This window comes from Epilithonimonas lactis (genome assembly GCF_900110605.1).
GTDB lineage: Bacteria > Bacteroidota > Bacteroidia > Flavobacteriales > Weeksellaceae > Epilithonimonas > Epilithonimonas lactis.
This window is the reverse complement of the sequence record NZ_FOFI01000001.1, coordinates 230,686-288,356: the sequence shown is the minus strand read 5'-3', so window position 1 is coordinate 288,356 and position 57,671 is coordinate 230,686. Positions and strand designations below refer to the sequence as shown.

The following is a 57,671-nucleotide window of genomic DNA, read 5'->3' as shown; positions in this document are numbered from 1 at the left end:
CAACCGCATCGAAGTAAAAGAAGATGATTCTGTTTTTCTGAACTATCTGCAAAACTTCACAGACTTCAAACGCAGTACTGCATCCTACACAGAATCTACATTAAAAAAATACAACAACCTGAAAGACCGTTTTCTATCTTATCAAAAGAAGAAAAAGAAAATATTTCTATTGCAGGATGTAAGTTCCAAAATCTTAATTGATTTCAAAAACTACCTTATCACAGATTGCAACCTGATGGAAACCACAGCCGTAAGATTTATTAAGAATCTGAAAACAGTTTTGTTTGATGCAGAGCAAAATGGCAAGTCTATCCATTATTCCATTAGAGGATTCAGTACGGGAACGACTAACACAGAGTACAAAGTTTTCCTTTCCTTTGATGAGATTGAGAAAATAAAAGACGTTACAACACTCAATACAGATTGGAACATTGCCCGAGATTGGTTGGTACTTGGATGCTATCTTGGGCAGAGAGTATCTGACCTTTTGAGGATGAACAAACGAATGATTTACACCAAAACTGACATTGATGGGAACACATTCCGATTCATTGAGATTAAACAACAGAAAACAGGGGAAAAAGTAGTAATACCAATCCACGATGAGGTGGAAAACCTTTTGCAGAAATACAACGGAGATTTTCCGCCAATACTTGCCGTTAATTTTGATTCCAATGCGGTACTGTTTAACCGCCACATCAAAAAGGTTTGCGAACTCGCAGGGATTGATGAAATGATAAAGGGCAAAGTTTACAATGAGGACAAAAAGAAAAACGAAATTGTAGAAACGGAAAAATATAATTTGGTAAGTTCCCACGTTTGCAGACGTTCGTTTGCGACTAATTTTTACGGAAACAAAGAATTTACAACACCTCAACTGATGAGTATCACAGGACACAAAACAGAAAATATGTTTCTGAACTACATAGGCAGAACCGCAGACGATTGGGCAATGCAGACCGCAAAGACTTTCAAAAAACTATCAAACCAGAAAATATCTTAAAAATAGAATGTAATTAATTTGTTACATTTGCATAGTAATTGATATGAGAATATTATTTAGAACACCCGAATTTGATGAGTTTGTAGAAAATTCAAATGAAAGACTTAGAAACAAAATCCTTTATGTTTTTGATATTTTGGAAACGCAAACAGTTATCAATACTAAAATAATCAAGAAACTCACGAATACAAATTTGTATGAGTTGAGAATCCAAACAGAAAACGAATATCGGATATTAACTTTTTCTATCGACCACGAAAATATCAATCAGGCAACAACCATTTTATTGATTTCGGGATTTATGAAAAAGGCAACAAAGGACTACGACAAAGAAATAAAAAAGGCAATTAAAATTTTAGAAAAATGGACAGACCAAAATTAGACATAGAAAAAATAAAAAGAGAACTACCAACCGCAAACGACTACTTAGCTGAAAAATACGGCAAACACGGCACGCCCGAACGTGAAGAGTTTTCTGCAAAGGCACTAGCCTATTACTACGGAGAACTGATAAAAGAAACCCGAAAAGAACAAAAACTAACCCAGCAGGAACTTGCCGACAAGATAGGAAAAGAACGTGCCTACATTGCCAAAATAGAACAGGGCAAAACAGATTTGCAGATTTCTAATTTTACCCAAATCATCAATGCATTGGGATTGAGTTTGAAAGTGGGATAAAGGTAAAATTATGGAAAAAGTTATCCCTGACGTTTATCGAAAATATACTCCCTATGAATACCAAAGGGAATTTGAGAGAATAGAAAAAGAAATAAAACAAATGGATGATGTAGATTTTGAAATAATTGTTAATACTGACATTCCGTTTAAAATAGGATATTTGGAAAGTTGGAAACGTCCATTTTCGGATTTATTACAACAGCTAATAAGTACACAAAAACAAGTTTATATCGGATGGTTAGAAAACATTTTTATGTTTCATAATTCAATGTTTCAAAGAAATTAAACTAAAGGCAACCAATTACAAATGTTCAAAATATGAAAATACCATTCTACTATACTTTCAAAGAATTTGAAGAGAATTATAATAACGATTTAAAAAAATGGTTTGATTCATTTCCTGATGCTGGAGAAAGTGACTATTTGAATGAGTTAAGAAATGAATATCAATTATTTTTTTATAAAAACAATTCCGATTTTATCATAAATTCAAATTGGATTCCTGACGAATACCCTGAACATTACGAATTATCAATTATTGCATATCAAGAGTTTATGCAAGAAAAATTAATACAATATTTGTATAACAACGGATTCTCAAATTTTGACGGAGACTATTTAGATATTCCAGCTGATACTGATGTAATGGATTTTTGGAACGATTGTAATGTGAGAACCAGAAAAAACAGCGCAATCATTGATGACGAAAAACATAAATATTTAAAGGAATTTTTCACTTTTGACAATTATACAGAGAAACTGAATATTGATATTAAGAAATTTACAAATTTTAAATTTGCAACTAAAAAAATATTAGATTTTGTTGATGAAAAAATAAACGATAAAAAACCCGCCAACATACCACACAGCACACACGAATATATAGATGAAATAACTCAAAATAAATATTCAGTTCCACAAAAAATAAAAATTTTGGATATGCTAAATATAAAAGGTTGGTTAATGGATAAACATAATTTTACAACATTTCAAATAGAGGAATTATTATCTGATTTATTTGACAGAACAGATAAAACTATTAGAAACAGTTTTTCAGATTCCAAACACGAAAATACAGCACAACAGTATTTGGAGGGGCTAAAAAAAGTTAAGGCAAAACGGTAATTAAAACCACTTCATACAACGCAAAATAAAAATGGGAATATCAATGGGAATATTCCCATAACTATTTAAAAACGCATTCTGAACATATTTGCAATATCAATAACAACAAAAAAGATATTGCAAATGAGTTCAATCCAATTTATCGGAACAAATCCGACCGACCTCATCACAGAATTAAAAAATTCTTTGATACCTGAATTAAAGGCGCAACTTTCCGCCCAATTCCAACCCATCCAACCAACGGAATACCTCACACGTTCCGAAGTCTGCAAACTTCTAAAAATCGACCTATCCACACTTCACAGATGGAGAAAAGATAAAATGATTCCGAGTTATGGATTTGGCAACCGTGTGTACTTCAAACGGAACGAAGTGGAACAGATTATTAACCAAAACAAATTGAGTTAATAATGAAAACGGCAACCACTTACACACCAGACCATTATCCGATGTTCTACACCCTCGATGAGGTTAAAAAGACATTCAGGCAATACAGACTATCCAATTACGAAAAGATAGCATTTTCCGAACTGATACGCACCGAGAAAAACAACGGTTACAATTCTACCACAGGAGCAGACAACCTTTTGAAAATCCGAGATACATCCAACTGGAGCAAATGCACCATTACAGGATTACGCCCAGCAGGAACACCAGGATTTTATTATGCAGATTTAAAAGTAAAGGATAAAAAATCTTTGTTTGTCGCATTCATCCCAGAAGATTGGGAAACGGTTTATATCCGCATTTGTCCGCAGTTCTACCCATTCATCACAGCAGACCGCACGAGAATAGTAAAGGAAATTATCAAAGTAATGTTAAATGATATGAACGAAAAAGGGAACGATTAAAACCGCTCCCTAATTGTTCAAAATATGGTAATAGTGGCAACCATTACAACAGAGCAAATATAGGCAAATGTTAGACAATACAAAGTTTTCCGTTACAGATATTGAGATAATAAACAGGATGTTATTGCATCCTGATTTTGTAGTATGCAGACCAAAAACAAACTATTATCATTCTTTGAAACATAGAACGCACGGAGCGAAATTGAGTTTGGATTTTCGCAAGGCAGTAGAAAACGGAAATGTAATTGGTTATGGACATTTGGAGATTAATGTAAGTCCACATTATCATTTTAATCAATACCAGCACAACGGCAACGATTTCACGCCCGAACATAGCATTAAAACAATTATTGACATTCTGAACTATTTGGGAATAGAACAACGAGAATACAACGAGCTGAAAGTAGTGAATATTGAATTTGGTTTAAATATCATTCCCGAAACTGATATTAAAAGTTTGATTGATGGATTATATTTCTACAAAAAAACACCTTTCAAAACTGGAGCGTTTCCGTACTTCAAAAAAACAGATGCAACCAGCTACAAACAAATAAAGGCATACGCCAAAGGATTGCAGTTTTTAGAGTTCCCACAGTACGGAATCCATCCAAATACTTTCCGTTTTGAAGTGAAGAGCAAACAGGCAAAGAATATTGAAAAGTATGGAATCTGGAACGCAGACGACTTGACAAAACTTGACATTTACAAAACACTCACTCAAATATTAGTGGATGAATGGGAAAACGTTCTATTAATCAATCAAACGCCTGATTTCAGCAATCTAAAACCCGATGAGGTACAATTTATCCAAAATGGAAATAAAATTGATTTTTGGGATGATTTAAAAGATGATTCAAACCGAAATAAATTCAATCGGTACAAAGAAAAATATTACAGATTTCTGAAAGGGAAAAACAATCTGCACCACCTCATCAAACTACAAATTATTGACAAACTCAATTCTTACCAAAGTGGTGCAAATTCCACGCAGGGAAACCCTATCAACACGAGAAAAGAAGTTTTAGCACATACACCCATTCAACTGATAAACTTGGAATATGCACCACCTAACGAAAATAACAGAGTTTGTTTAGTGACTGGATTAGATATTTCTATGCAGAGAAGAGGGAGTAAATTTTTATGTTTTGCAGGTCTGAAATATTACAAAGAATTTGAATCTGATATTTATAAAGACCTCGAAAAAAGATTTTTGTCCGAGAAGATGAAAGTCCGAGATACAGACAGCCAAATTTATTACATCGCTCACAATATCCGAAACCTAAAAACGAATCAAAACCATAACCGCCAAAGGTTTGAAAATCGAAACTACAACAAACAACAATTACAATTTAATTTTATAGGCTAACAAAAGTTAACATTATGAATTTAATTATGTTACAATATGTTTCGGTTTATTTACCAGTCATTTTTGACATTTGTTTCAGCTCCATTTAAAATATAATCCTTTAAATTTTCATTCAGTCTATTATACTCTCTCGGTAGTTCACTGACCTTTTGCGGTTTAACATTTCCCTTTTTATCAAATTTATACTCTAAAGGCATCCACGGATTTGAAGAAAATTTTGGATACATATAATTATGTTGTTCGGTTTCAAGAACATCAAATTTATATTTTCCATCTTTCACAGATATTTCGATTTGATAACGTATTTCTATACAAGTAAATATTAGGTTATTGTTGGGGTTCTTACAAAGAGAACTTTTGTCAACACCTTGAAATCTCACATATTCATTTTCGATTTGCCCTTGAATAACGTCATCCGCCCGTTGGTAGGTTCTATTTATCCAGTCTAAAGTTTTTTTGTAAATTTCTTCTTTGGTTTTGTTTGGAGTTTCGGTAACAACATAATCTGTTAATCCGTTTTCTTTTGTTAGACTAAATTCATTTGCAGTTTGAGAAGAAAACAATCCTGAGATAAGAATTGCAAAGAGTAATATTTTTTTCATAGTTTATTTTTCAGCAAATGTAATTAAACTTTTAAACTGGAAATTATGGTTTTCCTTAATAATTTAGGTTTCGTATCTTAGAGTAAACTTACTATATGGGAAGATACGCCACCTATCCAACAGAGATTGAAAGATTAAAAATGATTTCAATTGCAGATTTGAAACGAATGAAATTATTAACACCCGATAATTTCGTAACTACAACGATAAACTGGACGAACCGCAACACCAAAGAAAACAACGGTTCAATATCCGTATCTATTCATACGGGGGAAAATAACGGCTCAATTACATTTGATTATACATATCGAGATACAGAGAAGATAAGATACACCGCCCAACTCATCACAAGACCATCAAATTTGGGAAATGGAAAATTATGGTTTTTCGTTTGTCCAAAGACCGCAAGAGTTTGCAGAAAATTACATTTGATTAACGGTTATTTTAAACACCGTTCCGCCAATCCAAATTTGATGTATCAAAAACAATTGGAATCTAAAAAAATGAGAGATTGGAGCAAAAGATTTGGAATTTTATTAAACGATGAGGTTTATGAAAAATTGTACAGCAAACATTTCAAAACCCACTACAACGGAAGTCCAACAAAAAGATACTTGAAGTTAATGAAAATGATAGAGCAAAAAGAAAATACAAGTATTGAAGATTTTAAGCGGTCTTTTTTGATGTAATTATCTATATTCCACTATCTGTACACCCGTGAGTAAAATATAAAAAATTAGACAAGTCTAACAATTAACTGATGTAATAATGTTTCAATATGTTTCGGAATTTTCGGAGTCCATAAAAAAGAAATAAAACACACTTTTTTCAAATGGTTGGAATTTGGTTGGAATTATTGAGAAACAAAAAACCCTAAAACATTATAAACTAATGAATTAGGGTTTACCAGTGAGGTGCCTAGCGGATTCGAACCGCTGTAGATGGTGTTGCAGACCACTGCCTAGCCGCTCGGCCAAAGCACCGTTTTCTTGGATTGCAAATTTAGTGTTTTTTTTCAAATTTCAAATTTTATCGGCTTTTAATTTCAAAAAAAAGTTTTCAGCCACGGTAAAATGTTGATTAATAGACCAAACGTCTCCTAGCCCTGATGGTAGTGGAAATCCCACAGCAAGCCTTGGACAAAGCCTGGCGCGAGGAATTGCAGCGGACAGCAGGTTCCCGGCTCCAAAAAATAGACACGTTCTACATATCTTTAATCGGTTTTTACAATCTTTATTTACGTTCTAAATAAGTATCTTTGCAAAAAAATTTTAGCACAATGGATAAGATCCAACTAAATACGATAGCGGAAGCATTGGAAGACCTTAAAAACGGGAAAATGATCATCGTGGTAGATGACGAGGACCGTGAGAACGAAGGTGACCTTCTTGCTGCTGCAGAACTCACTACGACGGAGATGATCAACTTTATGACCATCCACGCGAGAGGTCTGATCTGTATGCCGCTGACCGAGAAAAGATGTGACGAACTGGAACTGAACTCGATGGTGGCCAATTCTACCGATCCGAAGGAAACTGCGTTTACCGTTTCTGTGGATCTGCTTGGAAAAGGTGCTACGACAGGGATCTCTGCCGGTGACCGTGCGAAGACGATTTTGGCCATTATGGACCCAAACACCAAACCTGGCGACCTGATGAGACCTGGACACATCTTCCCGCTTCGCGCAAAGGAAGGTGGCGTACTGAAAAGAGCCGGACATACAGAAGCTGCGATCGACCTGACAAGATTGGCCGGACTGAAAGAAGGCGGCGTGATTTGCGAGATCATGAAGGATGACGGCGATATGGCGAGAATGCCAGACTTGCTGGAATTTGGACAGAAACACGGACTGAAAGTGGTTTCCATAGAAGACCTGATCCATTACAGACTGAGACAAGGTGACCTGGTGGAAAGAATCGAGGAGCGTGATATCAAAACGCATTTCGGGGATTTCAAATTCTATGTTTTCGAGGAAAAACCGACGGAGCAGATCCACTTTGCATTGACGACGGGAACTTGGACGCCAGACGAATCTGTCTTGGTCAGGGTTCAATCTTCGAGTTCATATTTTGATGTGTTGAGCAGACTTTCCAATGGCGAACATCCGTTGATGCAGCGTGTGGTGGACCTCATCAATTCTGAAGGGAAAGGCGCCGTGGTCTTCATCAATAATGTTTCCAACAAAGAGAACACGTTGAGCAAACTTCAGCATTTCCTTAATTATCAAGATGGAACCAGCGAGCTCCCGACAATCGCACCAAACTTCCGCGATTATGGCATTGGAACTCAAATTTTGAAAGATCTTGGAATCAACAAATTCAAAGTGATCACGCAGAATCCGAATATCAAACCAGTAATTTCTGGATATGATGTGGAGGTGACGGAAATGGTAGCTCTGTAAAATTATTTGGGCAGCTTTATCCGTCTTCCGTTCCCAATCTTTTTGCCTTGCTTTTCCAGCCGCAAAAAAGGATTTCCACTCAAGCCGGGCTGCTAAGATTCAGCGTTCAAAAAACTATAAAAGCAAAAAGCTCCGAATAATTTCGGAGCTTTTTTTATTTCAAGTATAATCAACTTATTCTTTATTGAATTTGAATGCTTTTCCGCCTTGTGAAAAATCAATACTTTTCTTGTCTTTGCTAAATGTGATGGTAACATCTGCCTGCTCAAAAGAGAATTTGCTCTCTCCCAAATATTCCAAAGGAAACTCTGGCTGACCTGTTGCTTGTCCGTACAATTGGCCTCCTTTCTCTGTGAAAGTCAGTTTCAACGGTACTTCTTTGGTGCTGAAAGTTCCTGCGAATTCTTTCATATTCACTTTTTCTACCGGAGCTGCTTGCGCTGAGGTCCAAACATTGTTTTTAGGATTGATATCCGGAACCCCAGACGCTGGATCCAATTTCACCTCACTTACTTCTTTGGTAGAATTCACTTTGAAGGTCCATTCTGTGTTGCGTTTCCAAACCTCAACAGGCAATTTCACCACCTGCTTTGTTCCATCTTTGAAGGTCAATTCAACCGTTGTCGGCATAGGCAATTGACCAAGATTTTCCACTGTAATTTGCGCACCGTTTTTGTAATCGCCATTGAAAGGTTTTACCGATTTCACAGCCTGATCCACTTTCCACTTGTTGATGAACCAACCTCTCCAGAACCAGTTCAGCTCTTCTCCGGAAACATTCTCCATTGTGTGGAAGAAATCCCAAGGTGTCGGGTGTTTGAACGCCCATCTTGCCACATAAGTTTTGAACGCTTTATCAAACTTCTCAGGACCTAAAATCGTTTCTCTCAAAATCCCCAATCCCAATCCTGGTTTGAAGTAAGCCAAAACACCGATGCTTCTTTCCTTCATATTATCTGGACCAACCATGATCTGTTCGTAGTTGTCATTCAATACAAATGAGCCCATTTTGCCGATATCTTGCTTGTGGTAATATTCCCCATTGTTGAAAGCTGCGGTAGAACCTTCATTGATGAAAGTATTGAAACCTTCGTCCATCCAAGCGAACAATCTCTCATTGGAACCTACGATCATCGGAAACCAAGTGTGACCAAACTCGTGATCGGTAACGCCCCACAGACTTTCGCCTTTGGAACTCATATGACAGAAGACAATTCCTGGATATTCCATTCCGCCTTCGTTTCCGGCAACGTTGGTCGCTGCTGGATAAGGATATTCAAACCATTTTCCTGAGTAATGCTCGATGGAAGCTTTGGTATATTCCGTAGATCTTCCCCACGCTTTTTCGCCAGCACTTTCTACTGGATAAGCGGAGATCGCCAAAGATTTTTTGCCACTTGGCAAGTTGATCCTCGCTGCATCCAAAATGAAAGCTGCTGATGATGCCCAAGCAAAATCCCTTGCATTTTCTATTTTGAATTTCCAGGTTTTGGTTCCGCTCGCACTATTTTTTCCCAATTCAGATTCTGGGCGGATCGCAACTGTTTTGTCGCTGCTTCTCGCCTGATTCCAGCGGCTGATCTCTTCTTTGCTGTAAACTTCTTTTTCATTTAATAGCTCACCGGAAGCCACCACATATTGATTGGCAGGAACCGTGATGTTCGCGGATAAAATGCCGTATTCTAAATAAAATTCTGAAGCTCCTAAATATGGTGAAGTGTTCCAACCCAAAACGTCATCATAGACAGACATTCTTGGATACCACTGCGCCATCGTGAAGATCTTTCCGTTCTTCGTATCTTCAACACCCATTCTGTCGGAACCATATTTTGGTGATAGGAAAGAATATTCGATCTTCAATTTTGCAACACCGCCGTTTGCTTTCAGGTCTTTCGGAAGATCGATCTGCATTCTAGTATCGGTGATGGTGTATTTCACATCTTTACCATCGTATGTTACAGATTTGATCTTGTAACCGCCATCAAACTCTTCGCCGTGTGCACCATTTCTACTTCCGGAAAGTGGCACTACCGCATTACCTCTGGAATCCTTTGCAAAAAGATTCTGGTCCAATTGCAACCAAAGAAATCCCAATTGATCAGGACTGTTATTCGTGTAAGTGATCTCTGCTGAACCTGTGATCTCATTTTTAGCAGCATCAAGGCTTACATTGAGTTGATAATCCGCTGAGTTTTGCCAATATTTGTGGCCAGGTTGTCCGCTTGCAGAGCGCGTTTCTGTTCCGGTCTGAGGATAGAACAAGGGTTTGAAAGCTTCGGTGTAGCTGTAGGCAGGCATTTCCTGCGCGTAGCTATTTGCTGAGAAAGCAAATATCGCAACCGCAGAAAGAAGTGTTGGAATTTTGAATTTCATTGAGGAATAGATTTATTATTAAAATAAAATTAGTCAATAAAATCCGGAACTTGTTACATCATTGGAATGAAGTCTCATTAACAACATAAAAAAACCACGCGTGCTGTTGGCAAACTTCACGTGTGGTTTTGGTTCTTGGCACGCGTGCTATCAAGTGACAGCATGCGTAGTATATTAATTTTGATATAAATCGAATTTAATTAATTTGATTTCTTCGCTTTGATCATAGCTTCCAAAGTATCCCACATCTCCTGCGGAATATCCTCCAACATATTGAACTCGCCGGCACCTTGAAGCCACTCGCCACCATCGATGGTCACAACTTCGCCATTCACGAAAGATGAAAAATCTGAAACCAGATAAGCTGCAAGATTCGCTAATTCCTGATGTTCCCCTACTCTTTTGAGTGGATTTTTTTTAGCCAAATCAAATTTATCTTTCATATCGCCGGGTAGCAATCTGTCCCAAGCACCTTTGGTAGGAAACGGTCCTGGAGCAATTGCGTTGAAGCGGATGTTATATTTTCCCCACTCCACGGCTAAACTTCTTGTCATTGCCAAAACGCCAGCTTTTGCACAAGCGGATGGAACGACGTAAGCCGAACCTGTCCACGCGTAAGTGGTTACAATATTGAGAACTGTTCCCGAAACTTTATTATCTATCCAATATTTACCAATGGAAAGTGTGCAGTTTTTGGTTCCTTTCAAAACAATATCAAGAATAGAATCGAATGCGGAATGTGTCAATCTTTCAGTTGGTGAAATGAAATTTCCAGCCGCGTTGTTCAAAAGAATATCAATCCTTCCAAATTCCTTCAAAGTGGCTTCTTTCATCGCTTCTACTTCATCCCAATTTCGGACGTCGCAGGCTACGCAAAGGACTTTTCCTCCAGTTTCTTCCTCTAATTCTTTTGCAGTTCCTTGAAGTTTTTCTAGGTTTCTGGAAGTAATAACGACTTTTGCACCGAGCTGAAGAAAATATTTGGTCATTGCTTTTCCCAGTCCGCTTCCGCCACCTGTAACGATGGCAACTTTATCTTTGAGTGCGTCTTCGCGCAACATTGGTTGTGAATATGGATTCATTAATTGAATGATTTTGAGATTAAAAGTGAAATCATTTGTGGCTTTGGTAAAATTAGATTTTTATTTTGTATTGGAAATTAACAAAAGTTATGCGCGAAATATGAACGTCATACGATTGCAGCCCGACTTGAGCGGAAATCCTTTTTTGCTTTGAATCAATTTCTATTTAAACTGAAATCGTCTGCAAAAAAGATTGGGAGCGGAAGGCGGATAAGCTGCCCAAATAATTTCACTTTTACAAATCTGTGTTTCAGCTACAACAAGCATTGATTTAGCTACATCTAGCTTTTGAATTCTGACCAACTTTGTAATGTAAAAATTAATCAATTAAAAATAAAAAAAATGGACACACAAAAAGTATGGTTCGTGACAGGAGCTTCAAAAGGTTTAGGATTAACTTTAGTCAAAAGATTATTGGCAGAAGGTCATTCTGTGGCAGCAACTTCCAGAAATATCGCTGAACTTCAGAAGGCAGTCAGTGAAGAAAATATATCATTTCTTCCGCTGGAAGTTGATTTGATTAACGAAAACTCTGTTGAGGCAGCGGTTTCAAAATCAATAGAGAAATTCGGGAAACTGGATGTTGTGGTGAATAACGCTGGTTACGGACAGTTGGGAACTTTAGAAGAAATTTCAGACTTGGAAAGCCGTCAGAATTTCGATACCAACGTTTTCGGTTCTCTGAATATCATCAGAAAGACAATGCCTTATTTAAGAGAACAGAAAAGTGGATTCATTATCAACATCGCTTCAATTGGCGGATTGACAGGAGAATTTGCAGGTTGGGGAATTTATTGTGCTACCAAGTTTGCAGTGGTAGGATTCACAGAAGCTTTGGTTGCAGAAGTAAAAGAATTTGGAGTGAACGCGACCGTCGTTTATCCTGGCTATTTCAGAACTGATTTCTTAACGGGCGGTTCACTCAGAACACCAAAAACTGAAATGGAAGAATACACTGTAGCAAGACAACTTCAGACCGCACACGAAAAAGATATCAATGGAAATCAACCCGGCGACCCTGAAAAAGCAGCTGTAGCATTGATGGAATTGGTAGCACTGGAAAATCCGCCTGTACATTTGGTTTTAGGTTCTGATGCATTCGGAATTGCGGGAAACAAATTAAATGCACTTCAAAACGAAATTTCTGAGTTTAAAACGCTAAGTACATCTACAGATTATTAAATTTGTAAAGGCAACAGTTTCTTGCTGTTGCCTTTAACTTTTGAAATTATGAATAACAGAAAATTATACACCATTGATACCATTTCTGAATTTCACAGGATTTCCGGATTGCCCAAACCTCAGCATCCGCTCATCAGTCTGGTGGATTACAGTTTGGTAGAGTATCAAATCGAGGAATCCGAAATAAGCTGGGTTCAGGATTTGTATTTTATGGGCTTCAAAAGAGATATTCAGGGGAAACTTCATTACGGGCAAGGTCAGTATGATTTTGATGAAGGTCTGATGTGTCTTATAGCGCCGAGGCAGGTTGTAAAAATGGTAATCAGCAAATATGAAACGAAACCTTCAGGGTATCTTTTGGCATTTCATCCAGATTTTATTTGGAATACACCTTTGGCAAAAACCATTAATAACTACAAATTTTTCGGTTATGATGTGAACGAAGCATTATTCCTATCTGAAAAGGAAGAAGAGACGTTAATTGGACTTTTTAAAGGCATTGAAAAAGAATACCAATCGGGAATTGACCAGTTTACACAAAGTATTATTATCTCTCAGATTGAGGTGATTTTAAATTACTGCGAAAGATTTTACCAAAGACAGTTTATTACCCGAAAAAAGACCAATCATCAGGTTTTAGATAAATTAGAAATCATTCTGGAAGATTATTTTAATGAAAATGTAATGGATAAAGGCTTACCAACCGCTAATTACATTGCAGAACAACTGAATATCTCCACCAATTATTTAGGAAGTTTATTGAAGCAATTAACCGGACAAACCACACAGCAACACATCCACGAAAAACTGATTGAGAAAGCCAAAGAAAAACTCTCCACCACCGAACTTTCAGTAAGTGAAATCGCGTACGAACTGGGGTTTGAGCATTCTCAGTCTTTCAGCAAATTGTTTAAAGCTAAAACGGATATTTCGCCTTTGGAGTTTCGGAAGTTTTTTAATTAAAAAAAACATCAATCCGTAATTTGCATACGACAATCTTCATTTTGCATACATCGGATTCTTCACTTCTGCTCAACTTTGCTTTATCAATATTAATACTGAAAAAATGAATAAAGTAAAATTAGGAAATCAAGGTTTAATCATTCCGAATATCGGTTTGGGATGTATGGGAATGACAGGTTTTGGCGATGCCGATATGTACGGCAAAACTGATGAGAAAGAAGCGATTGCAACCATTCACCGTTCTTTGGAATTGGGCGGAAATTTTCTCGACACAGCAGATTTGTACGGCCCTTTTGAGAACGAACGATTGATTGCAAAAGCCATTAAAGGCAATCGTGACAAATACATTATCGCGACTAAATTCGGTTGGGAAATTGACGACAATGAGCAAGTGACTTGGAAAATCAACGGACAGAAAGATTATATGAAAAAATCGGTTGAACGTTCGCTGAAAAATTTAAAAACTGATTACATTGACCTATATTATATGCATCGTCTGGATAAAAATGTTCCGGTTGAGGAAACGGTTGGCGCGATGAGCGATTTGGTGAAGGAAGGCAAAATCGGTTACATTGGATTGTCTGAAGTTTCTTCTGAGACGGTCAAAAAAGCACACGCCGTTCATCCCATCACGGCAGTTCAAAGTGAATATTCTTTGTTTGAAAGAACGGTTGAAGAGAAAGGCGTTATCAAAACTTTGAATGAACTGGGAATTGGTTTTGTGGCGTATTCTCCATTGGGAAGAGGATTTTTGTCGGGACAAATCCGTTCAATTGATGATTTGCCGGAGAATGATTTCAGAAGAGGAATTCCACGCTTCCAAGAACAACATTTTCATAAGAATATTGAACTGGTGGAAGCGATTGAAAGTCTGGCTAAAGAAAAAGGAATTACTTCGTCACAATTGGCTCTGGCGTGGATTATCAGCAAAGGCATTATTCCGATTCCAGGAACGAAACGCAGAAAATATCTTGAACAAAATATCGAAGCCGGAAATATTGTTTTAAGTGAAAATGAGCTTACAAAACTGGAAAGTATTGTACCTTTAGGAACCGACACTGGCGCGCCTTACGACGAATTCAGTATGGGACTTTTGGATTATTGATTCTTGCCACGAATACACGAATTTTAATTTCAGAAATATTTAAACCTTCAAGGTTTTTGAAACCTTGAAGGTTTGTTTAAAACGCATTACGATTGCGCCCCGGCTTGAACGGAGCTCTTTTTGTGTAACGAAGTGGAGCAAAAAAGCGGGAGTGGAAGACGGAAACAGGCGCCCAAAAAATTATTACTATTTTTATTAATCAGAATTTGAAATTATGAACACAATACATTCCATTTCGGCTTTTCACAGGTTATTGTCGCTCCCGGAACCGAAACATCCGATGGTCAGCGTCATCAATCTTTCTGAAAGTATTTTCATTGAAGATGAGGTCTGGAAAGGTTTTGTGAGCCGATATTATTGTGTTGCGCTGAAACGAAATGCGAAGGGAAAAATAAAATACGGCCAGCAACATTACGATTACGACAAAGGTGTTTTGAGTTTTACAGCGCCCAATCAGGTTCAGTACCTCGATTTGAAAACGATGGATTGTGAAAATACGGGTTATCTGCTGATTTTCCACGAAGATTTTCTATTAAAACAGCCCTTGGCAACTACGATTTCATCTTATGGATTTTTCTCTTACGCCGTGAATGAAGCCTTGCATCTTTCCGAAGATGAGGAAAATGACTTGCTGGAAATCTTAAATAAAATCGATAAGGAATGTCAGCACATCGACCAACATACGCAGGAAATTATTTTGTCACAGATTGAATTGTTGCTGAATTATTCCAAACGTTTTTACGAGCGACAATTCATTACGCGAAAAAGTGGAAGCCATCAACTTTTGACGAAATTTGAAACGTTTTTGAACGAATATTTCGATAAAGAATCTTCCGAAAAAGGACTTTTAACAGTTCATCAAATTGCCGAAGCGATGAATCTTTCTCCGAATTATTTGAGTGATTTGTTAAGAATCCAGACCGGACAGAATACACAACAACATATTCACGAAAAGCTCATCAGTAAAGCAAAAGAGAAACTTTCAACCACGGAATTGTCGGTGAGTGAAATTGCGTATGAATTAGGATTTGAACATTCGCAGTCGTTCAGCACATTATTTAAAAAGAAAACTAAGATGTCGCCGTTGGAATTTCGGCAGTCGTTTAATTAAAAATATTTCTCTCGCAGATTTACTTGATATGCAGGTTGAAATTAATCTGCATTATCTGCCAAATCTGCGAGCGTCTTATTTATTTTCGAAAATATCTTCTCGGAGATTATTTTTATGCGTTCTTCCCCACTCGGAAAGTGCCATTATAACTGGCTTCAACGTTTTGCTATAATCTGTGGAAATATATTCCACAACCACAGGCGTTTGCTCGCTGTGAACGATTCTTTTCACAAAACCATTGAGTTCCAAATCTTTCAACTCGTTCGAAAGTACTCTTGCAGATATTCCCACAACAATTCTTTGAAGTTCATTGAACCGAATGCTTCCCTGTTCCTGCAATGCAATAATAATTTTCAATTTCCATTTTCCGCCAATGACATAAATCGCATCTTCCACAGACGACAAACTTTCGGAACATCTTCGGGCAGTAATTGGCTCTTCTAGTTCAATAATTTTTTCCATAAAATAAGATTAACTAACTCAAAGGTTACTACTAACCTTTTGTTCACTACTAACTTTTGATAAGCAAATGTACATAATTTTGTTGAAGAATTTTAATCATCAAAAAAATGAAAAATATACTTCACATTATTTCGAGTCCGAGAAAGGATTTGTCCGCAAGCAGAAAATTAGGAAATGCTGTTATCGAAAAAATTCAAAGGAAATATCCTGACAGTGTTGTCAAAGAACGCGACCTTACAAAAAACCTTGTTCCGCTTTTGGAAGAAGCACACATCAACACTTTTTTCTCTCCCGCAGAAAGTCATTCTCCCGAGCAACAGTCTATCAATGCCTATTCTGAAAATTTGATTTCGGAACTTCAGGAAGCCGACATCATTGTCATCGATTCTCCGATGTATAATTTCTCCGTTCCCGCCACACTCAGAGCGTATTTCGATTTCACTTCAAGAGCAGGCTACACTTTCAAATACAGCGAAAAAGGTCCTGAAGGTTTGTTGAATGACAAGAAATTATATATTGCTTTCGCATCGGGAAATATTTATTCGGAAGGTCCTTATCAAATTTATGACTCGAATGTTCCTTATGTAAAAAATGTCTTTGGTTTCTACGGCGTCAAAGATGTCAGTGTGTTCCGTGCAGAAGGGTTGTCGATTCCGGGAATTATGGAAAATGCTTTAGCAAAAGGAATTGACAGCATTGTCATTGATTAATTTTAATTAATTATTAGATAATCTCTCGCAGATTGAGCAAATTTTGCAGATGATAAAAATCTGCGTTATCAGCTCAATCTGCGAGAGATATAAAAAGACTGCATAATCGCAGTCTTTTCTAATTTATTCCTGAACTTCAAATAGCAATCGCTCCCCGAATTTTTCTTCATTAATTTTTCCATTCTCATAAACCAAATTTCCATTGACAAGAGTGTGCGTCACTTTAGAATGAAACTCAGTTCCTTCCAACGGACTCCAGCCACATTTGTATAGAATATTTTCTTTGGCGACTGTCCAGTTTTCATCCAAATCTACCAAAACCAAATCCGCTTTGTAACCTTCCCTCACAAAACCTCTTTTCTCAATTCTGAAAAGAATCGCAGGATTATGACACATTTTCTCAACGATTTTCTCAAAAGTAATTTTTCCGTTTCTAAAATTCTCCAGCATCACAACCAAAGAATGCTGAACCAAAGGCGCTCCTGATGGACATTTCGTGTAAACATTCTGTTTTTCTTCCCAAGTGTGAGGCGCGTGGTCGGTGGCAATGACATCAATTCTGTCATCGAGCAACGCTTCCCAAAGTCCGTCTTTATCCTTCAAAGTTTTGACCGCCGGATTCCATTTGATGAGGTTTCCTTTTGTTTCGTAATCTTCGTTGGTGAAAGTCAAGTGATGAACACAAACTTCAGCCGTTATTTTTTTCTCTTTTAAAGGAATATCATTTCGGAAAAGGTCCGTTTCAATCGCTGTTGACAAATGGAACACGTGAAGTCGCGCACCTGTTTTTTGCGCCAGTTCAATCGCTTTTGACGAAGATTTATAACAGGCTTCTTCACTTCTGATTAAATCATGAAATTTCACGGGAATATCCTCACCGTATTTATCCAGATATTTTTGAGTATTTTCTCTGATGGTTGCTTCGTCCTCGCAATGAACGGCAATCAGCATTTTGGTATTGCTGAAAATATTTTCTAAAGTTTCAGGATTATCAACCAGCATATTTCCAGTTGATGAACCTAAAAATAATTTGATTCCGGGAACATTTCTTGGATTTGTTTTGAGAATTTCTTCAAGATTATCATTGGTCCCGCCCATCATAAAACCGTAATTGGCGTAGGCTTTTTGAGAACCAATCTCGTATTTATCCGCCAACAATTCCTGAGTCACCGCATTCGGAACCGTGTTAGGCTGGTCAATGAAACTTGTGATTCCGCCCGCGATTGCAGATTTTGATTCGGTTTCTATGTCACCTTTTTGCGTCAAACCTGGCTCACGGAAATGAACTTGGTCATCGATGATTCCGGGCAAAAGATATTTTCCGGAAGCATCGATAACTTGGTCAACATTTTCTTCTGAAATATTCTTTGAAATCTTGGAAATCAAATCATTTTCAATCAGAACATCACTTTCGAAGACCAGATTTTCATTGACGATTTGGGCATTTTTTATTAGAATTTTCATTTTACTTTTTTAGATTGAAACAAAATTAAGTTTTTGAAAATTATTACTCAAGTTTTTGAATCTATAAAATTAAACCACATAGACACATAGTTTTAAAAAATATAATTAAGTTCAAATAGATTCAATTCTACTATGTAAACTTTTCAATACGAATTTTTCCAATTAATTCTATGTGTCTATGTGGTTGAAATTAATCCAATCATAAATTAATATTCTTAAATTGCTTCAAAATTCCAAAGAATGTCTCCGAGAAAATACATTTTAATTCTACCCGTTTTATTCGCTTCATTATTTAATTCTCAGAAATTAGAAAACCTCTCAAAATTCGTGAATCCAATCATCGGAACCGAAAAAATGGGACACACTTTTCCGGGAGCAACTGTTCCTTTTGGCGCCGTTCAACTGAGTCCGGAAACCGACTCGCTTTCTTATGAGGTCAATGGAAAATACAATCCTGATGTCTATAAATATTGCGCCGGTTATCGTTACGAAGATAAAACGATTGTCGGATTTTCGCACACGCATTTCAGTGGAACCGGACATTCGGATTTGGGTGATTTTTTGATAATGCCGACGGTTGGAAAATTAAAATTAAATCCCGGAACTGCCCAAAAACCCGAAAGTGGATTTCGTTCGCGATTCTCTCATCAAAACGAAAAAGCGGAAGCCGGTTATTACAAAGTGAAACTTGACGATTATAATATTCTGGCTGAAATGACGGCTACAACGAGGGTTGGCGTTCATCAATACACCTTTCCTAAATCCGACGATGCACACATTATTTTGGATTTGATGGCGGGAATTTACAATTATGATGATAAAAATGTCTGGACCTATGTAAGGATTGAAAACGACCACCGAATCACGGGTTACCGACAAACAAACGGTTGGGCAAGAACGAGAACGGTTTATTTTGCAATGGAATTTTCGAAGCCGTTCAAATCTTATGGTCAGAAGAATTTTGACACGAAACAAGCTTACCGAGGTTTCTGGAGAAAATGGAATCAGGACGAAAATTTCCCAGAGATTGCAGGCAAGAAAATCAGAATGCATTTTGATTTTGACACGCAGGAAAATGAAAAAGTTCAAATCAAATTCGCAATTTCGCCAGTCAGTCAAGCCAATGCTTTGGAAAACTTAACCAAAGAAACGCCGGATTGGAACTTTGAAAAGGTAAAATCTCAGGCTCAAAACGATTGGAATAAGGAATTGAATAAAATCGTTGTCAACACGCTTTCCGAAGATGACAAAGTGAATTTTTACACGGCGATGTATCACACGTTCATCAATCCTACCACTTATATGGATTCCAATGGCGAGTATAAAGGTCTTGACCAAAATGTGCATCAGGCAAAAGGTTTTACGAATTACACGACGTTTTCACTTTGGGACACTTATCGGGCTCTGCATCCTTTTTTCAATATCATTCAGCCAAAAAGGAATAATGATATGATAAAATCGATGATGGTGCATTATGACCAATTCAGTTTGAAAATGTTGCCGGTTTGGTCACATTATGCCAACGAGAACTGGTGTATGAGCGGTTATCACTCGGTTTCTTTGATTGCAGATGCGATTATAAAAGGAACTTACACCGGAAATCCGGAAGAAGCTTTGAAGGCCTGTATTGCGACTTCCAACAAAAGAAATTACGAAGGCATCGGCGAATATATTGACAAAGGTTACATCTCTGCGGAGAAAAATGGAACGTCGGTTTCCAACACTGTGGAATATGCTTACGACGATTGGGCGATTGCACAAATTGCCAAGAAATTAGGCAAAACGGACATCTACAATGAATATCTGAAACGCTCCGAAAACTGGAAAAATGTCTTTGATAAATCGATTGGTTTTATGAGACCTCGATTGTCTGACGGAAGTTTCAAGAAGGAATTTGATTTGATGAGCACGCACGGACAAGGTTTTATCGAAGGAAATTCTTGGAATTACAGTTTCTTCGTTCCGCACAATCCCGAGGAATTAATGAAATCGATGGGCGGACAAAAGAAATTTGGAGAAAATCTTGATGAATTATTTTCAATGCATTTGCCTGACGAGTTTTTTGCTGATACGGAAGATATTACCAGAGAAGGAATTATCGGCGGTTATGTTCACGGCAATGAACCGGCGCATCACGTGGCATATCTTTATAATGTTGCAGGTCAACCTTGGAAAACACAGTCTCAAATCCGAAAAATCCTGACGATGCAGTACAAAGCAAAACCCGACGGATTGGGCGGAAATGACGATTGCGGGCAGATGAGTGCGTGGTACATTTTCAGCAGTTTGGGATTCTATCCAGTTTCGCCAGGTTCTGATGAATATTGGATTGGAAGTCCGAGTATCGTCAACGCAAAATTGAATTTGGAAAACGGAAAAACGTTTGAAATCGAAGCTAAAAATCAATCAGAAAAAAATGTCTACATCGAAAGAATCGAGCTGAATGGAAAACCGTTTGAAGGCTATAAATTGAATCATGAGGACATTATGAAAGGTGGTAAATTGGTTTTCTTTATGAATTATAAGCTGAAGAAATAAATCGGATTCTTATCAGAATAGATTATTTTTGCAAAAATTTTTGAATTGAAGAAATTACTTGGACAAACTGCGCTTTATGGATTAACAACTGTGATTATCAGGCTGTTTCCATTTGTAATTAATCCAATTATTACCAGAACTTTTGGTCCAACTGCCTATTCTCCTTTTGCCGATTTTTATTCAGTAGCTGGTGTTATCGCAGTGCTCTTGACCCACGGAATGGAAACTACTTTTTTCCGATTTGCGTTGGATGAAAAAGACGACAGAAAATTGATTTCGACTGCTTTTTTCAGCGTTTTAACGGTAACATTAATCTATTTATTTTTCACTTTAGTTTACCGACAGCCTTTAGCGATTGCCTTCAAAACGCCAGACCAAGTTGATTTATTGGCTATTTTAACGGTGACTTTGGCATTGGATGCATTTAGTGCGATGCCTTTTGTAATGCTAAGGAAAAACGAAAGACCTTTAAAATATGCCGGAATCAGAATCACGAATGGAATTATTAATTTTCTTTTAGTTGTATTTTTCATCATCATTCTGCCAAGATATCCGGAAGGAATTTTCGGTTTGAAATACAGTCCCGCGTTTGGAATCGGTTATGTTTTTGTCGCGAATCTGGTTGCAAGCGCTGTCACTTTTTTGATGCTTTCACAAGAATTATTAATCGCAAGGATAAAGCATTTCTCTTGGGAACTTTGGAAAAAAATGATAAAATATTCCTGGCCAATCACCATTGCAGGCTTAGCAGGAATTATTAATGAAACCTTTGACAGACAGTTTCTTAAGTTTCTCTTACCAGATACAATCGGAAGACACGAACTTGGGGTTTACGGCGGTGTTGCGAAAGTGGTGACGTTTGTAATTTTGTTCAGACAAGCGTATTCTTTGGGAATAGAACCTTTCTTTTTCAGCAATTCTAAAAATGCAAATGCGAAAGAAATGTATGTCAAACTGATGGACATTTTCATCGCCATCAATTGTTTGATTGTCTTATTCTTATCAGTTAATTTGGACTGGATTGCAAAAGTTTACATCAACAATCCGGAATACTACGAGGGAATTTCAATTCTACCAATTTTGTTTTTTGCCAGTTTATTTATCGGAATTTATCTCAACCTTTCGATTTGGTATAAGTTGACAGACAAAACAATTATTGGTGCCTACATCTCAGGAATTGGCGTTTTGATAACCATAATTATTAATTTTTATTTTATTCCAAAATACGGATATTGGGCTTCAACTTGGGCGACCATTGGCAGTTATTTCGCAATGATGGTCATATCGTACATCTGGGGACAATACAAATATCCGGTACCATATAATATTTATAAAAATACAATTATCATTCTTGTAACAATGGTTGTATCTTTGGCATATTACCAATATATGAAAGAAAATATTTGGTTGGGAAATCTTATATTTTTACTTTTGGCAACCATTTTGCTAAAGACAGAGAATTTGATTCCTCAAAAAATATTAAACAAAATTGGTGTGAAGTAAAATTCACTAAATAATTAATAACCAATAATTTAAAAACAAATTTATGAAAATAATAGTTCCAATGGCTGGACGTGGTTCTCGATTAAGACCACATACATTGACAGTTCCAAAACCATTGATTCCGATTGGTGGAAAACCAATTGTACAAAGACTCGTAGAAGATATTGCTAAAGTTGCAAATGAGCCAATTGAAGAAATTGCGTTCATTATCGGTGACTTTGGTCCAGAGGTAGAAGCTTCTCTTATAAAAGTAGCTGAGAATCTTGGCGCAAAAGGAAGCATCTATGCTCAAACCGAGCCTTTGGGAACGGCGCACGCCATCAACTGTGCGAAAGAAAGTATGACTGGTCCAGTGATAATCGCATTTGCGGATACACTTTTCCGTGCAGATTTCCAGCTAGACACCAATGCAGATGGTGTGATCTGGGTGAAAAAAGTAGAAGACCCTTCTGCTTTTGGCGTTGTGAAATTGGATGACTACGGTTTCATTACAGACTTTGTTGAGAAGCCTAAAGAATTTGTTTCTGATCTTGCCATCATCGGAATCTATTATTTCAATTCTGCTGAGAAATTGATGACAGAGATTGACCACATCATGGAAAATAATATTACCGAAGGTGGTGAATATCAATTGACAACAGCATTAGAAAACCTAAGAGCTAAAGGTGCCAAATTCTCTCTTGGAAAAGTAGATGATTGGATGGATTGCGGGAACAAAAATGCAACCGTAGAAACCAACAGCAAGATATTACAGTATGAAAGAGAAAACATGGCCAACTATCCGGTATCTGCTGAGATTGAAAACTGCATGATCATTCCGCCTTGTTTTATCGGGGAGAATGTGAAAATATTAAATTCTAAAATTGGACCTAACGTTTCTCTTGGGAACAACACAGTGGTCATCAATTCTAATATTGATAACTCTTTGATCCAGGAAAACACGATTATTGACCACGGAAACCTGAGCAATTCTATGATTGGGAATTCTGCGAAATACTTCGGTGTTTCCAGAGAGATTTCTTTAGGAGATTATTCCGTTTTGGATTTCGTTTCGAAAGATTAAATTTAATTTTAATAAAATATCAACTTTGTCAAAGTCCATGATTTTGACAAAGTTTTTTTTAGATACCTAAGTCAAAATATAAGTTTATTTTTGGCGTTAATATTGTAAGTTCCACCATAAAAAAGTTATGCAAAAGTACATTCTCATCATAGTTTCCGCTCTACTGGTCACATCTTGTAAAGTTCAGAAAAACCAAGCTACAACTCCAATCAGTACTACAAAACCAATTTCGAACAACGCCAGCTTCTTTTCCGCCATCGACAAAAGATCAAGTTTTGATGCGGTGAAAATCAACAGTAAAATAGACGCTAAAACAGGCTCATTCATTCCGACATTGGATGCTGTCATCTACATCGAGAACGGGCAAAAGGTTTGGATGAATCTAACTGCAGTCATTCTTCAGGCAGCGAGAGGTATGGCAACGCCAGAAGGGATCAAAGGTTATTACAAATTGGACAAAACTTACATTGATTCTGATTTTGGTTATCTTAATAAACTTCTCAATGTAAACTTTATAGATTATAGTGCTTTGCAAAATCTTTTGCTGGGAAAAACCTTCATTCCGGTTTCTGAGAATGATTATACATTAACCCAAAACATTTCTGGCTTCAACTTGACTTCAAAACAAAATCAAAAAATCACAGAAAACGGCAAAACAACGGAATACAAAATCTCTCTGGATTATGATGCGGACTTCAACTTGAGCCACGTCCTGTTGTCAAATCCAGCAAACAACGATCAGCTGGAAATCACTTATTCAAACAGAGAAATCCTAAACAATGAGAGCTTCCCGAAAAGTGTTAAAATAATTATAAAAACCAAGAAAACGGACGAAATATTATTAGAAAATACGAAATTTGATTTTTCCCGGATGGAAACTACTTATTCCGTTCCTGCCAATTACAAAAAGACAGAGATTAAATGATCAAGAAATTAAGTATATTAATAAGTATCATCCTTTTCGGAAGCGCATTTGGACAAAAAGACAAAGAGGTTTTGCAAAAGCAGAACGCTGATCTGAAGAAACAGATCTCTTCTCTCAATGCCACCCTGAATCAAACCAAGCAAGAATCAAAACTTTCTATCGGATATCTTAATGCTGTAAATCAAAAACTTACACTGAGAGAAAAAGTTTATACCAATACTCAAAAGGAGAAAAGATTTATTGAAGATGATATCTATAAACGTCAGCTGGAAATCAATAAAAACAACCGTGAACTGACTGTTCTGAGAAAAAACTACGCTGCAATTCTCGTCAAAGCTTACAAGACAAAAGGCGTTCAAAACAAAGTCACCTTCATCCTATCTTCTAAAAATGTTGGAGAAGCGCTTAGCAGAGTAGAATATCTGAAAAGATACTCTGAATATCAGGACAAAAAAGCTGCCGAAATCTCTAATAAAGCAAATGAAATCAAGAAAAATATTGCGCTAAAGAAAAAATCGGCTGCAGAAAAAGACAATCTTTTGCTGACACAGAAGAAGGACCTTGCTACAATTGAAGCGGAAAGAATCGAGAAGCAAAAACTTTTGGAGGAGTTCAAAAAGAACGAGGTAAAACTCACTGCAGAACTTAGACAAAAACAAACGCAGTCCAAAGAACTGGAACGCCAGATCAGAAATATCATTGCTGAAGAGATCAGAATTGCCAAAGCAAAAGAAGAAGCTGAAAAGAAAGCAGAAGCTGAAAGAAAAAGACTGGCAGACATTGCTGCAAAAAGAGAGAAAGACAGGATTGAGGCAGAAAACAGAGCAAAAATTGCCGCTGCTGAAGCTGAAAGAAAAAGAGCTGAGTTAGAAGCTAAGCGCGCTACAGAATTGGCCGCTAAACGTGCTGAAGAAGAAAGAAGATTAGCCGAAACAAACAAGGCTATCGAGAAGAAGGAAGCTGCGGAAAGAGCAACGAGAGAGGCTGCCGACAGAGCAAAAATAGCAAATGAAAAAGCAGCTGCTGCAAAAGCCAACGAAGTGGCGATCAACAAAAAGAATGATGATGCAAAAGAAGCTGCAGAGAAAAAAGTGATGAAAAACTATGACATCGGTAATGTCGTAGGAAATAATTTCGCTGATAACAAAGGAAGAATAGGCTTCCCAGTTGATAAAGGGACGGTAACCCATCGTTTTGGAAGACAACCACATCCAGTTTTCAAAAATATTGTTGAAGAAAACACAGGTATCAAAATAGCAGTAGCGCCAGGGACAAAAGCCAGATGCGTTTTCCCAGGAATTGTCTCTACAATCCAAGTGATCAATGGCAGCCGTACAGTTTTCGTAAAACATGGTGGCTACTTCACTATTTACTCAAACCTATCCAGCACATTGGTAAAGGCAAATCAGCAAGTCTCCGCTGGAACACTGATTGGAGAAGTTGGCAGTGATTTTGATGGATCTGTTACATTGGATTTCCAAATCTGGTCGGGTCAAAATCCAGTTGATCCACTAGGTTGGGTTTCGTATTAAAAAATAATTTAACTTTGTAAAAAAATCAAGATGACATTATCCACTGTTATATTAAGTATCTCTTGGCAACATATCCTAATTGTAGCCTTGATTCTTCTTTTGTTGTTTGGAGGAAAAAAGATCCCCGAATTAATGAAAGGTTTAGGCTCTGGCATCAAAGAGTTTAAAGACGCGGTAAAAGAAGAGGACAAGAAAAAAGACCCTACTTCTACAACCAACGAACCTAATCAAAATCTATAAGAATTATTGATGAGTTTAACAGAAAAATCATGGGAGATCTTTAACCAATCGGTTAATGATTATCACATCAATGACGATGTTAATTCTGAAGAAAATAATCCATTCCAAGCTAATAGTTTGGAATGGATTTTGTATTCAAAGAACTGGATTGATACCGTTCAATGGCATTTGGAAGATATTATACGTGAGGAAGATATCGACCCAACAGAAGCTCTAAAAATAAAAAGAAGAATTGATAAACTCAATCAAAAAAGAACTGATCTGGTAGAACAGATCGATTTTTGGTTTTACAAAAACTTCGAAAATATTACTTCTGATCCAAATGCAAGGATTAACAGCGAAACTCCGGCTTGGTGCATAGATCGATTTTCGATTTTATCTTTGAAAATTTATCATATGTCTATTGAGGCTTCTCGTGAAGACGCTTCTGAAGAACACAAATTACAATGTTCCCAAAAGTTGAATGTACTTTTGGAACAGAAAAAAGACCTTTCCACAGCCATAGACCAACTGCTTTCTGATATTGAGAATGGTAAAGTTAAGATGAAGCTTTATAAGCAAATGAAGATGTATAATGATGAAAGTCTTAATCCAATCCTGTATCAAAAAATGCAGAAAAAATGAAAAGTTTCCATAAACTTTTAGCGATAACACTTATTACAGCACTTTTAGGATCTTGTTCCACCAATTCAGCGGCATCGGAACAGGTACATTCTGATTTGCTTTCTGATACGTATGCATACCTATCTCCAGAAGCTATTGTTTATGCCTCTTCAATTTCCAATCTAATTGCAACTTTTCCTAAATTCAGGAATGATGCTGTCAATAGAGAAGTTTCGTCACTGAAAGGTTCGCTTTCAGATTATCTAGGCGCTGTGAGGGAATTCAATCAATCTTCAAAGCACCGATCTTTAGAAGATTTTGAGAAGTACTATAAGAAGATTCAGAAACTTAGAAAATTCATGGTAAAAGATGATGATGAGGTTTTGAATCGTTATATGGTTAAAATTAAGACCAATATCAATCTTCTGGAAGCTTCGCAATCAAAAGGTATCGAGACCTCTATGTCTTCCAATTAATTTATTACCACTACTCTACTTAATGTTACAAATACAAGCAGAATCGAATGTTCCCACAGATTTTGGGGAATTCAGAATGATGGCTTTTTCAGAAAATGAAAAAGATTGGATGCCGCATATGGCTTTGATTGCTAAAGGTACAGACTTGACAAAACCGGTTAATGTAAGGATTCATTCAGAATGTATTACTGGCGAGGTTTTCCATTCTCAGAAATGTGAGTGCGGACAGCAACTGAATACAGCGATGCAATATATGCAGGAAAACGGCGGAATGATTATCTACCTTAGACAAGAGGGCAGAAACATCGGAATCATCAATAAGTTGAAAGCTTACGCTTTGCAAGAGAAAGGATTTGACACCGTTCAAGCCAATCTGGAACTAGGATTGCCAGCAGACGACCGTAATTTTGATATTGCGATAGAAATGCTTAAAAAATTAGAGGTGAAGTCTCTCAATCTGATGACCAACAATCCGGAAAAGATTAAAATAATTGAGGATAGTGATATCAACTTCAATTCGAGAATACCTCTGCAAATCAAGTCAAACTTGTCCAGCGCATCTTACCTCAAAACTAAGAAAGACTTTTTCGGACATCTCTTGGATGACGAGAATTCTTGATCATAAAAACAAAAAAACCGTCTTGCGACGGTTTTTTATTTGAATAAACTCAAATAAAATTATTTTTTCTTACCTGTAGCAGGACCAGCAACCGCAGTAGCCAAATCAGCTCCAGCTTTAAATTTAGCAACAGTTTTTGCTTCAATTTGGATTGGTTTTTTAGTTGCAGGGTTGATACCTTGTCTTGCAGCTCTTTCAGATACTGAGAAAGTACCGAAACCTACTAGAGATACTTTACCGTCTTTTTTCTTAAGTGTTTCTGTTACGTTAGCAACAAAAGATTCCAAAGCTTTTTTAGCAGCAGCTTTTGTGATGTCTGCATCCTTCGCGATAGCGTCGATTAATTCAGATTTGTTCATAATATTTATTAATTAAAGTTATGTTGTTATAGCAAATATAAGACAATTTTCATATCGTGCAAATATTTTTATAAAAATTAGTGAAGTATGTATCATTCTTTTTAAATCAATGAATTTTCGACAAATCAATTTTTAACGAAAACACTCGATTTTTTGAAGATGATTTTTAATAATTTATCTTTATCCATCAACAATGATAATACGTAACAATTAATATTTACAATATTCATAAATTCATAATATCGAATATCGATTTTAAAAATATTTGCAATGTCTCTCTCAATAGAAAAATGATGCCAATTCTGAGGAATCATAAAATGTTCTTTCTCACTTTTATTATTTAGCGTAAATTTGCAACTATGTTTATCGAAGTTTTTAAATCGAAAATCCACAGGGTCCGTGTTACGGCATCAGACCTTGATTATATTGGAAGCATCACTATTGACGAAGACCTTATAGAAGCGGCCGGCTTGATTGTTGGCGAGAGAGTCTATATCGTAAACGTGAACAACGGTGAACGTTTTGACACCTACGTCATCAAAGGGAAAAGAAAATCCGGCGAAATCTGCCTCAATGGTCCTGCAGCCAGAAAAGTGCAGAAAGGCGATATCATCATTATTATCGCTTATGCACAGATGAGCCCTGAGGAAGCCAAAGATTTCCAGCCAAAAATCGTTTTCCCAGACGAAGCGACCAATCTCCTCACATAATTCCTAATCACATTGGAAGAAAAGAAGCCATCATTACTCAAAAATATTCTGACAGTTTTAATTTCGATTGCGATTGCAGGATTATTTCTATGGCTTGCACTCAAAGGATTGGACTTTGACAAAATCAAAGGTTCATTACAAAAAGCCAATTACCTTTGGGTAGCGTTTGCAGGATTTTTTGGCGTTTCCGCTTATTGGTTCAGAGCCATCCGATGGAATCTTTTGTTGGAACCAATGGGTCACAAGATTTCCAATTCCAACTCACTTTGGTCACTTTCTTTCGGATATTTAATGAATTTAACGATTCCCAGAAGTGGTGAAGTGGCGCGTTCAACAGCGCTTTATGGTGTTGAGAAAGTTCCGGTTGACAAGTCTTTTGGAACGATTATTTTGGAACGAGTTGTCGATTTGGTTTGTATGGGAATCTTCGCATTATTGACTTTGGTTTTCAAATATGATGCGCTTTTGGCTTTCTACAAAGCGGCGACTCAACAAAAAGCTTCAGAAAAAAAAGAATTAAATTGGTTTGAACAATATTTGCTAAAAATTGGAATTACTGATTTAGAACAATTTTATTTCTTTTCAAAAATTGCTATTGGAATTATTGTAATCGCAGTCTTAACGTATTTATTCATATATAAAAAAGACAAATTAATCGATTTTGCAAAAGGGGTTTTTGAAGGTTTAAAATCTATTTTGACCTTAGAACAAAAAGGAAAATTCATCCTTTACACCGCGGGAATCTGGATTTGCTATTTCTTCGCATCTTATCTTGTTTGCTTTGCTTTGCCAGAAACTTCCAATTTCACACCTGCAGACGGCTGTTTCATTTTAGTAGTCGGAACTTTGGGAATGATAATCCCAGCAAGTGGCGGAGTTGGCGCTTTTAATTTAGCAATGAAATTTGGCTTCACCGCCTTATTCATTTCGATGGGAAAAGACGCTGTAGAAGGCGGAGAATTGGGACTCGCCTACTCTTTCATCACATTGCCTTTGCAAATCATCATTATGCTCGTAATGGGCTTGATTTCGATTCCGATGTTGGCGAAGAATAGGAAGATTTAACTCAGAATCATTTCAATCTTACTTCCAGTTTCTTCATCTTTAGTAATATTCAGCGAAATTGGAATTTTCTCTTTCAATTCTTCAACGTGCGAAATAATTCCGACGATTCGATTTTCTTTCTGGAGATTCATCAATGTTTCAAAGACCAAATTCACAGATTCCGGGTCTTGCGTTCCAAAACCTTCATCAATAAAGAAAAAGTTTCTCTCCGATTTCGCCTGCGACTGCACACTTTCTGCCAAAGCCAACGCCAAACTCAACGAAACCTGAAAACTCTGTCCGCCAGATAAAGTCTTCACACTTCGCGTTTTTCCCTCGTTCAGATAATCTATGATTTCAAATTCATTCTTGTCATTGACTTGCAAACTGAGTTGGTTTCTTGTCATTCTATGAAATCTGATATTCGCATTGTCACAAAGTTGTTTCAAATAAATCGAAGAAACATATTGCACAAAACCAGCACCTTTGAAAAGGTTAGAAAGTGTATCAAGATTCGCTTTCCTTAGCAACAATTTATTTTGCTCGAGAATCAATTCCTTCTTGGTTTCAAAACTTTTCTGCAAATCCGAAAGTTGTTTTTCAATAATTGTCAACTGCTTTTGTAATTGAGAAATATTTTCTTGAGAAACTAAAAAATCATTCTCTTTTGCCACGAATTCTGATTCATCGAAATTGGACTCTTTCAATTTCAACTTTAAAGAATTAATGATTTCTTTCAGGGTATTAAAACTGATTTTAAAATCCTGAATTTCCTTCCGCGACGTCTGAATATCAAAATCTTGAGATAAAATCGTCTCGACTTCTTCAAGGTTTGTGAATGAGGATTTCGCTAAAACAGATTGGATATTTTCAATATTTTCTTTTTCCGATTTTTGAAGTTCGTCAATCTGTTTTGAAATTTGGGCAAGCAAGGTTTCCTTAGAAGCAACTTTCGGCGTTGTTTCCAACAAATCTTTTTGAAATTGTTTGTATTGATTTTCGACCGAACTATTTTTGGTAGACAAATTCTCAGATTCAATTTTGATTTCTGCCGAATTTGCGGTTTTAAAATCTTTAAAATCAAGAACTTTCAAATTTTGCTTTAAATCTGAAATAGAAGTTTCCAGACTGATTTTTTTATTTTTAAAATCAACAATCGCCTCTTCAAAACGTTTGGTTTCTTTTTGTTGAATTTCTAATGTTCTACGATGTTCATCAAGCAATTTCTCCGCGGAAGAAATTTTCTGTTCCAATGCAAAAGCTTCGGTTTTTTGAGTAGAAAATTGGGTTTCATTTTCTTTATCAAATTGATTCCAAATGAATTGTTCAGAATGTAGTTTCAATTTTTTATCAGATTCTGATTTTTGATTTTCCAGTTCAATTTTCTGATTTTCCAAAAGCTGTTTCAGTTCCAGAATTTTCTCAATCTGCTTTTCGTCTGTTTTAATTTTTTCAATTAAATCTTCAATATCCAGAAGTTCAGCATTCAAAGTCTTCAATGATTCGGAAACATTTTCTGAGACCAAAATCTCCGGATGTTCCAGCGAACCACAAAGCGGACAAGGTTTTCCGTCTTCAATGTTCTGAGCAAATTCTGCTAATTTTTGAGACAATACCAAATGACTTTTCTGGTTTTGATGATTCAGTTTTTTCTCATTCAAAACAAGATTTTTGGAAGAGAATTCTTCCTTCCAGTTTTCGGGAAATTCATTCAGTAAGATTTGCTGTTTCGCAATTTCCTCAGATTTTGAAAGAATATTTTTTTGAAAATTAGACCATTCGGTTTGGTAGTTTTTCCTGATTTGAAACCAGTTTTCAACTTCCATCAGAATTTTAGTATCCGTTTTCTTAGACTTCAAATCCGAAATCGATTTGGATTCAACATCTATAATTTTTTGAATCTCAATTTCTTTTTGCTTCGAATCTGAAATGGTTTTTTCGCCTTTTTCAATTCTTTCCAACAATAGATTTTTCTGAGTTTCAAAATCCAAAATCCTTGAAATATTCAACAAATCAACGGCTTTTTGTTTGCTGTTTTCAAGTTGATTGAAATCATTTTCTAATGCCGAAATATTCTGTTTCAATTGATTCAAAGTCTCAGAAAGCGCATTAAATTCCGTCTTCGCTGATTCCTGAGTCTTCAAATTTTGATTGATTTCAGAAGACAAACGCTTTTTTTCCGTTAACAACGATTTGAAGTTTCTTTCCGCAGTTTCAAAAACTTCCAATTGCTGTTCAAGTTTCTGGAATTTTTCATTTTCTGTTTCTTTAATGACGAATTCGGCTTCTTTTATTTTTAGATTATCAAAATCAGTTTTGAGATTTTTGAGTTTCTGAAAATTGGTTTCCAGCTGATTATGAACTTCTTTTTCTTTACCAAAATTAATTTTAGAAAGATTTAGTTCTTCATTTTTTGCATTAATAAGCTCTGCTGAAACTTCCTCAAAAGTTCCCAATTTCCCTTCGAGTTCCGCCAATTCATATTTGGTTTCGGATACTTTCGTAGAAACTTTGTCCTGCAAATCATATTTGTGAAGTCCGAAGATTTCCTTCATCATCTGCGTTCGGTCTTTGGCTCCCAATTCCAGAAACTCCTTGAACTGACCTTGCGGAATAATAATCGTCCGCTTGAAATTCTCATAACTCAAACCCAGAATTTCAGACGCATTCGTATGTTCCAGTGGAATCCATTCGCCATTTTTTTCTTCGTAAAAACAAGTGTTGTAAACTTTGACATCATCAAAACGTTTTGCATTTCTCCTAAACTCCCGAACGGCGCGAAATGTTCTATTCTCAAAATTCTGAAAGTCAAACTCGATGAAAGACCGATTGCTACGGAGATTCATCATATTATAAGCACGACTGTCTTTGCTATTCATCCTTTCAGTTTCACCATAAAGTGCAAAACTGACAGCCTCCAAAATTGAGGATTTCCCAGAGCCAACGGCTCCAAAAATCCCGAACAAGCCAGCTTGAGTCAGCTCAGAAAAGTCAATCGTTTGTCTGGTTTGATAGGAATAAAGTCCTTCTATTGTAAGTTTTATTGGAAGCATTTTGGTCGTTGGTTGATAATTGCTGGTTGATTGATTTTTAAATCTTTAAATTTTATCTTTTCTTAAATCAATTCTTTGAAAATATTCATCAGTTCGTCATTCGGTTCTTGATTTTGATTTTTCGATTTGAAATAATCTTTGAACAAGTCCTGAATGTCCTGATTCAGATTGATGCTTTTATCCGTTTCATTAGAATCGATGATGTCATATTTTAGTTTCGGAATGAGATGAATAATGCCGTGATGGGTTTGATAAAGCAACTTTCTATCTTCAGCTTTTAGAAAAGTGTCACTTTCCAAAGTCAATTCTACCAAAGTTTCCGGATTATCTTGCAACCAGGAAATTGTATTTTCAATGTTATCAAAGGTTTTCCGGAAAAGCGGTTTTCCACTTTTGATTTCGACGGTTTTGGTTTGAGGATTTTCTGCAGGTTTCAAATCAATGATATTGACAGATTTTTTCTGTCCAGCTTCACTAAAACTATAGCAAAGAGACGATGACGAATAAACAACAGGCTTCTCCAATGTCCCAATATTCCGAAAGTTATGGAGATGTCCCAAAGCTGTGTACTGGATTTGAGATGGAATAATTTCCGTGTAAAGCAAGTCGGCGTTTCCAATCATAATTGGTTTTTCGCCTTCTGGTTCTTCAGGTTTTTCAGCACCTCTCTTCATCATATAAAGATGCGCCATCAGCACATTGATTCCGTTCTGGTCGCAATAAGTATCAGCTAGATTCTGCCACGTTTTTTGCAAAGAATTGCTGAGTGCGACTTCTTTATTGTCTTCTCCAAGATATTCTTTCAGACGGATTTCGTTGGCATAAGCCGTGTGGAGAATTCTTATCGGATAATCGAATTGATTTAATTTGAGTTCGATGAATCCTTTATCGGTATTGATAATTTTAAAATGCTCCAGTTCGAAAATCGGAATTTCTGCGTTGGGATGACCAATCAAAATGATTCCACACTCTTTTGCCAACGGATTTGGCGCATCAATTCTATCTGGCGAATCGTGGTTTCCTGCAATGGCAATGACAGGACGTTTTCCATTTTTGGAAAGCTGTTTCAAAGTCCTGTAAAATAATTCTACAGCTTCCGTTGAGGGATTGAAATTATCAAATAAATCGCCCGCAACGAGAACCAAATCCACATCCTCCGCATCAGCAATCTCAACCAACTCGTCCATTACAAGTTTTTGTTCTTCCAAACGGGAAAAATTTTCTAGGCGTTTTCCGAGATGCCAATCGGCGGTGTGAAGGATTTTCATTTTATAAAGATAGTTTTTTGATGAAAGAGGACAAAACGGAAAACCGTAAAGATTTTAGAATCCTCAAAAAAAAATCGATATAAAACATTCAGACAATTCACTAACAAAGATGATTTTTTCATCAAAGAAATATCGTTTCAACAATTCTCACGAATCAATATCATTCCGTAAATTTGCTCTGTGAATCCCAACTTAGAACTTCAGCTCAAAACACTTCCATCGGAACCAGGCGTTTATCGTTATTATGATAAGAACGACCAGCTTTTGTATGTCGGAAAGGCAAAACATCTCAACAAAAGAGTCCTCTCCTACTTCAACAAAAATCAAAATGGTTACCGAACCAGAATAATGGTTTCGAAGATTCACAGGCTTGAAACAACCGTTGTGAATAGTGAGTACGACGCACTTTTATTAGAAAACAATCTCATAAAAGCGCATCAACCATTCTACAACGTGATGCTGAAGGATGATAAAACCTATCCGTGGATTTGCATCAAGAATGAAGATTTTCCCAGAATATTTTTGACCCGAACCAAAATAAAAGACGGCTCCGAATATTTTGGACCTTACGCCAAAGTGAAACCTGCGCGAGTTCTGCTTGATACGATTAAGAATCTTTATAAAATAAGAACGTGTAATCTGAATTTGGCGCCATCAAAAATTGCAGAAGGAAAATACCGCGTTTGTCTGGAATATCACATCAAAAATTGTAATGGACCTTGCGAAGATTTGGAATCTAAGGAAGATTATGATGAAAAAGTAGAAGCCATCCGAGGAATTATCAAAGGTGATTTCCGATTTGCCAAGAAATATCTGGAAGAAAGAATGTTCCGTTTTGCTTCGAATCTTGAGTTTGAAAAGGCTCAGATGATTAAGAATAATATCGAGTCTCTCGAAAATTATCAGGAAAAACACACGGTCGTAAATCCAAGTATTGATGACGTGGATGTTTTTGGGATGACGAGCGATGAAACGGCGGCTTACGTTAATTATTTTAAAATCAGAAATGGTTCCATCGTTCAAAGTTTTACGACCGAAATCAAGAAAGTTTTGGAGGAAAGCGATGAAGATATGTTGGAGGAAGCTTTGGTAGAAATTCGTCAGAAATTTGATTCTACATCCAAAGAGATTTTGATTCCTTTTCATCTCGGTTTGGAAATCCCGAATGTCAAATTGATTGTCCCAAAAGTCGGCGACAAAAAAAGAATCGTAGAACTTTCTGAGAAAAATGCGAAGGAATACAGACTTGAAAAATTGAAACAAGTCCAAATCATCGACCCGGAAAGACACACCAACCGAATAATGGCAGAGATGCAAAAACTCCTAAGAATGCCCGTTGAGCCAAGACACATCGAAGGTTTTGACAACTCGAACATTCAGGGAACAAATCCTGTTTCGGCGTGTGTAGTTTTCAAAGACGGGAAACCTAGCAAAGCGGATTACAGAATTTTCCATCCGAAAACTGTGGTTGGCCCAGATGATTTCAAGACGATGGAAGAAGTCATCTATCGCCGTTACCGAAGATTGCTGGAAGAAGGCGAACCTTTGCCACAACTCATTCTAATTGATGGTGGAAAAGGACAATTGTCTTCGGCTGTCAAAAGTTTGAAACTGCTTGGACTTTACGGAAAAATCACAATAGTCGGGATTGCAAAACGTCTGGAGGAAATCTATTTCCCAGAAGATTCGATTCCTTTGTATATCGATAAAAAAGCGGAAACGCTGAAAATCCTCCAACGTGTGAGAGATGAAGCGCACCGTTTTGGCGTGAAACATCACAGAACGAGACGAACAAATTCGACCATCAAATCTGAACTGGAACAAATCCCGGGCGTTGGTCCAAAATCAATAGAAATGCTATTGACAAAACTGAAGTCTGTCAAAAGAATCAAAGAAGCGGATATCGTGACCTTGGAGGAAATCCTAGGGAAAGTGAAAGCAAAAGTGGTTTGGGAGTTTTTTAATTCCTAAACCTACTCAGCCATTCCTGCAACTACTTTTTTGTAACCATTGCCGTCAAAAGCAGCTTGCCTTTCTCCGCAATTGTCATTCATAATTATAAATGTGAGCGTATCATTGGCAATTTGATATTTGTACAAACCTTCATCCTTAGAGTCGCAAGGAGAATTGCCTTCAATCTTCACCAATTTCAAGGTGCCTTGGTCTGTGAAAGAATATTTCATTTTCTCAATGACGTTTCCTTGGTAAAGAAGATCAAGATCATCAGTATTAAATCTAAAAATAACCTCTGCAGGTGTCGGAATGCTGGCAACTCCTTTCCACTGCGTATTGGCCAAAGGATTTGTAGTTTCTTGAGAAAAACAGAACAGACTTGACAGAAATAAGCCTGCGATCAAAGAATTTGTAATTGTTTTCATGACTTTTATTTTTTGAGATCAAACAAAATTAAAACTTGATAATCAATCAACTATCAACAATTAAAGTTAGTATTATAATCCGAATATCAAATATTATATTGCAAGAATTTAAAATCGAAATCAATAAAGTTCCTATTCGGAATTTCAATCGTTAATTATTATCTTTGCAACCTAAAATTTAAACATGAACAAATACATAAAATTTGTAATTGCTGCAGTCATTATCGCTTTGGGCGTTTACCTGATGTTCAACCGAAACATTGGTTGGGGCGTCGTTTTGGTCATTCTATCTGCGATTCCAATTGCACTTTTCTTCAAAAACGAAAATATTCTTTTGGCATTTTGGCAACTTAGAAAACAAAATCTGGAAAAAGCTTCGAAGTTTTTATCCAATATCACCAATTACCAATCTCAGCTTCACAAAAGCCAATACGGTTATTTCCACTATCTGCAAGCCTTGACAACCGCTCAGGACAATCCTCAAAAGACAGAAGGATTGATGAAAAAAGCGCTGGATTACGGCTTGAATATGAAACACGACCGCGCAATGGCAAAACTCAACCTTGCCGCATCAGCTCTTGCAAAAGGCAGAAAATCTGAAGCTCAAAAATTACTGGAAGAAGCAAAACAGTTAGATTCTGCAGGCATGATGACCGATCAGATCAAAATGATCAAAGACCAGATGAAAATGCCGACCATGCAAAAGCATATGCACAATCCTCACATGAGACAGAGAGGAAAATTCTAAATAACAGATCAAAAGGGTTGAAACTTTTTCAATCCTTTTTTATTTTTTAGGAGCCGGGAACCTGCTTTCCGTTGCAATTCCTCGCGCCTTGCTTTGGCCATCACCTGCTGTGGGATTTCCACTGCAATCAGGGCTATGATTCGAGTAGTTACATTTCCTGATTACTTTCGTAGCCATAGAATTTCGGGATTCTCCAATGGTATTTCACAGCTAAGGTCCTGATGGAAACAATCAGAAGAATCGTAAATATTTGAACGAGCGTATACGACAAGATTGAATATTTCGACAAGAGTAAAAATGTTCCTCCACCTACGATACAAGCTGTCGCATAAATCTCCTTTCGAAAGATCAATGGAATTCTGTTCAACAAAATATCACGGATGATTCCACCGAAACAACCCGTGATGGTTCCCAACGTCAGACATATCAAAGGATGAAAACCTAAACTCAATCCTTTTTGGATCCCAATGATCGTAAACAATCCCAACCCAAAACTATCGAATATAAACAGCGTCACCTTGAAATTCTTCTCAATTGATTTGAAGATCATCGTGAACACACAAGTCGTCAGGATCAATACAAACGTCAAAAGGTCGGTCATCCAAAAAACAGGAACATCCAGAAGCAGATCTCTCACAGTTCCACCACCTACAGACGTCACGAAGGCAATGATCAAAACACCAAAAGGATCCAAGCGTTTCTGCATCGCGGCAAAACTGCCCGACATCGAGAAAGAAATGGTTCCCAAGATTTCTATGATAAGATTGAATTGCTCGTGCACGGATTTTTATAATTGATGATTGATAAATGATGAATGATGAATGATAAATTGCGGCTGAATGAAATCAATTATCATTCATCGCTTATCATTTATATTGATAGTTCCACCATCACAGGACAATGGTCAGAGTGTTTGACCTCTGGGAGGATTACCGCTCTGGTCATTTTTTCTTTCAAAGGTTCGGAGACGAAGTTGTAATCCAAACGCCAGCCTTTGTTCCTTGCTCTGGAACCAGCTCTGTAACTCCACCAGGAATATTGGTCCGGCTGACCATTGAAATGTCGGAAACTGTCTGTCAAACTATTTTCATTCATAAACTTGGTCATCCATTCGCGTTCCATCGGGAGAAATCCGGAAGTATTTGCCAAACCAATTGGATTGTGAATATCAATTGCCTGATGACAGATGTTGAAATCGCCGCTGATGATGAGATTCGGGATGGTTTTTCTGAGTTCTTTGATGTATTCTAAAAAGTCAAAGCAGAATTGCATTTTGAATTCCAATCTTTCGATGTTTGAAGCTGACGGAACGTAAACTGAAATCACGGAAAAGCCATCAAAATCTGCGCGGATGATTCTGCCTTCGTTGTCATAACTTTCGATGCCGCAACCGGATTCTACGTGGTTTGGTTTCACTTTGGAAGCGATTCCTACGCCGCTGTAACCTTTCTTCACCGCAGAATGCCAGTAACTGTGATAGCCTGCTTTTTCGAGGCTGTCAATATCAATTTGGTCATTTCCTGCCTTGCTTTCCTGAATACAGATGACGTCCGGACTAGCGACATTAAGCCAGCCGAGGAAATCTTTTGTAAAAGCAGCCCGAATTCCGTTGACGTTGTAGGAAATGATTTTCATTGTTTATGAATTAGAATAAATGAGATAAATAATAACGATTGTGAAAACAGCTGCCAAAAGTACGACTTTCCATTTTCTTGAACCTTCATCTTCTATGAAAAGTGTATTTTTTTGACTTTGAAATTTGGTCGGGTTTTCCAGATATTCTTTTTCGTAAGCCAGAAGTTCGGGTTTGTCTCCCATTACTCTTTTGACCTCAGCCCAATCTGGGTCGGAAGGGAAAACCACTTTTTCCGGTTGATTATTCAACTTCAATTTGACGGTGAGTTGTCCATTTTTGTTGAACGTCTTCACCGAGACATTGCTGTTGCTTGAGGAATTATCTTCCGTGAAGTGTGTTTCTTTCCGCTGGATAGCTTCTACGAGATCTTTGGAATTTTTCAGTCCTATTCCTGTTTTATCAAATACGAGTTTGATGGCATTCATCTTTTCATTTTGTTGGAGCAACTCTTCTATTTCCTGCCTGTCAAGATGGTGTTCTTGGAGTAATGCGTCGATGTCTTTCATAATTTCAATTTTGTTTTTAAGATTGGGTGATTCAGAATAAACTTTGTTGATTACTGGGAAATGAGTTTCGCTGAAAATCAAAGTTCGGAATTCTGGATGGAATCTTCAAAAGAAATACCAAGCTAGAATAGTTTCGTTATAATGAAACTTTTCACTAACTTTGGACAAAACATAGATGAATGAAAAAACTTTTTGAAATTATATTTCTTGAAGAAGCTTTTGAATTTCTAAGCGGTCTTGATAAAAAGCATTACGAAAAGATTCTTTATAATATTCGTAAATCTCAAATACAACACGACCCAGAACTTTTTAAAAAACTGAATGATGAAATTTGGGAATTCCGAACGCTGTATCAAGGGTTTCAGTACAGGTTTCTGGCGTTTTGGGATAAAACCTCATCTTCAGAAACTTTGGTAATTTCCACACACGGATTTGTAAAAAAGCGAAGCAAAGTTCCCGATAATGAAATTCAAAAAGCTGTAAAATCTAGAACAGAATATTTTGCAAACCAACAATCAAAAAATAAGAAAAAATGAAAACATTCACATTGGACGAGGTTCAAGATAAACTCATTGGAAAAGTTGGAACGCCAGAGCGTGACGTTTTCGAATATGAACTTCAAATGGATTTAATTGGCAAAGCGATAAAGGAAACGCGAAAAGAAAGAAATCTGACCCAGGAACAATTGGGAAAACTGATTGGCGTACAAAAAGCTCAAATCTCAAGACTTGAAAGCAATGCAAGTAATGCCACAATGGATACTTTGATGAAAGTTTTTTCTGCTTTGAAAGCTAATGTTAAACTACAAGTAGAATTGCCGAATTTGAATATTAGTATTGGAAAATAAGTTAGGAATTCTGGATGGAATCGCGTCAAAAGAAATACCAAACCTCAACATAGCACCGATAGGAACGGCATCCTTTTTTGCTTTTTGGGGAAATCTTGTTTGGATGATAAATCGTGTGAAAGGAAAAAAGATATAGTGGATAGCGGGTTGGACTGGTGAAAAGAAGTACCAATCGTCTTGCTCCTAAAAAGAAAAAGGCGGAAAAAGCATTCGCTTCTTCCGCCCTGGTAAACCCAAATCAAATAAACTATGAAAAAACTATTTGGGTTCTAATATGCTTATCGGGATGATGACCTCCTCGAGGGAAATCCCACCGTGCTGATAAGTTTCTTTGTAATAATTCACAAAGTGATTATAGTTTTTTGGGTATGCTAGGAATATATTGTTCTTCGCAAAAATATATTTTGAACTAAGATTTCCCTTTGGTAGAAAGAGTTTCCCTGGGTCGTTCACCGCCCAAACATCTTTGTCCTCGTAGGTCAAACTTCGTCCTGTCTTGTATCTGATGTTGGTAGAGGTTTCTCTGTCGCCAACTACCTTACTAGGTTTTTTAACATAAATTGTGCCGTGATCGGTCGTGATCACCAATTTGAATCCACTTTCTGCGGCCAACTTGATGATTTTAAGCAATGATGAGTTCTCGAACCAGTTGTAAGTGAGCGACCTGAAGGTTTTGTCGTCTCTAATTAATTGATTTACAATATTATTATCGGTTTTCGCGTGGGACAAAATATCGATGAAGTTGTAAACGATCACTAACAGATCATTGTTCTTGTGCTGATTGAAATCTTCTAAAATCTTTCTTTCGAAGTCTGAGTTTAGGATTTTCAAATATTTCATTGACTTGCTGGATAAACCCAAACGTTTCATTTGGTCTTCCAGGAAGTCTCTTTCGAATTCGTTTTTGTTGCCTTCCTCGTTGTCATTGAACCAATTGTTCGGGAATCTTTTTTCAATCTCTGATGGCATCAATCCTGCGAAGAATGAGTTACGGGCGTATTGTGTCGCCGTTGGCAAGATGCTGAAATAATAATCTTCGGACGTTTTGTTGTAGAACTTGGTGAATAATGGCTCAATGACTTTCCACTGGTCGTATCTCAAATTATCTACCATCAAAAGAAGAACCTTGTCGTTCTCCACTTCTGGTTTCACTTTGTCTTTGAAAAGCGTGTGGCTCATCATCGGTTTATCGTTGCCGTGAAGCCAATCTTCGTAGTTATTTTCTATGAATTTTGAGAATTGGATGTTCGCTTCTTCTTTTTGATTTTGAAGCAAATCAGCAAACTCGTTGTCGGACACTTTATCGAATTTTACTTCCCAATTCAAGATTTTCTTATAATATTCTGCCCAATCTTGATATGTTCTCAAGTAAGACAATTCCATACTTAAGTTTCGGAATTCCTGTTGATAATCAACGATTGTTTTTTGCTCAACCAATGATTCACTTTGAAGGATTTTTTTGAGTGACAAAAGAACCTGATTTGGATTTACAGGTTTCAAGATATAATCCTCGATTTGTGACCCGATTGCTTGTTCCATAATGTGTTCTTCCTCACTTTTGGTGACCATTACGATCTTGATCGCGTTATCTTTTTCTTTGATCATTGGAATCGCTTCCAGACCAGAGATCCCAGGCATATTTTCGTCGAGAAGTGTCAGCACAAATTTTTGTTTTTCTATCAATTCCAAAGCCTCATTCACGTTGTTCACGGGTGTTACCGTGTAACCTTTGTTTTCCAAAAAGACAATATGAGGTTTGAGAAGGTCTACTTCATCATCGATCCATAAAATTTTTCCTGACATATATTTTTATTTAGTTTTAAAGCATCAAAATTATGACCAAAATATCACAATAATATGTAAATAACAGAGGATGGGCGTTAAATATTAGTTAAAGGAAAAAATAAAAAAAACTTTGCCAGCGATGTGACAAAGTTTTTGAATTTCTTTTAATTGGAAAAGCTGATCAATTCCTTTTTCTGAGCGTTGTAGAGATGGAACTCCAACATCTTGAAAGAATCTCTAGGAATGATAGTTACCCATTTTTTGTATTTGATGAACCATTTGTTTTGGATGCTCGCCAGACCTTTGGTAAGATAAGCTTCTACAAACGGATGCACGTGAAGGAAAAGCTTTCCTTTCTCTGTGGCCATAATGGTTCTGATGGAATCTTCCATCTTTTCGATGATCACGATCGGGGCGATGATCTCGCCGTCCTTGTTCGGATTTTCTTCGTTGGTCTCGATGCTTTTTTCTGCGCGGACACGCTGTCTTGTCATCTGGATCAGACCAAACTTGGAAGGTGGTAAAATCTTATGCCTTGCCTTGTCACGCTTCATTTCGTCTCGGAAATGTTCGTACAATTCTTTTCTGTGTTCCGCATCCACCATATCAATGAAATCCACGACGATGATTCCGCCCATATCGCGAAGACGAAGTTGTCTTGCGATCTCTGTGGCCGCCATTTTATTGACTGTCAAAGCGTGCATTTTGTTGGTTGATGAGGATGAAATATTGTTTCCAGAATTCACATCCACCACGTGAAGGGCTTCTGTATGCTCGATCACGAGATAAGCACCTTTGGAAGCAGGAATATTCACGTGTTTCCCGAAACTCTGTTTCAATTGTTTTTCAACATTGTAATATTCCAAAAGCGGAATATGAGAATCGTAGAACTGGACGATATTCTTACGTTCGGGAGCAATGACCTCGATGTAAGCTTTCATATCCTCCACCATTTTTTCGTCATCACAAATGATGCTTACGAAATCCTGGTTGAAGTTGTCTCTTAGAATCGAAGATGCTTTGTCCTCTTCACTTAAGATCTTACTAGGAACTTTATTTTTCTGGATATTCTTGAAAGTCGTTTCCCACTTTTTCACCAGCTGATTCATATCGTTATGAAGTTCAGCCACTTTCTTTCCTTCAGCCACCGTTCTGATGATGACACCAAAACCTTCCGGACGAATACTTTCAATCAAAGTTTTAAGACGTTCTTTTTCTGCGCCGTCGCTCACTTTTTTGGAAATCGAAATTTTATTATCAAAAGGAATTAAGACCAAAAACCTTCCCGTAAGAGAAATCTGCGTAGAGATACGCGGTCCTTTTGTTGAAATTGGTTCTTTGGTGATTTGAAGGAGTACAACATCGCCTGCAGCCAACACTTTGTCCACCGTTCCCATCTTGTCGATGTCTTTGGCGTGCTCGGCATTTTTGAGACTTGGCGTTTGTTGTTTTTTGGAAATCGTGTTTTTCAGGAATTTCTGGTAGGATAGAAATTGAGGTCCCAGATCTTGGTAATGCAGAAACGCATCTTTGTCTGTCCCAATGCTCACGAAGGCGGCATTCAGGTTGGGGGCAAGTTTTTTTATTTTCCCTAAAAATAGGTCACCAACCACAAAATCGGATTTGGTTTTCTGCTCGTGAAGTTCAAAAAGGCGTCCATCTTCCAACAATGCGATCTTTGAAGCGTCTTCCTCATTGGAAATTATCAGTTCTTTCTTCATAACTTCATAAACGGGTTTTTTACTAAATTAGGTTGTAAATATAAAACAAAAATATAGTTGGCAAAAGACCAACTATATTTATATGTATAAGACGTTGAAAAATTACTATTTTTTCTTCTTGTGTCTGTTTGCTCTTCTTCTTTTCTTTCTTTTGTGAGTTGCAACCTTATGTCTCTTTCTTTTTTTTCCGCTTGGCATAATTTATATTTTTATACGTTTATATTCTATTGATTATTTAACTGCAACTTTAGTTTTTACTTTTTCTACAAAAGTTTTTGAAGGTTTGAAAGCCGGAATATTGTGGGCAGGAATTTCAATTGCTGTGTTCTTAGAAATGTTTCTTCCTGTCTTAGCCGCTCTTGTTTTGATGATAAAAGAACCAAAGCCTCTTAAGTAAACGTTATCTCCATTATACATAGAGGTTCTGATTTCTTGCATGAATGCTTCTATAACTTTCTGTGTATCATTCTTTTCTACTCCCAGCTTGTTCGAGATGGTATTTACCAATTCTGCCTTTGTCATTTTATAATTTTCTTTATATTTTTGGTGTGCAAATATAAGATATATTTTTGAAAACAAACAAACAAAATGCTGATTTTCTTCACATTGGGAAAAAGCTAATAAAGTGGTATGATACTAATGCCAGACAACTTCCTTGGAGAGAAAATCAACATCCTTATAATATATGGATATGCGAAATTCTTTTGCAGCAAACTCAGGTAAAACAAGGCCTCGGACATTACCTCAGATTCATAGAAAGATTCCCGAATGTCAATGAACTTCACAAGGCTCCGGAAGATGAAGTTTTGTTGTATTGGAAAGGCCTGGGCTATTATTCCCGTGCCATCAATCTCCACAAGGCGGCACATCAGATCATTGAGGAATTTGATGGTAAATTCCCGACGCATTATCAAGATATTCTGAAACTGAAAGGTGTTGGAAAATATACAGCTGCCGCAGTCGCAAGTATTTGTTTTGATGAAAAGATCCCAGCGATCGATGGAAATTTCTACCGCGTTTTGTCACGGATCTTTGCGGATGATTTTGATATGTCGAGTTCCAAAGCGTTTCAATATTTCACGGATTTGGCTTTATTAATAATGCCGGAGGACAAACCTGGAGATTTTAACCAAGCAATTATGGACATTGGTTCCGAGATTTGCAAACCAAAAAATCCACTTTGCGGAGAATGTCCTGTGAATGATGATTGCATCGCGTATCAAACCGGAAGAATCTCAGAATTTCCTGTGAAAACCAAGAAAGCAAAAGTCACAGATTTAAGTCTGAAATATTACTTCATCAAATTTCAAAACCAATTTCTCATCAAACAAAGAGGAAATGATTTCATCTGGAAGAAATTGTACGAATTTCCAACTTCGGTTCCTGAGAAATGGGAAGAATTAATTATCAATTCGAAGATCATCAATCATAAACTGACGCATAAAAATATGACAATCGAGATCAATACGATTGAATTGGAATCAAAAAAGGCTTTGGAGCAATTCGCTTCGGATAATGATTTCATAATCGTGGATGAAAAATTGGCCGATGAAAAATCTTTCCCAAAACCGTTGGAAACTTTCTACAAAAAACGAGACGTAGCGGAAATTGGAAAATTGCCGTTTTAACTAATTTTCAATTATCGTTTCAACTTCAGTATATTTGCCGAGAATTTGGTTCCCGAAAAATCGGGATTAAATGGGAATGAAGTGTAAATCTTCAACTGTCCCCGCAACTGTAAATCGCAAAAAAGAGATTTTGTAATCTTTGCCATTGTCTTTAATTAAGGATGAGAAGGCGCAAAATCAGCGAAAGTCAGGAGACCTGCCAAGTCAAAACAATGAATAAATGCTTTCGGAGGAAAAGCCTGATTCTATACACGCGTTGTGCTATATTTTCATGCCTTTGTTTCTGGAAGTTATTTTATAAACTTAATTATATCTTAATGAACAGAAAAGTATTTTTGGCTGGCGCCATGCTTACCATTGGTGCATCGTTTTTCGCCCAACAAAATGAGACCACTTCCATCGAAGAAGTGACTGTAGCTTCCAAAATCCCACAACAGCTTTACAAAACAGGGAAAAACGTAAAGCTTTTCACAGAGGAAGACCTTGTCAACTTCAAAGGCCAAACGTTGAATGATGTCTTGAACCAAGTCGCTGGTTTTCAAATTACAGGAAACTTCAACAATCAGACAGAACCAAAATCTATGAAGATCAGAGGTGGCAAAAGCGCCAATGTTTTGATCCTTTTGGATGGCATTCCGTTGAAAGATGTGACGGGCAATGACTACACTGTTTCCGACCTTCGTCTCATCGCTTTGGAAAGTGTAGAAAGCATCGAGGTTTTGAATGGCTCATCATCTGTTTTGTATGGTTCCAATGCTACGGTTTCTGTCATTAACATCAAGACCAAAAAAACTTCCCAGAAAGAAATTGAAGGCATTATCTCTGCAAGAGGCGGATCTTTCAACACATTTTCTCAAAACGCAACAGTTAAAGGAAAACTTGACAAGTTCAATTATCAATTAAGCGGATTCAATGAAAAATCGCAGGGCATCTCTTCTGCAGAAGGCAATGATTCTTTTGACAAAGATGGCTGGGAGAAACAAAACTTGTCTGCCAACGTGGGTTATTCGGATGAAAAGTTCAACGTCAATCTATCCGGAGGTTGGAATCATAATTTGTACAAATATGACGAAGGCGCTTTCACAGACGGACTTTACAGAGGAAATGACAAACAGTTTTTCGGTGGTTTGAATGCAGGCTTCAAGTATAACAATGGAGAAGTGGTTTTCAATTCCAGATATTCCGGAACGGACAGATTGGGTCAGAATTTTTATTCAGACAAGTACAATGACCAATTTTCTTACACAGGAAAAAACCTGTTCTCAGAATTGTACAATTTCTATAAAGTGAATGACTTCTTCAACTTCACAGTTGGTGTGCAGTATGAAGATCAAAAAATGGGTGCCGCCTCTTTGCCTTGGGAAGGAACAGCTTTAGAAGATGTACTTTTAAAAGATGATACAAAAATCTCTAACTTCGATGCTTTTGCAAAGGTCAATGTGAATTACAAAGGATTCAACTTGGATGCTGGCGCAAGAATGACAGACAACTCCAAATTCGGAAATCACTGGGTCTACTCCATCAATCCTTATTATTTGGGAGAAACTGAAAATTTGTTTTTCAAAATTGGCTATTCCTACGCGACCGCCTTCATCGCACCAACGTTATATCAAAACTATGGTTCTTTGCCATACATCCTGCCAAATTCAGATTTGAAGCCTGAGACCAACCAAAGCCACGAAATTGACCTAAGTATCGGGAACACTTCCAAATCATTTGTGGTGAATGCAAGCCTTTTCCAACGTCAGGAAAAAGATGTTTTCGCTTATCAAACTGTTGACTTTGTAACATTCGCAGGACAATATCTGAATGTTGATCAGAACAAGGCGAAAGGTTTTGAAATTGGTTTTGATTATGATGTGAATGATTATGTCGGTTTTGGTGGTAACTTCAGCTATGTGGAAAAAGATGAAGAAGCTTCGATGTTGCGCCAGCCGAAACAGAGAATCAACTCTTACGTTGAAGTGAAACCTTTCAAATCGACAAGGTTGTACATCAACCACCAATTTGTTGGAACAAGGACCGATGCTTATTATGATTCTTCCACTTTCTCAACTGTCAATGTAATCAATGAAAAATTCCATCTGTTCAATTTGAATATCAATCAAAAAATCACAGACAAGATCGAAGCATTTGCAAACGTTGGAAATCTTTTCAACACTTCATATGTTGACATCGTAGGCTACAAAACAAGACCTAGAAATTATACTGTTGGTGTGAGCTACCAGTTTTAATTTCATTTCAATAAGATTATAATTCCTTGATCAACAAGGTTTCTATAAAAATTAGTTTTTCATCATTTGTGTTTTTGGGATCCTGTCAAACTTTGGCAGGGTTCCTTTTTTATTTTAAAATGACATAAATTATTATTCAATCGTCTCATTCAGCATAAAATTTGCTTAATGCCAAGAAAAATAAAAACCTTAATTTTATAAAAAATTCACAATGAGGGAAAAGATCGTCATCATCGGAGGTGGTTTTGCAGGTTTACAGTTGGCCCGAAATCTTAATAACCAAGGAAAATATAAGGTCATGGTCATTGATAAGATGAACCACCACATGTTCCAGCCGTTGTTCTATCAAGTGGCAACAGGACGCATCGAACCATCCAATATCTCCTTCCCTTTCCGTAAAATTTTTCAAAGGTCAAAAAACATTCAGTTTCGAATGACAGAGGTTAAGAAGATCATTCCGTCTGAAAATAAAGTAATTGGCGACGACGGCGTTTTCACTTACGACAAACTTGTGATCGCAACAGGCTGCAAGACCAATTTCTTCGGCAACCAAAAGATGCAAGACCTGGCGCTCGGAATGAAAAATACACAGGAAGCCATCACCATCCGAAATCACATTTTAATGACTTTCGAGAAAATGATCATCGAAAGAAAAGCCAGTGACGATGGGAATTGGAATCTCGTGATCGTCGGAAGCGGACCAACAGGTGTTGAATTAGCGGGTGCATTTTCTGAAATGAAATCTCACATTCTCCCAAGAGATTATCCGAGAATGAATTTTTCCGACCTCAATATTATTTTGATAAGTTCTGGCGACAAACCATTGGAAGCGATGAGTCAGGAATCCCAAGACGCTGCCGAAGAATATCTAAAACAATTGGGCGTCAATTTTCTAAAAAATGAACGCGTAACAGATTACGACGGCGAGATCATTTATATGAAAAGTGGAAACTCTATTCCAACAAACAATGTGATCTGGGCAGCGGGTGTGACCGGAAATATTATTGATGATTTTAACATAGAAAGCCTTGTAAGAAACCGATACATCGTTGATAGATACAACAAAGTCAAAGGTTTCGACAACATCTTTGCGATTGGTGACATTGCCTATATGGAAACGCCAAAGTACCCACAAGCGCATCCACAGCTAGCAAATGTAGCCATCAATCAAGGGAAAAATCTGGCTAGGAATTTCAAAAAAGAGTCGGAAAAAGACTGGACAGAATACGAATATATCGACCGTGGATCGATGGCAACCATTGGAAAACACCGCGCGGTTGTCGACCTTCCTAAATTTAAATTTCAGGGATTTCTTGCTTGGTATTTCTGGATGTTCTTACATTTGATGCTGATTCTGAGCGTTAGAAACAAGCTGGCTATTTTCTTCAACTGGATGTGGAGTTACATCAACAAAGATTCTTCATTAAGGTTGATCATTGCGCCGTCTCGAAAAAATGCTACAGAACAGTAATATAATCGATAGTTGATAAATGATAATTGATTGCAATTCATCACTTATCATTCATCATTCATCATTTATAATTATGCGAATAGACATCATAAGTGTACTTCCGGAACTGATGGAAAGCCCGTTCCAAACCTCGATTTTGAAAAGAGCGATGGAAAAAGGATTGGCAGAAGTACATTTTCACAATATCAGAGATTGGAGCACCAACAAACACCGCAAAGTGGACGACGAACCTTACGGCGGGGGCGCAGGAATGATTATGACAATCGAACCTTTGGACCTCTGTATTTCTGAACTGAAATCGCAAAGAGATTATGATGATATCATCTATCTAACACCGGAAGGCGAAACTTTGAACCAAAGAATTGCCAATACACTTTCAATCAAAAAAAATCTGATTTTCCTTTGCGGACATTACAAAGGCGTTGACCAACGTGTTCGTGACCTTCACATCACGAAAGAAATTTCCATCGGCGATTACGTTTTGACTGGTGGAGAATTGGCAGCGTGCGTTTTGGCAGATTCCGTCATCCGGCTTTTGCCTGGCGTTTTGAATGACGAGCAAAGTGCATTGACAGACAGTTTCCAGGACAATCTTCTTTCGCCTCCAATCTACACAAGACCGGAAACTTACAAAGGATTGTCTGTACCAAAAATCTTGTTGAGTGGTAATACTTCAGCCATTGAAGATTGGTTGCACGATGAAGCGGTGCGAGTGACGAAGGAAAGACGGCCTGACCTTTTGGAATAATTTATGATTTTCATAGTTGAAATATACCTTTCTAAATATTTTTAGAGAGGTTTTTTATTTATTTTATTAATTATTATCTTTATTCAAAATTGGATTTATGCAGAAGACGGTTTACGATAAAAGTGAGTTGCGCAATTTTGTGAATGACAGCATTTCGGGGAAAGTGAAGACGCTTGAGTTTTACCTCAACTTCTCTCTGGAAGCCAGCCGAGACATCAAGAAAACTTCAAAATACGATTCGATAAGAGAAGAAATCCAGGAGGAAATTTATCTTTTGGACAAACAAATGGTTTCGCTGAAAAATATGCAACGCGAAATGCGTAGAGTGCTGAACTCCGTTTCCGACAAGGTGAAACTTGGTTCGCTGGTCATCACAAACAAAGCTCGTTTTTACATTTCGGTTTCTTTGGGGGAATTTTTCTTCCAAGGTGACCGCTTCTACGCCATCTCGCCAGAAAGTCCAATGGCGCAAACGATGATGGGAATGCAAGCCGGCGATTCCTTTGTCTTGAATAAAATCGGGCAGGAAATTGTGGAGGTGTTTTAGAATGATGGAAGTTGGAAGATGGATGATGGAAGCTTTTTAGCGTGAGTCTTATCACTTTGTCCTTTTGCCTCGATTCTTGTATCTTTGAATATGGAAAACGCTAAAATTTTAAAAAACATCATAGAAGAGCGCAGAAGCATCTTCCCAAAAGATTACTCCGACAAAGAAATCCCTCAACATATTCTTGACGAAATCCTAAGCAACGCCGTTCTGGCACCCAATCACAAGCGCACGAAACCTTGGCGTTTCAAAACTTTCCAAGGTGAGGAAAAACAAAAGCTTGGATTGGAACTTCAAAACATTTATAAAAATTCAACGGCGGAAGCTCAGTTTCTTCAGAAGAAATATGATGATATTGGATTCAAGATTTCGAAGGCGAATGTGGTAGTTTCAATTGTGGTCAATTTCAGTGGATTGGTTCCAGATTGGGAGGAGATTTCCGCCGTTTCTATGGCGGTTCAGAATATGTATTTGACTTGCACAGCAAATAATATAGGTTGCTACTGGAGTTCCCCAAAAATCGTTGAGCAACTGAAAGATGCTTTGACCATCGAAGAAAACCAACAGTGTTTGGGATTGTTCTATATGGGGAGTTTGGAATAATTTTTATTTGATAAATTTTAAAAGTCTCATATTTAGCAAATACAGCAAATCTTCATTTCTATTGAATTTTGTAAAATCTGATTTCTGTGCGAGATTATTTTTAAAAATACTTGAATGTCTTTACTTAGTGCTAAATTAATCTAACAGTTTTTTGTCATTCCGGAGGAATCTCAACATTGTGAAAACACACGAGTTTAGATTCCTACGGAATGACAAACTGAATGTGATTTTAGTATTTTACAGTGCTTTAGACATTCAAAATTAAATCTTAACTCATTTAAATCAAATCAATGCAAAAAGTTTCAATATTCTGGTTTCGACGTGACCTTCGTTTGGAAGACAACAAAGGTTTGTTCGAAGCTTTGAAGTCCGGCGAGAAAGTGACTCCGATTTTTATTTTCGATAAGGAAATCCTGGGTCAGCTTGAAGATAAATACGACCGACGCGTCGATTACATTCATCAGGCTTTAGAAAAAATCAATCTGGAGCTAAAAGAATCCGGAAGCAATCTTCTGACTTTCTATGGAAAACCTTTGGAGATTTTCAAACAATTGCAGAAAGATTATGATTTGAAATCCGTCTATTGCAATCGGGATTATGAACCTTCAGCGATTAAAAGAGATGAAGAAATAAAGGAATTTCTCAATTCAAATAAGATTGATTTTCTTGATTTTAAAGACCAAGTTATTTTTGAAAAGAATGAAGTTGCAAAAGACAACGGCGAACCTTACACGGTTTACACACCTTTCTCAAACAAATGGAAAAAACTTCTCACCGAAGACGATTACAAATCCGTTAAGATTGATAAAACCGAATTTCTGAATTTACCTTCGAAGAAAATATTGAGCTTAAAGGAAATCGGATTTGAGAAAACAGATTTCGATTTTGAAGAACCAACGCTGGAATCGAAAATCATTGATGACTACGATAAAAAACGGGATTTCCCAGCTTTGGATGCGACGACGCATTTGGGAATTGCGCTCAGGTTTGGAACCATCTCCGTTCGCAAATGTGTGAAATTCGCCTTAAGTCACAACGAAACTTGGCTTAATGAATTGATTTGGCGGGAATTCTTTATGCAAATCCTTTTTCACTTTCCGAAAGTTGTCAATTATTGTTTCAAAGAAAAATACGAAAATATCCCGTGGCGAAACAACGAATCTGAATTTGAAAAATGGTGCAACGGCGAAACAGGCTATCCCATCGTAGATGCAGGAATGCGGCAACTGAACCAAACAGGCAGAATGCACAACAGAATCCGAATGGTCACTGCCAGTTTCCTCACAAAACATCTTTTGATTGACTGGCGCTGGGGCGAAGCTTATTTTGCGAAGAAATTGTTGGACTACGACCTTTCAGCCAACAACGGAAACTGGCAATGGGCGGCAGGTTGTGGTTGCGATGCGGCGCCATATTTCCGGGTTTTCAATCCAGATGAGCAGACGAAGAAGTTTGACAAGGATTTGAAATACATCCGAAAATGGAATCCTGATTTTGAAAAAGACATTGTGGAGAACCGAATCGTAGAGCATAAATTTGCGAGGGAAAGGGCTTTGGAGACTTATAAAAAGGCTTTAAGCTAAATGATTGCAAAAAAAGTTTGTAATGAGTCAATGTTATTTTTAGTTTTGCACAAAACTAAATGACCTTGGTGAAAAAGCTATCCATTCTCTATTTTTTATTTCTTTTTTCGTTGATCTTTTCTCAGAACAGAGAAGCGAATGACTGCGTTAATTATATCCAAATTTGTGGAAATCAAACCATTACACTAAACCCGACCGGTTATGGTGTGCAGGAGATTGATTACAGTAATACCTGTAATGGACAAGAACATAATTCCTTATGGTTAAAATTCACAGCAAAGACAAGCGGAACTTTAGGTTTTGACCTTATCCCAACGAGTACCGATATTAATATTGACTACGATTTTTGGATTTTTGGGCCTAACGCTTCATGTGGAAGTTTGGGAAGTTCTATTCGTTGTTCCACAACCAATCCTGCTATGGCTGGCTCTGCAGATAATCATACAGGAATGAGAGATTCTGAGCCAGATGGTCACTATTCTGAAGGTCCAGGTGATGATGGCGACAGTTATGTGAAATCTCTCAATGTAATAGCTGGAGAATCTTATTTCTTATTAATAGATAGACCTATTGGTAATGGTGCTTTTAGCCTCAACTGGACAGGAACTGCAATATTGGAAGACCCATTCGGTACCGCGCCCAATCCTTTTGGTTCGGTAGCTCCAATCGACGTTTGCAACAGCAGTACTTTGTACGATCTATCTGACTATGATACTCAGATCTTGAATGGCAATCCAGATTTCAACATCGCGTACTATGGGACCTACGAAGATGCAACGTATGATGAGAACAGGATCACAACTCCGATCGCACTTGGTGATCATGATTATTACTACAGGATCCAAAGTACGGTGACCGAGTGTTTCCGAGTAGAAACCATCAAAGTCAATTGGAAACCATTGACTTTGAATATACCAGAACTTAAAGTTTGCAAGACCAGTAATGGCGAAGGTATTTTTAATCTTACTTTGGCAAATCTGACGAGCGAAAGCGTTGCAGACACCAAATATTACCAGACATTACCAGCGGCTCAGGCTCACCTCCCAGGTACAGAGATCTTGACACCTAATTTTTTTCCTTCAGTGGAAAGATCTGTCTTTGCGTGGGTAAAAACAGTTTCTGGTTGTGAAAATGCTACGGAGATCAAACTAAGTTTCTATCCTGTACCAAATGTGGATACCAGTTTATATGATGCCAATATTTGTGACAATGATCTGGATGGCTCAGTAAGTTTGAAATTCTCTGATATTACGCCAGTGATTGTCATTGACCCGAATGATTTTGATGTCTATTATTATTTTTCCTCCGCTCCTGGAACCGTGTTGCCAGATGATTTTGCATTTACTTCAGACACAACCGTGATCGTAGAGGTGAAAAGTAAAAATGGCTGCCCTTCTGTCTTCGGAACTATCAATTTTAAAATTGCACCTCAAATCATCTTGAATGCAGTACAGCCATTACAGATCTGTGACGCAGACCGCTCCGGAAACGAACTAATTGACCTCAATGATTACACTGCGTTCTTTACGACGCAAGCTACCGCAACGGTTTACGAAACAATGAACGATGCGAAAAAAGACACCAATCGTATTTCTTTTTCCCAAGATCTGAAAGCCGATAAAAGTTTCTTTTTCCGCTTTCAGAATAGTGTGGACTGTCCAGCTGTGGGAGAATTGAAATTAATATTCAAGAGTCCAAAAATATCCAGCTTGATACAAGATGTTACCATCTGCAAAGAAAATAGCATTACGCTGGATGCGGGACCTGGATTCGATTCCTATCTATGGAGTTCTGGATCCGATCAAGCTTCTTCTGGAGCGTTAAAGGTAGGTGAACATTGGGTGGACCTGACCTTTGAAAATTGTACGACCAGGCAATTTGTGAAAGTGATTGCAGAGGAAGAGGTCATCATCAAGATCCTGGAGATTGAAAATGACCGATTGACCGTTACAGCAATAGGCGGAACTGCACCTTACGAATATTCTTTGAACGGGATCATTTGGCAGGCTTCCAATGTATTCAACAATATTCCGAAAGGCATCCAGCAGATCTACGTAAGAAGTGCTAAAAAATGTATCCCTACAATGCGAGAGTTTTCCAACATTGACCTTGTGAATGTGATCACTCCTAATAGCGACGGGAAAAACGATGTTCTGGACTATTCTGCCCTGCGTCTGAAAAACAATGTCACTTTCAAGATCTTTGACCGCTATGGTAGATTTGTCTTCATAGGGAAAGATGGCAATTACATTTGGGATGGGAAAGATGGAAGTAAGCTTCTTTCAACAGGGACATTCTGGTACACTTTGGAGTGGACAGAACCCGACACGGAAGTTATTCACAGATACAATTCTTGGATCTTGTTAAAAAACAGATAATCATACACAATCAATTTTCTAATAACGGCGAAACCCATAGCCCTGATTGCAGTGGAAATCCCACAGCAAGCGATGGGAAAAGCAAGGCGCGAGGAATTGCAACGGAAAGCAGGTTCCCGGCTCCGAAGATTCAAAGTTTTTTTATTCAATATTCCAGGTTTGAAAAAACTTCTGACATCTGGCTACCAACTTCTAACTAAAATTTTTCGTAATCGAAAATTTTGTATATCTTTGCACACTTAATATTTAACCGGGACGTGTTCCCACAATTTTAAAATTATATGTCAGTAAAAATCAGATTACAAAGACACGGTTCGAAAGGAAAACCTTTCTTCCACATCGTAGTTGCGGATGCAAGAGCTAGAAGAGATGGTAGATTCATCGAAAAATTAGGTACTTACAACCCAATTACAAACCCAGCAACTATCGATTTGAATGTTGATTCTGCTGTTAAATGGTTGAACAACGGTGCACAGCCAACTGACACTGCAAGAGCTATCCTTTCTTACAAAGGTGCTTTGTACAAAAAACACCTTCAAGGTGGTGTGGCTAAAGGTGCTTTTGACGAGGCTGAAGCTGAGAAGAGATTCGCTGCTTGGGTTGACGCTAAAGATGCTAAAGTACAAGGTAAAGTAGAAGGTTTATCGACAGCAAAATCTGACGCTAAGAAAGCGGCTTTGGAAGCTGAAGCTAAAGTAAACCAAGCAAGAATTGACGCTGCTGCGAAAGCTGAAGCTGATGCAAAAGCTGCTGAAGAGGCTGCAAACGCACCTGCTGAAGAAGTTGCAACTGAAGAAACTGCGACTGAAGAACCAACTGCTGAGGCAGAAGGAACTGAAGAAACTCAGGCTTAATTCTTTACAAAAAGATACAATCTCAAAGACACGATAATCTCGTGTCTTTGTTGTTTAATAAAAATCAATTTGTTTCCCCAGCCCTTCCTTCGACTCCGCTCAGGATGACAGGCGCAAATTGATTTTCATTCCACCCTTTAGGGCCGGGGAAAGAAGAAAATTAATTTTTGAAATAATGAGAAAAGAAGACTGCTATTTTTTAGGAACCATTACCAGAACGCACGGACTGCAAGGCAACGTCATCCTGAAACTGGATACAGACCAACCTGAAATGTACGATAAACTGACATCGATTTTCTTGGAAATCAATGGATTGCTGGTTCCGTTTTTTGTTGAAAAACAGCAGTGGCAGAGAGGCGACACGAAAATCCTTTCTTTCAAAAATTCTTCCGAAGCTTTGGTGAATCAGACCATTGGAAAGGGCGTTTACCTTCCGCTTTCTACGCTTCCGCCATTGACGGGAAAAAAATTCTATTACCACGAAGTTGTCGGTTTCGAAATCCGTGAAGAGGATGGAAAATCTTGTGGAACGATTGTTTCCATCAACGATATGACGGCTCAGAATTATTTCATTCTGAATCTTGCCGGAAAAGAAATCATTATTCCGCTTATCAAAGACTGGATTCTTGAGGTAAATCGTGAGGAGAAATTCATCAAAATGTTTTTGCCGGAAGGTTTGATGGATGTTTTCCTGGTGCCTTCGAAAAAGGATGAGTAATTCCTAAATCGAATTCTTCAGACTTTCTATTCTTTCCAACATACTATTGAAAAATTTTTTGCGGTCGCGTTGTCCGGAGAAACTCAGCGATGTCGAGTTTTTGATTTGATGTTGAAAGAAATTGAGCGCATCATCACACGTACTTTGGTCATCCGTCATCATATAGCCAAACATATTGTATGGCACGAAAAGCGACGATTTTTCTTCGTTTTTGAATAAAATACTGTTGTTCAGAATCAGAATATCGTGGGCATAAATATGGAAATTCTTATTTTCATTTTCTGCTTTTTTCTCAATACTTTTTATTAAAACCTTCAGTTCTTCGAGAATTAATTTCGCAGTTTCCTCAGATAGAATTTCGATTTCTGAATAAAATAAAACCTGATTCAGAATGCTTGAAATTGTGGTGTTGTTCCAGATTTCTGTGACATTCAAATTCTCATAAAGGCTTTTCAAATCTTCACTTTTGTCGGAATATCGTTCCAATTTGAAATCGTCGAAAGGTTGCATAAAGTCTTTTTCATTAAGGAGATTCATCCAGACAAACAATTTAAACCTCGACAAAACCGAATCCGAAATCGTATAAAAAAACGGAATATCCTTCGCGGAATAGTAAACCTCGGTTTCTTTGTTGATTTTGAAATCATTCAGAAGATGCAACGCGTCATCAAAATAATTGAGCAAATCCGTAACCGTTCTGATGGGCTTGGTTTTCTTCGCAATGATTTGGTTGTCGCTTTCCATAAAACTGTCCAGCGAAATGTTATAATATTTTGCCAAAACCAGACTTTCTTCCAGAGAAAATTTAGATTTCATCGAGGTTCTTCGGTGTGATGCATCGTAGCTGATGTTGAGAACATTGGCAATCTCATCGT

General features: G+C 37.4%; 56 protein-coding genes, 1 tRNA gene and 1 riboswitch (2 of these 58 only partly in view). Of the genes, 40 read left to right on the top strand and 17 right to left on the bottom strand.

The window, feature by feature from the left end; all coding sequences use genetic code 11:
- The 8 genes from BMW39_RS01365 to BMW39_RS01330 all read left to right on the top strand — a co-directional run.
- Positions 1-1,003 carry the 3' portion of a tyrosine-type recombinase/integrase gene (locus tag BMW39_RS01365; protein WP_034976632.1) on the top strand. The gene continues 290 nt to the left of window position 1, outside the view, so the window shows 1,003 of its 1,293 coding nt (coding positions 291-1,293); its start codon lies beyond the left edge, outside the window; its stop codon occupies positions 1,001-1,003.
- 43 nt (positions 1,004-1,046) lie between these two features.
- Positions 1,047-1,385, top strand: coding sequence for a type II toxin-antitoxin system RelE/ParE family toxin (locus BMW39_RS01360; RefSeq protein WP_034976630.1), 339 nt, complete (start codon positions 1,047-1,049; stop codon positions 1,383-1,385).
- Positions 1,367-1,681, top strand: a complete 315-nt coding sequence (locus tag BMW39_RS01355) for a helix-turn-helix domain-containing protein (RefSeq protein WP_034976628.1) — start codon at positions 1,367-1,369, stop codon at positions 1,679-1,681. The genes BMW39_RS01360 and BMW39_RS01355 overlap by 19 nt, the downstream gene beginning before the upstream one ends.
- A gap of 10 nt (positions 1,682-1,691) precedes the next feature.
- A complete protein-coding gene (locus BMW39_RS01350; protein ID WP_034976626.1) occupies positions 1,692-1,967 on the top strand; it encodes a hypothetical protein in 276 nt (91 codons plus the stop codon).
- Between the two features lie 32 nt (positions 1,968-1,999).
- Positions 2,000-2,806, top strand: a complete 807-nt coding sequence (locus BMW39_RS01345) for a hypothetical protein (protein WP_034976624.1) — start codon at positions 2,000-2,002, stop codon at positions 2,804-2,806.
- Between the two features lie 123 nt (positions 2,807-2,929).
- The gene (locus tag BMW39_RS01340; RefSeq protein WP_034976622.1) at positions 2,930-3,214 is read left to right on the top strand and encodes a helix-turn-helix domain-containing protein; all 285 of its coding nucleotides are present in this window, start codon (positions 2,930-2,932) and stop codon (positions 3,212-3,214) included.
- Positions 3,215-3,216: 2 nt separating this feature from the next.
- A complete protein-coding gene (locus BMW39_RS01335) occupies positions 3,217-3,657 on the top strand; it encodes a hypothetical protein (RefSeq protein ID WP_034976620.1) in 441 nt (146 codons plus the stop codon).
- Between the two features lie 67 nt (positions 3,658-3,724).
- A complete protein-coding gene (locus BMW39_RS01330) occupies positions 3,725-5,023 on the top strand; it encodes a hypothetical protein (protein WP_131474332.1) in 1,299 nt (432 codons plus the stop codon).
- A gap of 50 nt (positions 5,024-5,073) precedes the next feature.
- Here BMW39_RS01330 and BMW39_RS01325 read toward each other — a convergent pair whose 3' ends face one another.
- The gene (locus BMW39_RS01325; protein ID WP_034976616.1) at positions 5,074-5,625 is read right to left on the bottom strand and encodes a DUF4468 domain-containing protein; all 552 of its coding nucleotides are present in this window, start codon (positions 5,623-5,625) and stop codon (positions 5,074-5,076) included.
- 95 nt (positions 5,626-5,720) lie between these two features.
- On the opposite strand from BMW39_RS01325, the gene BMW39_RS01320 reads away from it, so the two are divergent.
- Complete coding sequence (locus BMW39_RS01320; RefSeq protein ID WP_034976614.1) at positions 5,721-6,314, top strand: hypothetical protein; 594 nt, start codon at positions 5,721-5,723, stop codon at positions 6,312-6,314.
- Between the two features lie 223 nt (positions 6,315-6,537).
- On the opposite strand, the gene BMW39_RS01315 is transcribed toward BMW39_RS01320, so the two are convergent.
- A tRNA-Cys gene (locus BMW39_RS01315) sits at positions 6,538-6,608 on the bottom strand.
- 296 nt (positions 6,609-6,904) lie between these two features.
- On the opposite strand from BMW39_RS01315, the gene ribB reads away from it, so the two are divergent.
- Positions 6,905-8,026, top strand: coding sequence for a 3,4-dihydroxy-2-butanone-4-phosphate synthase (ribB, locus tag BMW39_RS01310; protein ID WP_034976612.1), 1,122 nt, complete (start codon positions 6,905-6,907; stop codon positions 8,024-8,026).
- A gap of 174 nt (positions 8,027-8,200) precedes the next feature.
- Here ribB and BMW39_RS01305 read toward each other — a convergent pair whose 3' ends face one another.
- Positions 8,201-10,399, bottom strand: coding sequence for a M1 family metallopeptidase (locus tag BMW39_RS01305; RefSeq protein ID WP_034976610.1), 2,199 nt, complete (start codon positions 10,397-10,399; stop codon positions 8,201-8,203).
- A gap of 200 nt (positions 10,400-10,599) precedes the next feature.
- Positions 10,600-11,481 (bottom strand): SDR family oxidoreductase, encoded by an 882-nt coding sequence (locus BMW39_RS01300; RefSeq protein WP_034976607.1) that lies wholly within the window; start codon positions 11,479-11,481, stop codon positions 10,600-10,602.
- Between the two features lie 342 nt (positions 11,482-11,823).
- Here BMW39_RS01300 and BMW39_RS01295 point away from each other — a divergent pair, with 342 nt between their 5' ends.
- The 4 genes from BMW39_RS01295 (at position 11,824) to BMW39_RS01280 (ending at position 15,842) form a co-directional block, all read left to right on the top strand.
- Entirely contained in the window at positions 11,824-12,663 is an 840-nt protein-coding gene (locus tag BMW39_RS01295) for an SDR family NAD(P)-dependent oxidoreductase (RefSeq protein WP_034976605.1), read from the top strand.
- Between the two features lie 48 nt (positions 12,664-12,711).
- Positions 12,712-13,626, top strand: a complete 915-nt coding sequence (locus BMW39_RS01290; protein WP_034976604.1) for a helix-turn-helix domain-containing protein — start codon at positions 12,712-12,714, stop codon at positions 13,624-13,626.
- Positions 13,627-13,729: 103 nt separating this feature from the next.
- Positions 13,730-14,731 (top strand): aldo/keto reductase, encoded by a 1,002-nt coding sequence (locus BMW39_RS01285; RefSeq protein ID WP_034976602.1) that lies wholly within the window; start codon positions 13,730-13,732, stop codon positions 14,729-14,731.
- A 214-nt stretch (positions 14,732-14,945) separates the two neighbouring features.
- Positions 14,946-15,842, top strand: coding sequence for a helix-turn-helix domain-containing protein (locus tag BMW39_RS01280; protein WP_034976600.1), 897 nt, complete (start codon positions 14,946-14,948; stop codon positions 15,840-15,842).
- Positions 15,843-15,917: 75 nt separating this feature from the next.
- Here BMW39_RS01280 and BMW39_RS01275 read toward each other — a convergent pair whose 3' ends face one another.
- Positions 15,918-16,304, bottom strand: coding sequence for a winged helix-turn-helix transcriptional regulator (locus BMW39_RS01275; protein WP_034976598.1), 387 nt, complete (start codon positions 16,302-16,304; stop codon positions 15,918-15,920).
- Positions 16,305-16,411: 107 nt separating this feature from the next.
- Here BMW39_RS01275 and BMW39_RS01270 point away from each other — a divergent pair, with 107 nt between their 5' ends.
- Positions 16,412-17,014, top strand: coding sequence for an FMN-dependent NADH-azoreductase (locus BMW39_RS01270; RefSeq protein WP_034976596.1), 603 nt, complete (start codon positions 16,412-16,414; stop codon positions 17,012-17,014).
- Positions 17,015-17,137: 123 nt separating this feature from the next.
- Here the strand turns inward: BMW39_RS01270 and BMW39_RS01265 are convergent, their stop codons facing one another.
- Complete coding sequence (locus BMW39_RS01265) at positions 17,138-18,478, bottom strand: dihydroorotase (protein WP_034976594.1); 1,341 nt, start codon at positions 18,476-18,478, stop codon at positions 17,138-17,140.
- 240 nt (positions 18,479-18,718) lie between these two features.
- On the opposite strand from BMW39_RS01265, the gene BMW39_RS01260 reads away from it, so the two are divergent.
- The 9 genes from BMW39_RS01260 to ribA all read left to right on the top strand — a co-directional run bounded on the left by BMW39_RS01260 (position 18,719) and on the right by ribA (position 27,977).
- Entirely contained in the window at positions 18,719-21,016 is a 2,298-nt protein-coding gene (locus BMW39_RS01260; RefSeq protein ID WP_074719276.1) for a GH92 family glycosyl hydrolase, read from the top strand.
- 45 nt (positions 21,017-21,061) lie between these two features.
- Positions 21,062-22,519: a lipopolysaccharide biosynthesis protein gene (locus BMW39_RS01255; protein WP_034976592.1), complete on the top strand. Its 1,458-nt coding sequence runs from the start codon at positions 21,062-21,064 to the stop codon at positions 22,517-22,519.
- A gap of 43 nt (positions 22,520-22,562) precedes the next feature.
- A complete protein-coding gene (locus tag BMW39_RS01250) occupies positions 22,563-23,582 on the top strand; it encodes a sugar phosphate nucleotidyltransferase (RefSeq protein WP_034976590.1) in 1,020 nt (339 codons plus the stop codon).
- Positions 23,583-23,709: 127 nt separating this feature from the next.
- Positions 23,710-24,507 (top strand): DUF4292 domain-containing protein, encoded by a 798-nt coding sequence (locus BMW39_RS01245; protein WP_034976588.1) that lies wholly within the window; start codon positions 23,710-23,712, stop codon positions 24,505-24,507.
- Positions 24,504-26,039: a murein hydrolase activator EnvC family protein gene (locus BMW39_RS01240; RefSeq protein ID WP_034976586.1), complete on the top strand. Its 1,536-nt coding sequence runs from the start codon at positions 24,504-24,506 to the stop codon at positions 26,037-26,039. Before BMW39_RS01245 ends, BMW39_RS01240 begins: the two co-directional genes overlap by 4 nt.
- 30 nt (positions 26,040-26,069) lie before the next feature.
- Positions 26,070-26,279 carry a twin-arginine translocase TatA/TatE family subunit gene (locus BMW39_RS01235; RefSeq protein WP_034976584.1) on the top strand — a complete coding sequence of 70 codons (210 nt, stop codon included), beginning with the start codon at positions 26,070-26,072 and terminating at the stop codon, positions 26,277-26,279.
- Positions 26,280-26,288: 9 nt separating this feature from the next.
- Positions 26,289-26,903, top strand: a complete 615-nt coding sequence (locus tag BMW39_RS01230) for a DUF4254 domain-containing protein (RefSeq protein WP_034976582.1) — start codon at positions 26,289-26,291, stop codon at positions 26,901-26,903.
- Positions 26,900-27,358: a hypothetical protein gene (locus tag BMW39_RS01225; RefSeq protein ID WP_051879967.1), complete on the top strand. Its 459-nt coding sequence runs from the start codon at positions 26,900-26,902 to the stop codon at positions 27,356-27,358. The genes BMW39_RS01230 and BMW39_RS01225 overlap by 4 nt, the downstream gene beginning before the upstream one ends.
- 22 nt (positions 27,359-27,380) lie before the next feature.
- The gene (gene ribA / locus BMW39_RS01220) at positions 27,381-27,977 is read left to right on the top strand and encodes a GTP cyclohydrolase II (protein WP_034976580.1); all 597 of its coding nucleotides are present in this window, start codon (positions 27,381-27,383) and stop codon (positions 27,975-27,977) included.
- Between the two features lie 59 nt (positions 27,978-28,036).
- Here ribA and BMW39_RS01215 read toward each other — a convergent pair whose 3' ends face one another.
- Complete coding sequence (locus BMW39_RS01215) at positions 28,037-28,336, bottom strand: HU family DNA-binding protein (RefSeq protein ID WP_034976577.1); 300 nt, start codon at positions 28,334-28,336, stop codon at positions 28,037-28,039.
- A gap of 359 nt (positions 28,337-28,695) precedes the next feature.
- Between BMW39_RS01215 and panD the strand changes: the two genes are divergently transcribed.
- Positions 28,696-29,046 (top strand): aspartate 1-decarboxylase, encoded by a 351-nt coding sequence (panD, locus tag BMW39_RS01205; protein ID WP_034970107.1) that lies wholly within the window; start codon positions 28,696-28,698, stop codon positions 29,044-29,046.
- A 12-nt stretch (positions 29,047-29,058) separates the two neighbouring features.
- The gene (locus BMW39_RS01200; RefSeq protein ID WP_034976572.1) at positions 29,059-30,111 is read left to right on the top strand and encodes a lysylphosphatidylglycerol synthase transmembrane domain-containing protein; all 1,053 of its coding nucleotides are present in this window, start codon (positions 29,059-29,061) and stop codon (positions 30,109-30,111) included.
- On the opposite strand, the gene BMW39_RS01195 is transcribed toward BMW39_RS01200, so the two are convergent.
- Together BMW39_RS01195 and BMW39_RS01190 are read right to left on the bottom strand one after the other, a co-directional pair.
- Positions 30,108-33,143, bottom strand: a complete 3,036-nt coding sequence (locus BMW39_RS01195; protein WP_034976570.1) for an SbcC/MukB-like Walker B domain-containing protein — start codon at positions 33,141-33,143, stop codon at positions 30,108-30,110. The genes BMW39_RS01200 and BMW39_RS01195 overlap by 4 nt on opposite strands.
- A gap of 62 nt (positions 33,144-33,205) precedes the next feature.
- A complete protein-coding gene (locus BMW39_RS01190) occupies positions 33,206-34,411 on the bottom strand; it encodes a metallophosphoesterase family protein (protein WP_034976568.1) in 1,206 nt (401 codons plus the stop codon).
- Between the two features lie 180 nt (positions 34,412-34,591).
- On the opposite strand from BMW39_RS01190, the gene uvrC reads away from it, so the two are divergent.
- Positions 34,592-36,382 carry an excinuclease ABC subunit UvrC gene (uvrC, locus tag BMW39_RS01185; protein WP_034976566.1) on the top strand — a complete coding sequence of 597 codons (1,791 nt, stop codon included), beginning with the start codon at positions 34,592-34,594 and terminating at the stop codon, positions 36,380-36,382.
- Between the two features lie 2 nt (positions 36,383-36,384).
- Here the strand turns inward: uvrC and BMW39_RS01180 are convergent, their stop codons facing one another.
- Complete coding sequence (locus BMW39_RS01180) at positions 36,385-36,789, bottom strand: hypothetical protein (RefSeq protein WP_034976564.1); 405 nt, start codon at positions 36,787-36,789, stop codon at positions 36,385-36,387.
- A 184-nt stretch (positions 36,790-36,973) separates the two neighbouring features.
- Between BMW39_RS01180 and BMW39_RS01175 the strand changes: the two genes are divergently transcribed.
- Complete coding sequence (locus BMW39_RS01175; protein WP_034976562.1) at positions 36,974-37,537, top strand: membrane protein; 564 nt, start codon at positions 36,974-36,976, stop codon at positions 37,535-37,537.
- A 148-nt stretch (positions 37,538-37,685) separates the two neighbouring features.
- Here the strand turns inward: BMW39_RS01175 and BMW39_RS01170 are convergent, their stop codons facing one another.
- The 3 genes from BMW39_RS01170 to BMW39_RS01160 all read right to left on the bottom strand — a co-directional run bounded on the left by BMW39_RS01170 (position 37,686) and on the right by BMW39_RS01160 (position 39,679).
- Positions 37,686-38,318: a trimeric intracellular cation channel family protein gene (locus BMW39_RS01170; RefSeq protein WP_034976560.1), complete on the bottom strand. Its 633-nt coding sequence runs from the start codon at positions 38,316-38,318 to the stop codon at positions 37,686-37,688.
- Between the two features lie 89 nt (positions 38,319-38,407).
- The gene (locus BMW39_RS01165; RefSeq protein ID WP_034976558.1) at positions 38,408-39,172 is read right to left on the bottom strand and encodes an exodeoxyribonuclease III; all 765 of its coding nucleotides are present in this window, start codon (positions 39,170-39,172) and stop codon (positions 38,408-38,410) included.
- Positions 39,173-39,175: 3 nt separating this feature from the next.
- Positions 39,176-39,679, bottom strand: coding sequence for a hypothetical protein (locus BMW39_RS01160; protein WP_131474331.1), 504 nt, complete (start codon positions 39,677-39,679; stop codon positions 39,176-39,178).
- A 179-nt stretch (positions 39,680-39,858) separates the two neighbouring features.
- On the opposite strand from BMW39_RS01160, the gene BMW39_RS01155 reads away from it, so the two are divergent.
- Complete coding sequence (locus tag BMW39_RS01155) at positions 39,859-40,215, top strand: type II toxin-antitoxin system RelE/ParE family toxin (protein WP_034976554.1); 357 nt, start codon at positions 39,859-39,861, stop codon at positions 40,213-40,215.
- On the top strand, positions 40,212-40,526 hold the full coding sequence (locus BMW39_RS01150; RefSeq protein WP_034976552.1) for a helix-turn-helix domain-containing protein: 315 nt from the start codon (positions 40,212-40,214) through the stop codon (positions 40,524-40,526). The genes BMW39_RS01155 and BMW39_RS01150 overlap by 4 nt, the downstream gene beginning before the upstream one ends.
- A gap of 258 nt (positions 40,527-40,784) precedes the next feature.
- Here the strand turns inward: BMW39_RS01150 and porX are convergent, their stop codons facing one another.
- From porX to BMW39_RS01135, 3 genes are all read right to left on the bottom strand, one after another.
- Positions 40,785-42,329, bottom strand: coding sequence for a T9SS response regulator signal transducer PorX (gene porX / locus BMW39_RS01145; protein WP_034976550.1), 1,545 nt, complete (start codon positions 42,327-42,329; stop codon positions 40,785-40,787).
- Between the two features lie 146 nt (positions 42,330-42,475).
- Complete coding sequence (locus BMW39_RS01140; RefSeq protein WP_034976548.1) at positions 42,476-44,032, bottom strand: Rne/Rng family ribonuclease; 1,557 nt, start codon at positions 44,030-44,032, stop codon at positions 42,476-42,478.
- A 231-nt stretch (positions 44,033-44,263) separates the two neighbouring features.
- Positions 44,264-44,554, bottom strand: coding sequence for an HU family DNA-binding protein (locus BMW39_RS01135; protein ID WP_027383593.1), 291 nt, complete (start codon positions 44,552-44,554; stop codon positions 44,264-44,266).
- A gap of 47 nt (positions 44,555-44,601) precedes the next feature.
- Between BMW39_RS01135 and mutY the strand changes: the two genes are divergently transcribed.
- From mutY to rimM, 10 genes are all read left to right on the top strand, one after another.
- A complete protein-coding gene (gene mutY, locus BMW39_RS01130; protein ID WP_051879966.1) occupies positions 44,602-45,660 on the top strand; it encodes an A/G-specific adenine glycosylase in 1,059 nt (352 codons plus the stop codon).
- Positions 45,661-45,689: 29 nt separating this feature from the next.
- Positions 45,690-45,878: riboswitch (cobalamin riboswitch) on the top strand.
- 99 nt (positions 45,879-45,977) lie between these two features.
- Positions 45,978-47,894, top strand: a complete 1,917-nt coding sequence (locus BMW39_RS01125; RefSeq protein ID WP_034976546.1) for a TonB-dependent receptor plug domain-containing protein — start codon at positions 45,978-45,980, stop codon at positions 47,892-47,894.
- Positions 47,895-48,105: 211 nt separating this feature from the next.
- The gene (locus tag BMW39_RS01120) at positions 48,106-49,365 is read left to right on the top strand and encodes an NAD(P)/FAD-dependent oxidoreductase (protein ID WP_034976544.1); all 1,260 of its coding nucleotides are present in this window, start codon (positions 48,106-48,108) and stop codon (positions 49,363-49,365) included.
- A 73-nt stretch (positions 49,366-49,438) separates the two neighbouring features.
- Positions 49,439-50,113: a tRNA (guanosine(37)-N1)-methyltransferase TrmD gene (trmD, locus tag BMW39_RS01115; RefSeq protein WP_034976542.1), complete on the top strand. Its 675-nt coding sequence runs from the start codon at positions 49,439-49,441 to the stop codon at positions 50,111-50,113.
- 97 nt (positions 50,114-50,210) lie between these two features.
- The gene (locus BMW39_RS01110; RefSeq protein ID WP_034970033.1) at positions 50,211-50,660 is read left to right on the top strand and encodes a hypothetical protein; all 450 of its coding nucleotides are present in this window, start codon (positions 50,211-50,213) and stop codon (positions 50,658-50,660) included.
- Positions 50,661-50,750: 90 nt separating this feature from the next.
- Entirely contained in the window at positions 50,751-51,263 is a 513-nt protein-coding gene (locus tag BMW39_RS01105; RefSeq protein WP_034976540.1) for a nitroreductase family protein, read from the top strand.
- Positions 51,264-51,553: 290 nt separating this feature from the next.
- Complete coding sequence (locus tag BMW39_RS01100; protein ID WP_034976537.1) at positions 51,554-52,846, top strand: cryptochrome/photolyase family protein; 1,293 nt, start codon at positions 51,554-51,556, stop codon at positions 52,844-52,846.
- A gap of 68 nt (positions 52,847-52,914) precedes the next feature.
- Entirely contained in the window at positions 52,915-55,224 is a 2,310-nt protein-coding gene (locus BMW39_RS01095) for a T9SS type B sorting domain-containing protein (RefSeq protein WP_165569348.1), read from the top strand.
- Positions 55,225-55,505: 281 nt separating this feature from the next.
- The gene (locus tag BMW39_RS01085; RefSeq protein ID WP_034970017.1) at positions 55,506-56,078 is read left to right on the top strand and encodes a 30S ribosomal protein S16; all 573 of its coding nucleotides are present in this window, start codon (positions 55,506-55,508) and stop codon (positions 56,076-56,078) included.
- Between the two features lie 175 nt (positions 56,079-56,253).
- The gene (rimM, locus tag BMW39_RS01080) at positions 56,254-56,796 is read left to right on the top strand and encodes a ribosome maturation factor RimM (protein ID WP_034976531.1); all 543 of its coding nucleotides are present in this window, start codon (positions 56,254-56,256) and stop codon (positions 56,794-56,796) included.
- Between the two features lie 3 nt (positions 56,797-56,799).
- Here rimM and BMW39_RS01075 read toward each other — a convergent pair whose 3' ends face one another.
- Positions 56,800-57,671, bottom strand: partial view of a helix-turn-helix domain-containing protein gene (locus BMW39_RS01075; protein ID WP_034976529.1) — the 3' portion only. Its footprint extends 58 nt past the window's final position; 872 of the gene's 930 nt are visible here — the last part of the coding sequence; its start codon lies off the right edge, out of view; the stop codon is at positions 56,800-56,802.

Coding starts and splice junctions, on each gene's coding strand:
- BMW39_RS01360 (WP_034976630.1), top strand. CDS start 1,047: ATGAGAATATTATTTAGAACACCCGAATTTGATGAGTTTGTAGAAAAT.
- BMW39_RS01355 (WP_034976628.1), top strand. CDS start 1,367: ATGGACAGACCAAAATTAGACATAGAAAAAATAAAAAGAGAACTACCA.
- BMW39_RS01350 (WP_034976626.1), top strand. CDS start 1,692: ATGGAAAAAGTTATCCCTGACGTTTATCGAAAATATACTCCCTATGAA.
- BMW39_RS01345 (WP_034976624.1), top strand. CDS start 2,000: ATGAAAATACCATTCTACTATACTTTCAAAGAATTTGAAGAGAATTAT.
- BMW39_RS01340 (WP_034976622.1), top strand. CDS start 2,930: ATGAGTTCAATCCAATTTATCGGAACAAATCCGACCGACCTCATCACA.
- BMW39_RS01335 (WP_034976620.1), top strand. CDS start 3,217: ATGAAAACGGCAACCACTTACACACCAGACCATTATCCGATGTTCTAC.
- BMW39_RS01330 (WP_131474332.1), top strand. CDS start 3,725: ATGTTAGACAATACAAAGTTTTCCGTTACAGATATTGAGATAATAAAC.
- BMW39_RS01325 (WP_034976616.1), bottom strand. CDS start 5,625: ATGAAAAAAATATTACTCTTTGCAATTCTTATCTCAGGATTGTTTTCT.
- BMW39_RS01320 (WP_034976614.1), top strand. CDS start 5,721: ATGGGAAGATACGCCACCTATCCAACAGAGATTGAAAGATTAAAAATG.
- ribB (WP_034976612.1), top strand. CDS start 6,905: ATGGATAAGATCCAACTAAATACGATAGCGGAAGCATTGGAAGACCTT.
- BMW39_RS01305 (WP_034976610.1), bottom strand. CDS start 10,399: ATGAAATTCAAAATTCCAACACTTCTTTCTGCGGTTGCGATATTTGCT.
- BMW39_RS01300 (WP_034976607.1), bottom strand. CDS start 11,481: ATGAATCCATATTCACAACCAATGTTGCGCGAAGACGCACTCAAAGAT.
- BMW39_RS01295 (WP_034976605.1), top strand. CDS start 11,824: ATGGACACACAAAAAGTATGGTTCGTGACAGGAGCTTCAAAAGGTTTA.
- BMW39_RS01290 (WP_034976604.1), top strand. CDS start 12,712: ATGAATAACAGAAAATTATACACCATTGATACCATTTCTGAATTTCAC.
- BMW39_RS01285 (WP_034976602.1), top strand. CDS start 13,730: ATGAATAAAGTAAAATTAGGAAATCAAGGTTTAATCATTCCGAATATC.
- BMW39_RS01280 (WP_034976600.1), top strand. CDS start 14,946: ATGAACACAATACATTCCATTTCGGCTTTTCACAGGTTATTGTCGCTC.
- BMW39_RS01275 (WP_034976598.1), bottom strand. CDS start 16,304: ATGGAAAAAATTATTGAACTAGAAGAGCCAATTACTGCCCGAAGATGT.
- BMW39_RS01270 (WP_034976596.1), top strand. CDS start 16,412: ATGAAAAATATACTTCACATTATTTCGAGTCCGAGAAAGGATTTGTCC.
- BMW39_RS01265 (WP_034976594.1), bottom strand. CDS start 18,478: ATGAAAATTCTAATAAAAAATGCCCAAATCGTCAATGAAAATCTGGTC.
- BMW39_RS01260 (WP_074719276.1), top strand. CDS start 18,719: ATGTCTCCGAGAAAATACATTTTAATTCTACCCGTTTTATTCGCTTCA.
- BMW39_RS01250 (WP_034976590.1), top strand. CDS start 22,563: ATGAAAATAATAGTTCCAATGGCTGGACGTGGTTCTCGATTAAGACCA.
- BMW39_RS01245 (WP_034976588.1), top strand. CDS start 23,710: ATGCAAAAGTACATTCTCATCATAGTTTCCGCTCTACTGGTCACATCT.
- BMW39_RS01240 (WP_034976586.1), top strand. CDS start 24,504: ATGATCAAGAAATTAAGTATATTAATAAGTATCATCCTTTTCGGAAGC.
- BMW39_RS01235 (WP_034976584.1), top strand. CDS start 26,070: ATGACATTATCCACTGTTATATTAAGTATCTCTTGGCAACATATCCTA.
- BMW39_RS01230 (WP_034976582.1), top strand. CDS start 26,289: ATGAGTTTAACAGAAAAATCATGGGAGATCTTTAACCAATCGGTTAAT.
- BMW39_RS01225 (WP_051879967.1), top strand. CDS start 26,900: ATGAAAAGTTTCCATAAACTTTTAGCGATAACACTTATTACAGCACTT.
- ribA (WP_034976580.1), top strand. CDS start 27,381: ATGTTACAAATACAAGCAGAATCGAATGTTCCCACAGATTTTGGGGAA.
- BMW39_RS01215 (WP_034976577.1), bottom strand. CDS start 28,336: ATGAACAAATCTGAATTAATCGACGCTATCGCGAAGGATGCAGACATC.
- panD (WP_034970107.1), top strand. CDS start 28,696: ATGTTTATCGAAGTTTTTAAATCGAAAATCCACAGGGTCCGTGTTACG.
- BMW39_RS01195 (WP_034976570.1), bottom strand. CDS start 33,143: ATGCTTCCAATAAAACTTACAATAGAAGGACTTTATTCCTATCAAACC.
- BMW39_RS01190 (WP_034976568.1), bottom strand. CDS start 34,411: ATGAAAATCCTTCACACCGCCGATTGGCATCTCGGAAAACGCCTAGAA.
- BMW39_RS01180 (WP_034976564.1), bottom strand. CDS start 36,789: ATGAAAACAATTACAAATTCTTTGATCGCAGGCTTATTTCTGTCAAGT.
- BMW39_RS01175 (WP_034976562.1), top strand. CDS start 36,974: ATGAACAAATACATAAAATTTGTAATTGCTGCAGTCATTATCGCTTTG.
- BMW39_RS01165 (WP_034976558.1), bottom strand. CDS start 39,172: ATGAAAATCATTTCCTACAACGTCAACGGAATTCGGGCTGCTTTTACA.
- BMW39_RS01160 (WP_131474331.1), bottom strand. CDS start 39,679: ATGAAAGACATCGACGCATTACTCCAAGAACACCATCTTGACAGGCAG.
- BMW39_RS01155 (WP_034976554.1), top strand. CDS start 39,859: ATGAAAAAACTTTTTGAAATTATATTTCTTGAAGAAGCTTTTGAATTT.
- BMW39_RS01150 (WP_034976552.1), top strand. CDS start 40,212: ATGAAAACATTCACATTGGACGAGGTTCAAGATAAACTCATTGGAAAA.
- porX (WP_034976550.1), bottom strand. CDS start 42,329: ATGTCAGGAAAAATTTTATGGATCGATGATGAAGTAGACCTTCTCAAA.
- BMW39_RS01140 (WP_034976548.1), bottom strand. CDS start 44,032: ATGAAGAAAGAACTGATAATTTCCAATGAGGAAGACGCTTCAAAGATC.
- BMW39_RS01135 (WP_027383593.1), bottom strand. CDS start 44,554: ATGACAAAGGCAGAATTGGTAAATACCATCTCGAACAAGCTGGGAGTA.
- BMW39_RS01125 (WP_034976546.1), top strand. CDS start 45,978: ATGAACAGAAAAGTATTTTTGGCTGGCGCCATGCTTACCATTGGTGCA.
- BMW39_RS01120 (WP_034976544.1), top strand. CDS start 48,106: ATGAGGGAAAAGATCGTCATCATCGGAGGTGGTTTTGCAGGTTTACAG.
- trmD (WP_034976542.1), top strand. CDS start 49,439: ATGCGAATAGACATCATAAGTGTACTTCCGGAACTGATGGAAAGCCCG.
- BMW39_RS01110 (WP_034970033.1), top strand. CDS start 50,211: ATGCAGAAGACGGTTTACGATAAAAGTGAGTTGCGCAATTTTGTGAAT.
- BMW39_RS01105 (WP_034976540.1), top strand. CDS start 50,751: ATGGAAAACGCTAAAATTTTAAAAAACATCATAGAAGAGCGCAGAAGC.
- BMW39_RS01100 (WP_034976537.1), top strand. CDS start 51,554: ATGCAAAAAGTTTCAATATTCTGGTTTCGACGTGACCTTCGTTTGGAA.
- BMW39_RS01085 (WP_034970017.1), top strand. CDS start 55,506: ATGTCAGTAAAAATCAGATTACAAAGACACGGTTCGAAAGGAAAACCT.
- rimM (WP_034976531.1), top strand. CDS start 56,254: ATGAGAAAAGAAGACTGCTATTTTTTAGGAACCATTACCAGAACGCAC.